This is a genomic window from Guptibacillus spartinae (assembly GCF_028610625.1).
In the GTDB taxonomy this organism is placed as follows: Bacteria; Bacillota; Bacilli; order Bacillales; family Guptibacillaceae; genus Guptibacillus; species Guptibacillus spartinae.
On sequence record NZ_JAQQWU010000006.1, the window covers coordinates 57,209 to 114,879 of the forward strand.

Genomic DNA, 57,671 nt, shown 5'->3' on the forward strand with positions numbered 1-57,671 from the left:
CAAGTCGTCCTGCAGGGTTTCTTTTCTTAGCGGAATCTAAGAGTTCATCTCGATTTGGAAAGTGTTTAAGAGCATCTGTATCTACAGCTCCACCTGATACAGCATTCACGACAATTCCTTTTGGTGAAAGCTCAACTGCTAAATATCGTGTGATTGCTTCGACAGATGCTTTTGATACACCAACGGCCACATAGTTAGGAAGGGCACGAATGGAGCCAAGACTTGACAAGGCTACGATCGCCCCGCCGCCATTCTTTTCCATTATTTTAGCAGCTTCTTGCGCAGCAAATAAATATGCTTTTGCATTGATGTTTTGTGTCCAATCCCAATGACTTTCTTCAATTTCCATCAGCGGTCTTAATACACCTGATGCTGCGTTGTTCACAAAAACATCCAGTCGTCCAAATGTTTCTTCAGTTTCATGGAAAAGAGCAGTAATCTGCTTTACTTCACCAACATTTGCTTTAACAATATGTACAGTGATCCCGAATTCTTGTTCTAACTCTAATTTTGTTTGCTCAGCATCTTTTTTCTTTCTCATAAAATTCAGCACAAGATTGTACCCTTCGGATGCGAATTTGCGGGCAATAGCTTTACCGATCCCCCGTGTGCCTCCAGTGATGAGTGCTACTTTATTAGCCATTTTCTGTCACCTCTTTAGTATCTAATCAATCTTATCATACAGGAACAATCAACCTGTGAAAAGTTTGATGGATAGAAAGGTAGGTATAGATACGTTAAAAAATTGAGTGGGATGGAAGGATGAATGAGATGGTGCCTCATAAGTTATGATATAATTCCAGCTAGAGGATGAATAAGGAAATGGGAGGAAGCGGAAATGAAGTTAAAAGTACTTAAACCAATATTTGCTGAAACTGCTAGTCACCTTGTGAATACTGCAAGCCGTTTCGAGGAAACCATTTTGTTGAAAAAAGAACATTGGGTCGTTGACGCGAAAAGTCTTCTTGGAGTTCTAGCGCTTTCTTTACAACCTGGTCAGACACTCGAATTGGATAGTAAAGGTGACAATTCATCAGATGTTATCGCTGCATTCCTATCACTTGGGTTATTTGAAGAAGCGTGAGCCTTCCCCCTAGGAAGGTTTTTTTAAAGGAGGTCATCTAACCGTTGCTTGCGAGTTTATGAAACGGTTTTAAGATATTTTCTCAAAAAACACATCTAAAATAGACTGCGTTACGTTAGCTATACATAAGCTTTTCTGCCTCTTCAGGCTAGCGTCAGTTGCAATGAAAAGGAGAATGATATGAGAGAACTTAACGATGCCGAGCTGTATAGTAAGGTTCAGGCAAAGAATAAAGAAGCTCTCTCATCTCTTTACGATCGATATGAAAAGCTTCTATATTCATTTTCATACCGGATTGTAAAAGATGGAGGACTTGCTGAAGAAGTGATGCAAGAAGTGTTTATTAAGCTTTGGAAAGGAAAGGCTCAATATAATGAAGAAAAAGGAAAGTTTTCTTCATGGCTCCTTACCATGACGAGGCATACAGCGATCGACTTGTTGCGTAAGCAGGCAAAAGAGCCGGACTATGAATTAGATGAACGTGATGCATTGCATAGCGAGGAAGCTTCAGTTGAAGACCAGGTTGAGTGGAAAGAAAGAGGCAAAGTACTCCGGACAGCTGTGTCAAAACTGAAAGGTGAACAAAGAAAAATTATTGAGATGTTTTATTTCAAAGGGATGACGCATAAAAGAATTTCAGAAGAGTTCGACCTCCCACTGGGTACTGTAAAAGGCCGAATTCGGCTAGCTTTAAAACACTTAAAAACCAGTCTTAGTGAGAAAGGAGGGGTCTCAGATGAAAGTAAATTGTGAACAGCTGCTTGACTATTTTAATGGAACCTTATCAAACGAAGAAAAAGAGCGGTTCGAAGCTCATCTCGTATCATGTGAAGAGTGCAGAGAGGAGTTAAAGGAGCTGGAAGAATTGACAGGTGACCTTCCTTATCTCTCCATACCGGAAGAGCCGCCTGCCGGGATGAAAGAACGTGTTCTGGCAAGCGTTTTTGAAAGTGATACGGGTACAAAAAGTCATACCACAAATGAAAAACCTAAAGTTGAACAAACAAACAACGTAGCAACATTACAAACAGATAGAAAAATGAAGCAACCTAAATGGATTGCACCAGCTTTAGCTGCGGCGCTATTTCTTTCTTTGACTGGAAATGTTTATAATTTCGTGAGTGAAGGAGATGGGGAAACATCTCAACCAGAAGACATTTCCTCTTTAGTCAAAGCCGTTCAGCTACAGCCTTCTGAAGCAGAAGCCTCAGCAGGGTCCGCCGCTCTAATGAGTGAAGATGGAAAAATGAATTTAGTTGTTCAAGTAAACGATGTGGCAGAAACAGAAGGTGACCAAGTATACCAGGTCTGGTTACTAGAAGGTGATAAACCATATCGAGCAGGCTACTTTACCCCTAATCAAGAAGGGAAAGGCGAAGTAGCTTACGAGGTTGAATACGAAGGAGACCATGACTGGGACGCTGTTGCAATTACGCTTGAGCCAGATCATACGAGTGAAACACCTAAAGGTAAAATTGTATTAAGCTCAGGATTATAGAATTAAAATAAAGTAGAGGTGAGAACCTCTGCTTTTTTATTGTGGAAAGTAGTAAAGAATAGTTTGTTGTAACGTTTTTTTGTGTGAAGATGTAGCGAAGTTTTTAGTAATTAGGGAAGGGGTATATTATACTAAATTCTTATAAAAATTTGAAAATACGTTGGTTTATGCTTATGATTAGAAGCTGTGTGGTTATTATTCCAAAATATTTTTTAGATCCACATAAACTTTCATGGGAGTGGACAGAATGCACAAGGTAACAAATGTTTTTTGGATTGGCATTGTGATTGCAATTGTCTTTGTTAGTTGGGGAGTGATTATGCCTGACAATCTAGATCATGTTATGACGGTATCCCAAAATTTCTTTTTAGATCAGTTTGGATGGTTTTATCAATTAGCTGCTACTTTCTTTTTAGTATTTGCGACCTATTTAATCTTTAGCAGATTCGGTCATATCAAGTTAGGAAAGGACACCGACAAACCTGAATATAGTAGACTCACCTGGTTTGCTATGCTGTTTAGCGCCGGTATGGGAATAGGGCTATTGTTCTTTGGAGTATCAGAACCGATGTCCCACTTTTCTACACCGCCATATGGTGAAGGAGGAACGGTTGAAGCCGCTCACCTTGCTCTTCGCTATACCTATTTACATTGGGGCTTTCATGCCTGGGCGATTTACGCTACGATCGCTTTAGCATTAGCATATTTCAAATTCAGAAAAGGCGCCCCAGGATTAATGAGTGCTACGCTTTATCCGCTTTTAGGCGATAAGGTCAAAGGCCCAATCGGGATTACGGTTGATGTCGTAGCTGTTTTTGCAACAATTTTTGGTGTCGCTGCTTCGTTAGGATTGGGCGCTCAACAAATCAATGGGGGATTAAGCTACTTAACAAACATCCCTAATAATTTCACAGTTCAATTAATTATCATTGGCATTATTACTGTACTCTTTACAGTATCAGCAGGAACAGGCATTAAAAAAGGGATTAAGTATTTAAGTAATGCAAATATGGCTCTAGCCGTAGTCCTTCTAATCCTTTTCGTCGTTTTAGGACCAACGAAGTTTGTATTAGATCTATTTGTGACCACATTTGGTGAATATGTCCAAAATATTTTTGCGATGGGGATGAGATTGGCCCCAATGAACGCAGAAGGCGAATCATGGATTCAGAATTGGACGATCTTTTACTGGGCATGGTGGATTGCCTGGTCGCCGTTTGTTGGAACGTTTATCGCGAGGGTTTCAAAAGGACGGACTATTAGAGAGTTTATGATTGCAGTTACAGTTGTGCCAACGGTGGTTTGTGCCTTCTGGTTTGGTATATTCGGAGGCTCTGGGATTTTCTTTGATTTTACACAGGGAACGGACATAGCAGGTCAAAGTCTTGAGACTGGTTTGTTTTATCTCTATGAGCAACTTCCATTAGGAGGCATATTAACAGTCGTAACTTTATTGTTAATCTCGACCTTCTTTATCACATCAGCTGATTCGGCAACTTTTGTATTAGGTATGCAAACAACAAACGGAAGCTTAAATCCTCCCAACTTCGTGAAGTTCAGCTGGGGCTTTATTCTATCAGCTTCTGCAGTTGTTTTGATGATAACTGGTGGTCTTGAAAGCATGCAAACGGCGATAATCGTCAGTGCATTTCCGCTAACGATTATCCTTCTGTTTACATGCTGGGGAATGTTGAAATCCTTTAATGAGGAAGTTCCAAGAAAACAGAAGACGCAAGCAAAAGCAAAGAAAGATTTAAAAACCGTTTAGTAAAAAAGCCTTTGAAGGTTAACCTTCAAAGGCTTTTCTCTGCGCAATGCTCTTTTAAAAATATACAATTCATGATTTAGAAGGAGAAGGTAAGGAATATGGAAGTCAGCTCAGTAGAGATACAAAGAAATTGGTACACAAAGTTGGCAGAATTGGTGTATTTTCGATATGATTAACTTATGTTGACTAAAAATAAAAAAACGATCATAAAAAGCTGGTGGGCTCGTTTAGCTGCTGCAGACCCCGGCAGGACAAGGTTACATCAAGCAGCAAGAATTACAATCAGCGTTTTTTCTTCCGTCATGTTCATGCTATGGGTGACATCATTACTTAACATTTCATTTACTCCGGCCATACTTGCAGGGGTGGTCAGTCTTTTATCATTATTGCTTGTGAATGATGACACAGATAAGAAGAAGAAAATCACTGCGCTTTTATTAGTCATTTCAAGTATGATCTGGCTTACCGTTCGAACCTATCTTAGTTCAATTCCCTTTATGACAGATGGGTTGTTTTTATTGGTAATCTTTTTTGCCTACTATTTACAGCATTATGGGTTTCGATATTTTGGTATCTTTATGATTGCCTTTTTATCCATTTATTTTTCCACCCTATTAAATCTTCAGCCACCTGATTTGCCAGGATTCATTATTGGAATTTTTGTAGGTGGAGGATTTTCTTACCTTTATCATTTTATCTTTTTCAGAAACAAACCGAAAAGGCAGCTTAGTCGAAGTATGAACTCCTTCCATATTCAAACAAATCTAACGCTGGATCTTGTTCTTGATGCCATTGCAGACCCGACTCCAAATCGCTATAGGGCACTCTTACTAAAACGTGATGTCAAAAAGTTAAACGAGTACGCTCAGGTGATATCCGGTCAGTTAACAACTACAGATCCAGGAGAAGTATGGCCAGGTATAGACACAGAGCAACTGAGAATGTATGTTTTTGATGCTGAGATGTTAATTGAAACGCTTTATCCTGCTGTTAAGAGAATGAAGGAACTACACGCATTGGAGCATAACGAAGTGAGAAAGCTGCTCTATAAACTGGTTGAATCTGTGCGAGATGCTGAAGTGTTAAGAAGTCATGATATTGTAGGGAACTTAAAACAAACGGAAAATGTGATTGAAGAACTTAAGCATCAACTAATTGAGCTTAGAGTTTCCAATCATCAAAATAAAGATTGGCTATGGCTCATTAGAAGGATTGAGTCAATCGCGAATCATCTTGTAGATAGTTCGGTTGAGCTAGGAGAAAGAAGAATCGCAAATATTGAAGAGAAAGAGCGTTTAGAGGATGCTGAAGAAATAAAGAAAGAGAATGTAAGTACAGAAGAAAAGTCGAAACAGCCTAGAGCTGCCACTATTAAAGCTTTGCAGGCTATTGTCGCAGGAACAGCGGCGATTATCCTCGGTTATTTTCTATCACCAGCTCATCAATACTGGGTTCTTCTTTCTGCTTTTGTTGTACTACTTGGGACAGACACAGTGGGAATGACGCTTCAAAAAGCATTCCAGAGATCCCTTGGAACCATTTTTGGAGCAGTTGCCGGTTTTGGACTGGCTCATTTACTTGCTGGCCAAGTGATCTTAGAATTGATTGCGTTATTTTGCTGTATTTTTATGGCATTTTATTTATTGTCTATTTCTTATGCGATGATGATGTTCTGGATGACAATGCTCATCGCCATTATGTATGACTTTCTATTAGGTGGGATCACAGAACAGATCCTAATGGCTCGTGTGTTCGATACGCTGGCTGGAGCGATTATAGGCTTTTTAGCTGCCGCAATCATTTATCCGAAAAGTACACGTGAAAAGGTTGCAAATACAGCTGACGATTTTCTAACCAAATTAAGTTCCTATGTGGCAGATTATCTCGACTCTTTTACAGAAGGTAATAAACATTATGATTTCACAAATCAAGCATTTCGTATTGATGAACAAATGAGGAAAATAACAGAGGATGCAAGGCCACTTCGTAACAGGCCAGCCATTCTAGCTCGTTCTGGAATTGAACGCTGGCTAACTGTCCTTACAGCGATTAATTATTTTGCCAAGCATTTACTCGCTTCAACAAATCGTAATAATCGATCAACCATTGTGAAAGGGTCAGAAAAGACGCTTGATCTAGTAAAGAAGATCATTAAGCACAATATCTTAACCGTTCTAAGACTTCTAAAAGGTGAAGCGGGGTTAATGATGTACAATTTAAACAAAGAACGGGAATTTATTGAGGGTCTGTCGGAGAACATCCTATCAGATGATCAAGAAGTGAAAAAATTTGTGAATGATCTATATTATGTTTGGAGAATTAACCAGTCACTTTTATTACTTGGTAAAGAGCTAGGTGTATCGAAGAATAAAGATGCTGCTAGTTATGATTCATACAAACACAGGAACCCGGAGCAATAGGCTCCGGGTTATTTTTGTCTTTATTTCTACCGTGAAAAGTTACAGAAGGATTAATAAAATGATCGCGAGCAGTGCTACGAAACTACCACCTATTAAAGATGTGAAACGATAAGTACCTTCTTTTTCACGTATGTCCATAAATCGATCTAACTGAATAAAGATTTGAATGAGCGCAAAAAAGATTAATAGAATGATTAAGTAAGGTGGTGAAATAAGGTGATATAGAACAAGGATAAAGGCGACAGCTGTTAATAAAATCATGAAGATGAATGAAAGGGATAGCTTACGAATCTCTTTTTTTTGCTTATTCACTCTCTTCACACCTTCCCTATTAAATAGACAACAGTAAAAATCATCACCCATACTACATCGATAAAATGCCAATAAAGACTCGCAATAAATAATTTAGGTGCTGTTTCTTGGTTGATTCCTCTAAGCCAAAGTTGCACTAATAATAAGGCAATCCAGGTAACCCCAAACAAAACGTGAACGCCGTGAGTACCTAGCAGCATATAGAACGCTCCAAGAAAAGCACTTGTGGAAATTGAAGCGCCTTCTCCAACATAGAGAGTAAATTCTCTTATTTCTAATCCAATGAAACCCAATCCAAGGACAATGGTAATAAGAAAGAATAGGAGAGTCCATGCCTTCTTAGTAAGATTTAAAAAATAGATGGCTAATGCACAAGTGAAACTACTGGATAGTAAAATAACAGTCGAAACCATAATTTCGTTTAATTTAAATAATTCTTCTGGACCAGGTCCATCGCCTGTAAAAGACTTTACGGCGAGATAAATGCCAAATAAGCAACCAAATACGACAACTTCAGCACCAATAAGGAACCAAAAAGCTAAGATGTTCATTTGAGCTTGTTGTGTGTCGTATAGATGCTTTGGATCGGTCGTCTCCATTAATCCTCAGCCCCCTTATCTTCAGCCATTACCACCTCTTTAGGAATATGGATACCGGATTTATGCTGGAAAGATCGAATACCCATTAAAAGAAAAACCACTGCCATCCCCATAATAGCGATTACCCATATTTCGAATACAAACCCGAATGAAGCGATCAGAAATCCAATCCCCATAAAGAATGGAAGAGAAGTAGAATTAGGCATATGGATATCTTCATATTCACCGATAAAATCAATATTTTTATATCCGTTTTCATAAGCTTCCCAAAGTGGTTCGCGACTTTTGACAAGGGGAAGACGTGCGAAATTATATGGTGGCGGAGGTGATGGAATCGTCCATTCAAGCGTACGACCGCGTGAAAACCATGGATCCCGTAACGTGTTTTTTTGCGTGGAGCGGGTCGTTATGTAAATATTTATCATAAAAAATAATACGCCCGCCCCCATTAAAAAGGCACCACATGTGCTAATGAAATTTAAAAAGCCCAATCCCTCACCTTCTGGGTAGGTAAACACCCGGCGTGGCATTCCCATCAGTCCCATAATATGCATAGGAAAGAAAGTGAAGTGAAAGCCAATCCCAAAAGTCCAGAAGTTCCATTTACCGAGTTTTTCATTTAAAAACTTACCGAACATTTTTGGCCACCAATAGTATACACCTGAGAAAACTCCGAAAATTGTTGCCCCAATGATCACGTAATGGAGATGTGCTACGACAAAATAACTATCATGATACTGATAATCTGCTGGAACGACACTAAGCATAACGCCTGTCACACCACCGATAACAAAAGTGAAGATAAATCCTAGTGCATAGAGCATAGGAGTATCAAACCGAATCCTACCTCCCCGCATCGTAAATAGCCAGTTAAAGATCTTTATCCCAGTAGGAACAGCGATTAACATTGTTGTTAGTGCAAAGAAAATAGTGATATTTGTACTTAATCCTACTGTAAACATATGATGTACCCAGACCATGAAACCGAGAAATCCAATAAGGATAATGGCGAATACCATAGATGGATAACCAAATAGTTTCCGTTTAGAAAATGTGCTAATTACATCAGAAAATATTCCAAACGCAGGTAAGGCAATGATATAAACTTCTGGGTGCCCAAATATCCAGAAAAGATGTTGCCAAATGATCGGATTTCCTTCTCCTCCTGTTAATATAACCGTTCCAAAAAGTCGCTCGAATGTTAGCAATAGAAGAGCGACAGCAAGAGCAGAAAATGCATATACGATGAGAATAGATGTAATAAACATCGCCCACGTGGATAAAGGCATTCTCATAAATCGCATGCCAGGAGCCCTCATTTTAAGAATCGTAACAATAAAATTGATTCCCCCCATAATTGTTCCAAGTCCAGCGACCTGTAGTCCTATAGGATAATAGTTATTGCCTGGCCCAGGTGTATAGTCGTTTAAAGCGAGAGGTGCATACGATGTCCATCCGGCATTAGGCGAGCCACCTGCAACGAAACTTACATTGATTAAAATACCACCAGAAATAAATAGCCATAGACTTAAAGAGTTCATGAAAGGGAAAGCAACGTCTCTTGCTCCAATTTGTAAAGGAACGATAACATTCATTAATCCAATTAATAGAGGGGTTGCAACAAGAAAGATCATGACAGTTCCATGTGTACTTGTTAATTGATTAAATCGATCCCCTTGAAAAACCCAGAAATCATTATTAGGAAAGGCAAGCTGCATTCGTATAAGCAGTGCTTCGATGCCCGCTCTGATGAAAAAGAGAAATGAAACAAGTAAATATATGATGCCAATTTTTTTATGATCTGTTGAAGTAATCCATCCCCAGAGCCATTCCCATTTCGAATGCTTTGTTAATAAATAACAAATGATGACGGCTATGATGATAAAAGAGACGTCTGCAAGCAGTATATCTGATGGCAGGGATGTAAAGTAGTCTAATAGTGCTTTCATCGTTTAATCCTCCTGTTTGTCAGCAACATTCGTCCATTGTTTAAATGTTTCTTGTTCCACCACTGTTGTTTCAAACGTCATAAATGCATGGCTTGCGCCACAAAACTCAGCGCATTTTCCATCATAGGTTCCAGTTTCGAGAGGTGTTAAGGTAAGCTGGTTCTCTTTGTGAGGAAGTACATCCTTTTTTCCCGCTAGTTGTGGGATCCAAAAAGAATGAATAACATCTTCGGAATGAAGGTTAAAGATAACAGGACGATCTACTGGAAGTTTTACTTCATTTTCGAGCGTGATTTCAAATTCGGGGTAGTAAAAAACCCAACTAAATTGTTTTCCGGTCACATTAATGACGAGAGGCTCATCCATTGATTCTGCTTTATTATCAAGCTGATATGTAGTAGCAAATGTTGGTACTGCTAAGATAAATAAAATCACAAATGGTAATACAATCCATGTGGTTTCAAGTTTTTTGTTTCCTTCGATTTGAGTAGGGAAGTCATTTTCTTGTCCAGGGCGCTCACGGTACTTTATTAAAAAGCGAATAAAAAGACTGAAAACGACAAGTAGGACAATTACCATTAAAGCTATACTAAGGTAAAGTAATTTTAGCTCTGAGTCTGCAGCCGTACCTTTAGAATCTAAAACGGATAGATTAGAGCATCCAGACATTAAAATGATACCGATTACATAAAAGGAAAAAGGGACCCTCATTTCCTGTATTCTCCCTTCGATTATGGATTATTCTGTCTATTTTTCACTACCCAAAGACTAGTCCAATGAAACAAATGGTAGTGAGAAAAAATCTTAATGAGATTGTTTTAAAATCACGAGATGGGGTAAATAGTGGCGTGAAAGAAATTTAGGATTTACAGTAGGAGGAACTTTTCATGGTAAACAACAAGACTGTATTTATTACAGGAGCAGCGAGAGGAATTGGATTTGAAATTGGTGAGACATTTGCAGAAAATGGTGCAAAAGTTGTTCTTTCTGATATAAACGAAGAGGGTACAAAGGAAGCAGCCCAAAAACTAAGAGATAAGGGCTATGAAGTAATTGGGATTAAAGCTGACGTTACAAGTGAAGATGAAATCAAACAAGCGATTGATCGCACAGTTGAAGAATATGGTCGCTTAGATGTACTTATTAATAACGCGGGTCTTCAACATGTATCTCGAATGGAAGATTTTCCAACTGAGAAATTCAGAATGATGCAAGATATTATGCTAACAGCTCCATTTATTGCAACAAAACATGCTTTCCCAATTATGAAGGAACAGGGTTTCGGCCGAATTATTAACATGGCGTCAATCAATGGTGTCATTGGATTCGCAGGTAAAGCTGCTTATAATAGTGCAAAACATGGTGTCATTGGACTTACAAAAGTTTCGGCACTTGAAGGTGCGGAGCATGGCATTACAGTGAATGCAATGGCTCCTGGCTATGTGGATACACCTCTTGTAAGAGGTCAAATGCAAGATCTAGCAAAAGAACGTGGAGTGGAGCTTGAAAAAGTATTAGAGGAAGTCATTTATCCGCTAGTTCCACAGAAACGCTTGCTTGAAGTACAAGAGATTGCTGATTACTCAATGTTTATTGCAAGCGATGCAGCGAAGAGTATTACGGGACAGGCTCTACTCATTGATGGTGGGTATACCGCTCAATAAGATGCATTTAAAAAAATAAGTTTTGGCAGCGCCTCGGATTAGAGGCGCTGTTTTTAATTCTTACTAAGTGCAATTTGAATGCCGATTAAGGTGAGTAACCCTGCTTTTAAAAGGTTAAATCGTCTAGATAATGTTGCATTTCCAGCTATAACCTTTGCTAATTTCCCAGCATATATGCTAATTAGAAAAAAGATAATAAGGGCTTGTAAAATGAAAACAAAGCCTAAAAAAATCATTTGAAAAGTAGGAGAAGCAGCTTCATGGTTAATGAACTGGGGTAGAAGAGCTAGAAAGAATAAAGATACTTTTGGGTTTAAGATATTCATTAAAATGCCTTTTCGATATAGTGCCAAATAAGTTTGTGATGGCTGCTCTTGGAGAGTGGAGGTTTTGTTACGGTCTTTCAAAGATTCATATGCCATAAATAGTAAATACCCAGCCCCCATTAACTTAACGACCGTAAATGCAAATGATGATTGGTAGAGAATGGCTGAAATGCCTATAGCTGCAGCTGAAATATGCACAATAAGGCCAGAACAGAGACCCAGGGAGGTGGCAAAACCTGCTTTCTTGTTTTGAGTGATGCTTTGGGCTAACACAAATAAATTGTCAGGACCTGGCATGATCGTTAAAAGAACGGCAGCTCCTAAGAATGGTAAAATGAGTGTAAGATCCAATAGAAACCCTCCTTGTAATGGGATATGATGTCTAGTATATAGTAGGCGAGAACGTGAATAAAGACCTGTTTAAAGGATCCGCCGCATATGATTCGAAATATAACTAAAATACCTCAGCAATTAAATGACACAGGAACCCTTATTAAAAAGTGAATTTCATGAACATCGTATTACAATAATAGAGATGCGAATAAAAGCTGTTTTTCTTGACAGATTTCTTATTAATGATATAATTCTGACATCTTTTAGTGTTTTTGGAGGAAGTTTTCATGGAACCGATTCAGCTTAATTTTCCGAATGAATTTTACACAGAGCGTTTACACATTCGATATCCAGTACCAGGTGATGGTAAAGCTGTTCATCAGTCGATTAAAACCTCTTTAATAGATCTTATGCCATATATGCTATTTGCTCATATGAATCAAACCGAAACGGAAGTGGAAGCAAATATTCGAGAATCGAACGCAGCCTTTCTAAAAAGAGAAGACTTAAGATTGTTGCTTTTTCATAAGCAAACTGGCAATTTTATTGGCTCTTCTGGTTTACATCGCATTGATTGGAAGGTTCCTAAGTTTGAAATCGGTTACTGGATTGATTCTAACCATAGTGGACAAGGATATATGACTGAAGCTGTTAATGGGATCGTTGAATTTGCGATGCGGGAGCTCCATGCAAAGAGAATTGAAATTCGATGCAATGCGGAAAATTGGCAAAGTCGAAGAGTAGCAGAGCGATGTTTCTTTCAGCTTGAAGCGATTTTAAAAAATGATCGTCGATCGGTTGATAAAAGCAAGTTCGTTAGTACATGTGTTTATGCTAGAACGAAGGAATAGATTCATTCATTTCACACACAAACAGCTTTTTCGTTAGATTTCTACCATGTTATCATTTAGATAATATAGTAATCTGTTATTAGGAAGGAACACGCATTACTTATCAAGAATAAACGCAATATGAGAGATTTTGGCGATGGAGGGAAATGGTGTGATCGAACGAGCGACATTTGAAGAAAGAGATTATATTTTGTCTAATTCCATTCAGTCAGTGAACGAAGGAACGACAAATCCAGGGATCGTGAAAGAAGAAAAAGCTCTTGAAATTGTTTCCTCTATTCTTGATCGAGGTGGCTATCATCTGATTTATCGAGACGGTGGAGAAATAGCAGGTTGGGTATTATTAGGTGAGAACACCGATTACTTTACTGAAAGTAAACACGGCTTTATTTATGATGTGTTTGTATTTCCAAAATTCCGTGGAAAAGGTTATTCAAAGAAGCTAGTGGAAGCAAGTATACAAAATTTTAAAGAACAGGGTTATGAGGAAATTCGGTTGAATGTTTATTCTTCCAACTTTGCAAAGTATATTTATAAAGATATTGGTTTCCGAGAGCTGCAAACGATTATGGTATACAAATAAGGAAAGCCATTCTTTTCATTTATTAAAAGAATGTGAAAAACCACTCATAATTAAGGTTTCAACTATGGATCCTGCTACACTAGCTTTACAGGAACTTCCCCGGTTCCTGTCCCCCTTAAAATATATAGTGTGAGCCCCATGTATTTCCCGACATGGGGCTTTTCCTATTTACTTTTGAAAGAGTAGTAAGGGGATAAAAGGGATTGAATTTATAAAAGATGCCTCACCTTGCTTTTAGGAATAAAATGGTTTCATAATCATGCTGATTGACTTAAAGAAGAACAGTTTTCTGAAGAAGATTTAGATCTACCTGATGATAAATGTAGAAAAGGAATTCGAATAGATGATTTCTTCTGCTTCTTGTTTTGCTGTATATTTACTTTTTTAAAAAAACATACAATAATTCTAGTCAGCAAAACTCATGATGTAGAGGGGTTGCTGACTTTTTTAGTATAAGTTAAAAAGAAATTTTAAAAAAATGATCCAAATTGAACTTCTCTCCGTTAGCTAATTGTAAATCAAAAAAAAGGGGAGTGGATTTGAAAATGAATACCGAAAAGAATATGAAGAAGAAAGTGATTGATTGGAAAAAAGGACTTCTCATTGTTCCACTAAGTTTTTCACTATTAATCCCAACAGCTGGAGCCTTTGCTCACGATGGAGAAAATCATATGGACAAGCCTACGGTAGAAACACCAGGTGCAGATCTTCGAGCTGATCTTGGTCATTTGTTAAGTGAACATGCTTATCTTGCTGTTGAAACAATGAGAAAAGGTGCTGAAGGTTCAGCAGATTTTGAAGCTTCTGCTGGTGCTTTAAGTGAAAATACAGAGGATCTGACGGCAGCAATTACATCCGTTTACGGTGAAGAAGCTGGTGCTGAATTTAACAAAATTTGGAGTAATCATATCGGTTTCTTCGTGGACTATGTGAAAGCAACGGGGAATGAAGATGAAGATGCAAAACAAAAAGCGTTAGACAATTTAGATGGATATAAAGAAGATTTCTCCATGTTTCTAGAAAATGCTACTGGTGAACGCCTCCAAGCAGAAACGTTATCTGAAGGACTTCAAGCACATATTAATCAATTAATTGGAGCATTCGATAGCTATGTAGATGGAGATTATGACATGGCGTATGAAAAGGAACGTGAAGCTATTGCGCACATGCAAATGGTTGCGAAAGGATTTTCTGGAGCCATTACGGATCAGTTCCCTGATAAATTTGAAAACACTAAAGCTGTGACACCTGCATCAGATCTTCGTGCAACACTAGGTCACCTATTATCTGAACATGCTGGTCTTGCTATGATGACAATGCAGAATGGTATTGATGGATCAGAAGACTTCGATGCTTCAGCAGCTGCACTGAGTGAGAATACAGATGATTTAGCTGCAGCCATTACATCTGTCTATGGTGAAGAAGCGGGTAATCAATTTAAAGAGATGTGGTCTGGACATATTGGGAACTTTGTTGAGTACGTTCAAGCTACAGGAGCTGAAGATGAAGAAGCAAAAGAAGCAGCTATGAAAGCACTAGAAAACTATAGAGCTGATTTTTCAAGTTTTCTTGAAACAGCTACAGAAGAAAGATTAGAAGCAGGTGCATTATCTGAAGGACTTCAAGAGCATGTTAACCAACTAATTTCTGCATTTGATAACTATACAATGGAAGATTATGATGCTGCGTATGATTCTGTTCGTGAAGCTTATGCCCATATGTATATGCCTGCTAAAGGTTTATCAGGTGCTTTTGTAGACCAGTTCCCAGATAAATTTGCTATGGATGCTATGCCAACGGACATGCCGAAGACTGGTATGGGCGGTACAGCGGAACAACAAATGCCAATTGAATGGATATTGGCAGCAATTCTTGCAACAATGGCAGCCACAGGTGTGATAGTTCGAAGAAAAATGCAAAAAAGCTAATTTTAAAGCGGGTAACTTAACTTACCTTTATAAAAGCAATAGCCTTCGTGGCTATTGTTTTTTTTACGAGAACTGTATGGGTAATTACAGCATTGGTATTATAAAAAAGGTATACTTTTAAGGAAGGATCAAGTCTTTTTTGCGAAATGAAGCACAATCAAGTTCGTCAAAAAGTAAGTATAATTGCTACGATATGTTAGAGAAGGGGGAAAAGAGATGAAGATCAAGTTCATGTTTTGTATGTTAGCGCTGTTTTTTATAGTAGCCTGTGCTAATAAGGACATAAATACATCTAGCAAAGAAGACGTATTAACTAAAGATTGGAATGAAATTGCGAAGACTTCAAAAGGCACGGAAGTAAATTTATTCATGTGGGGTGGAGATGAAGGGATTAACCAATATATAGATGAGTGGGCTAAACCTCAATTAAAAGAGGAATATGGGATTACACTTAAGCGTCAGCCGATGAATACCGAGGAATTTATGCAAAAGCTTTTAACAGAGAAAAAAGCTAATAAACGAAATGGCACGATTGACGTGATCTGGATTAACGGAGCAAATTTCAAGAATGCAAAACAAGCTGATTTATTATTTGGCTCTTTTTCACAGAAGTTGCCGAATTTCCAAAAATATATTGGAACAGACAATCAAATTGCTTTATTCGATCAAGGAACAAAAATTGACGGATTGGAAGCGCCGTGGGGAAATGTGCAGTATGTATTTCATTATAATTCTACTCACATTGATAACCCACCAAGTTCACTTGAAGAGTTAAAAAAGTGGATTCAAGATCATCCAGGCAAGTTCACGTATCCGAACGTCTCAGATTTTACGGGCAACACATTTGTTAAGCATCTGCTTGTAAAAGGGACGGGGGAAAAGTCAGCGCTTATGGCGGAAGAGTATAACAAAGAGGTTATACAGTCTGGAGAAAAATACGTGTGGAATTACTTAAAGGAAATTAAACCAGATCTTTGGCGCGAAGGCGAAACGTACCCTGAGTCGTTGACAAAACTTGATACTCTCTATAGCCAAGGAGAAGTTTGGATGACGATGGGGTTCAATGAAGCGAGGGCTGAAAGTTTAATTGAAAATGGTACATTTCCAAAGAGTACCAAATCGTTTGTTTTAGAAGATCCAGGTTCTATTTCAAATACGCATTATCTAAGTATCCCTTTTAACAGTCCGAATCCTGAAGGAGCAATGACTGTTATTAATTTTCTGGAATCGCCAGAAGCCCAAATCGCAAAGATGGACCCGACTCTTTGGGGAGAAGGCACTGTGTTGAATTTCAATATGCTGAATAAAATGGATCAGAAACAAATTAAGAAGATTAATCGAGGAGATAGCGTTCTTTCCGCTGAGTTATTAAGCAACAATAAATTACCCGATTTGGATACAGGATACACGGAGTGGATTAACAATGAATGGGCAAAGCGGATTCTTGAACAATAAAAAGAGAGTGATTACACATTTATTACCGGCGTTAGCGGTGACCATGTTGCTTGTTGGTTACGGTTTGTGGTCCGCTATTGCTCAAAGCTTTCAAACAATCGAGGGAGAGTGGACGTTTGCTTCCTATGTACAGCTCTTCAACAGTCATACTTTCTTTCATTCTTTGAAATTAACGTTTCGAGTTGCTATTCTATCCACATTGCTAGCGCTAATGATAGGATTAATAATGACCAGGATGTTATACCAATTTTTTAAAAACTCCTCCTCTAAAATACTCGTGTGGATTCCAATTTTAATCCCTCATTTTGTAGCAGGATATTTAGTGTATTTATTTTTTTCACAAAGCGGGTTATTTTCCTCTCTTTTCTATCAACTAGGTTTGTTAGATCAGCGATCGGATTTTCCAATTCTCGTTCAAGAAGAATTTGGCATAGGAATGATCTTAACATATGTTTGGAAAGAGGTTCCATTTGTTATTCTTATGTTGCTACCAGTATATTATGAAATTGATCATCGCTATGGTGAAGTTGTGAGAACGCTTGGAGGGAATAAATGGGATGCTTTTAAGACTGTGGAGTTTCCATGGTTACTTCCAGTCATAGTGGAGACGAGCGTAATATTAGTAGCTTTTATCGCTTCTGCATTTGAAATTCCTTATCTATTAGGAGTAACAAGGCCTGAGATGTTACCTGTTAGAGCTTATGAATGGTTCTACGATGGAGATTGGAGTAAACGCCCTCTAGCTTTTTCGGCAATGATTCTCCCAGGTGTACTAGCTCTTCTCTTAGCTATGCTTTGTATTGGGGCTGTACAACAGCATCGACTGAGAATGGTAAAGGGGAGAGGTAGATGAGATTCGTTTTTACTCGTTTAGGGAAAAGGGAGTTAGTTACAAGCTTAATGGTGGTAATCTTTATTGCATTTTTTATTCTCCCATTTGTCGTTGTAACTCTAAAAAGTTTTTCGGTAGGATGGAGGTTTCCTGAATTATTACCACAAGCTTATAGCTTAAATGGATGGCAAAGCATATTTAGGGATCCTTCATTGAGGGAGTCAATCGTTACAACGCTAATGGTGGGTTTATATGTCGTGCTCCTAAATTTATTGCTTTCATTACCAGCAGCTAAAATCCTATCGATTTGTTCTTTTAAAGGGAAATCGATCATTGAAATAGCTTTATTATCGCCGATTTTAATTCCAGGAATGTTACTAGCAATGGGATTGCAATTTACGATGATTCGATTTGGATTAGCAGATCAGATTCTAGGAGTAGTCCTTGTTCATTTAATCCCAACGTTACCTTATGCGATCCGAATTATGCGGGCAGGCTATGAACGCTTAGGCACTTCGTTAGGTGAGCAGGCTTCCGTATTAGGAGCAGGGCCATATCTACGTTTTTTTACGATATCCCTTCCTCTATTGCTACCAAGTATTAGAAGCCTTATGCTTCTCACATTCGTTATTTCATTAGGACAATATGCGCTTACAGCTATTATAGGGGGCGGTAACGTTATGACTCTTTCCCTTCTCTATTATCCTTATTTTTCTAGTTCGAATGAGGCAGTAATTGCGGGGTTTTCCATATTATTTGCTCTGCTTCCTCTCCTTTTTATTGGAGGAGTTGAAATAGTATTAAGGCTGGTTATTCGAGCTGTAAATCGCGTTTGAAAGGAAGATTGATTTGAACCAGCTACTACAATGCAAGAATATGAGTAAATACTACTCAAAAATCCCGATTCTCCAAAATATTTCTTTCCATATGCGAAGTGGTGAACATTTTACTATCGTAGGGCCTTCAGGGTGTGGGAAAACTACCCTACTTAGGTGTCTTGCGGGTTTAGAAGCCATTAGTGAAGGAGAAATTTGTTTGAAACAAAAATCGATCGTAAATCTGAAGCCGGAAGAGCGATCGGTCGTTCTCATGTTTCAAGATTCCTTATTATTTCCGCATCTAACAGTTATTGAAAATGTAACGTACGGGTTGAAAAGAAGAAAATGGAAAAAGAAAGAACGTGTACGTAAGGCTGAGCAAATGTTGGAGAAAGTAAAGTTACTTCAATTGAAAAACGCCTTTCCACATGAATTATCAGGTGGTCAAAAGCAACGGGTTTCACTTGCTAGAGCACTTGTCTTAAAGCCAGATCTCCTCCTACTAGATGAGCCGTTTAGTTCATTGGATGCCGCGCTTAGAGAGTCGCTTCGCGGTGAAGTGAAGGAACTATTAACAGAAGAAAATATTACTTCTTTGTTCATCACTCATGATCGAGATGAAGCAATTGAAATGGGTGACAGACTTGCTGTTATGAACAATGGAACATTTATTCAAATTGGGGAACCGTATGAGGTAGTAACGAACCCTTCTTCAATTGAAAGTGCAAAAATTATAGGAGAAGGTCTTGCTTTAGAAGAGGGATTTATTCCACTTCATAAAGTAACGGCTGTTCCAATGGAGCAGAAGCCATCTGAAAAGGACTACGTATTTGTGCAAGGAAAAGTAAAGGCAGTAACAGTAAAAAATAATATACCATGCTATCGGGTGACGTTTGATCAAGGAAGTATACTAGTCGCGGCAGATCGAAAGTTAGAAGCTGGTCAAAACGTACTTTTATTTGCTAAGCGAGAAGATATGAAAAAATATAAGAAGCAGGATGAGCAGTGGAGACGAGTTCAATGACAGGTAAAACAATTGCAAAAGGTCTCGGATTAACAATACTCATCATCTTGATCTATTTGCTTAATCAATACGTATTCGATTTTCGCCCTTCTCATATTCGTGAATGGATTGCTTCATTTGGTTTTTATGCACCGTTAATTTTTTTGCTCATTTGCATTGGTAGACCGTTCGTACTTTTCCCGACTTCTATTCTTTCTGTAAGTGGTGGACTTGTATTTGGGCCATTGCTTGGGACCTTTTTGGCTGTTGTAGGTGGTTCAATAGGCGCTCTTCTTTTCTTTTCAGTAGCCCGTAAACTCGGTTTGAATATCCTACCTGAATCGTGGAAAAGAAAAGGGCAAACGCTAGAGAAACGACTTTCAGAAAAAGGTTTTCTTTATGTGTTACTGTTGCGCTTAGTCCCTTTTCTCCATTTTGATCTAGTCAGTTATGTTTGTGGCGTTTCTAATGTGAATCGTAGGAAATACTACTTAGCAACATTACTTGGGATGTTGCCAGGTGCCCTTGCTTTAAATTTCTTAGGTGCAAGCTTTTTATCTAATAATTTCTCTACAGTCTTAATCGCTGCAGCGGTTTTGCTATTCCTATTGTTGATTAGTTTATATATTCGTAGGAAAGCCTTCGGGTCAGCTGTTGAGGAAGATCTTAAATAGGGAGGCATAGGTCGTGTTAGATACTCATGCTAGAAAATATGTTCAGCCTTTTATGGATCGAACAGCTGATTTACTACTAAGGGTAGGTTTAACAGCGAATCAGGTAACAATTCTATCATTTATTGTTGGGGTTTCTTCTGGATTCCTAATTTATTTTGAACAATTTATTTTGGCGGTTATTGTATTGTGGGTTTCAGGATATCTTGATGCAGTGGATGGAACGATGGCTCGCAAAACAAATCCGTCTGCTTTTGGAACCGTTCTAGATGTTAGCTTTGACCGAGTCGTCGAAATAAGCGTTATTCTTGGCCTTGCTTTTCGATTTCCAGAGGCGATGTGGGCACTCTTATTGCTTAGCACCTCAATCATTTTTGCTATGACCATCTTTCTTACAGTAGGGGCGGTATCTGAGAAAAAAGGGGTTAAATCGTTTTACTACCAGGCTGGAGCGGCTGAGCGAACAGAAGGATTTATCTTATTTACGGCAATGATCTTATTTCACAACATCTTAGTCATTTTAACTCTGGTGTTTTTAGCAATTGAACTTTTTACGGCCTTTCAAAGGTTAGCTGAAGCAAAGAAGATTCTAGGATAGGGAGATGAAACAAATGAAAGAGTATGACTTGATTGTAATTGGTGGAGGATCGGGTGGACTTACTGCAGCTGCTGGAGCAGCAAATATGGGAGCGTCAGTTGCTTTGATTGATGATCAGCCTGGACTTGGGGGAGACTGTCTTCATTTTGGCTGTGTGCCTTCGAAAGCTTTTATAACTGCTGCAAAAGAAGTTCATGCTGTTTATAAAGGAGCCGCAGAGTTTGGCCTAACTGTAAGTGGAGAGGTGCGGTTTAATCGCGCCATTGAGCGTGTTCAGGAAGCGATCGATGAGATACAAGAAGTTGATAGTGATGAGCGGTTTGAAAAATTAGGGATTGAGATTTTTAGAGGGAAGGGTTCATTTAAAGATCATCACACTGTACTAATCGATGGCAAGAATCCGATTAAAGGAAAGCGGATCGTCATTTCAACAGGTTCAAGTCCAAAAATCCCGCCTCTCAATGGTATTGAGAACGTTTCTTTTGTGACAAATGAGACCATTTTTAATTTAACTTCGCTTCCAAAAAGTACGGTGTTTATAGGCGGAGGACCAGTTGGTTTAGAGCTTGCTCAATCATTATCAAGATTTGGATCAGAAGTAACGATTCTAGAAACGTCAGAATCGATTTTTAAAAAGGAAGACCATGACATCATTCCTCTCGTTACAAAAGAATTAGAAAAAGAACTCTCTTTAATTTATACAGCAAAAGCTAAGGAAATTAAAGAAGAGAACGGGTATAAAGTGATTACGTATCTGCATAATGGGGAAGAAAAAACGATTAAATCAGAAGCTGTTATGATGTCAGTTGGTAGAAAGCCAAATACAGAGCAATTAAATTTAAAAGCGGCAGATGTTGAGAGTAATAATGGTTATATTACAGTAAATGACTCACTTCAATCCAGTCAATCTCATATTTATGCGATAGGTGATGTAAATGGAACATTTCCATTTACTCATGGAGCTGGAATGGAAGGAAAGCTCATAGTACAGAACGCAGTGTTCGGTTTAAAAAGAAAAGTGAGTTATGACAACGTTCCTTGGGTTACTTATACAGATCCTGAAGTGTTTCACCTTGGGATGACGGAAAAGGAAGCGAAAGAAAAACACAGTGATATTCGCGTATTTAAAGTAGGAACGGAGGATGTCGATCGGTTTATAGCAGAACGAAAGAAAAATGGACTAGTGAAAGTGATTACGGATATGAAAGGACATATTTTAGGCGCTCATGCTGTAGGCGAAGACGCGGGAAGTTGGATGCAAGAAATTGTTTTTGCGAAAGAACATGGTCATAAAATTGGCGATATCTCGACCGTGATTCACCCTTATCCAACAAAAGGGGCGATCTTAAATCAGGCAGCAGATTTATATTGGAGAGAAAAATTATTTGACGGTTGGCTTCCAAAGGTCTCAGAGAAGTTTATTAAATGGGTGAGGTAAGGATAAGAGGAGGGATCGTTTGACTAAATTGTTATTGCTTGGAGCGGGACATGCGCACCTTCATCTCATGAAGAGACTTCAAGAAGAGAAGCTTGATGTAGATGTAACGCTCGTTTCTCCTTCTGAATACCAGTATTATTCAGGAATGTTTTCTGGGTATTTGGAAGGATTATATCACGAAGAAGAAATACGCATACATATTCCATCATTAACAAAGGCAAGTGGCATTAATTATATTAATGGGGCTGCTATCTCCATCGATGCCAAAAGTAAAGTTGTTTTGACAGAAAAAGGTGATATTCTGTCGTATGATATTTTGTCTATCGACATTGGGTCGTTAACTGCTGGGATTGAGATTCCTGGTGCAAGGAAACATGCCCTTCGCATTAAACCCAATTATCGAATTGAAGAAGTAGCGAATAAATTGTGGAATGCGAATGAACCCGTTGTTATTGGTGGAGGAGCCGGTGGTGTTGAAATGGCACTGGCTCTTACAGCTAAACGGAAATATGAAGGAAAAAAACCAGTTACTTTAATTTCTCATTCAACGATTTTAGAAAAAGCTACAGAGAAAGCTCAAATGAAAGTCAAAAATATTTTACAAAACAAAGGCCTCACTGTAATTACGAAGGAAAAGGTCTCAAATATAACATCTAATCTCTTAATTACTTCAGGAGGAAAAGATATTGAGTACGACCAAGTTTTATGGTTAACCGGCCCAAAGGCTCCAGAAATGTTTCGTACATCTAAGCTACCAATTGATCATGCTGGGTACTTACTTGTAGATGATACGCTTCAGGTAAAAGAATATCCCGCTATTTTTGCAGCGGGAGACTGTGCCTCCATTAAACAGTATCCAGAGCTACCTAAAGCAGGAGTTATCGCTGTTCGACAAGCTGCTATTTTATGGGGGAATATAAAGGCTTTTATGAATGAAACGAGCGGATACCGGTTTAAACCGAATAGTACTTATTTGTCCATTCTTTCAACAGGACAAAAGAAAGGTCTATTATTATATGGGAACATTCAAGTTCACCATCATCTTTCTTGGCTATTAAAAGATCGTATAGATAAAAAGTTCATAGAAAGATACAAACAAACCACGTCGTTCTAAAAGAACGGCGTGGTTTAATGTCGTTGGAATTCATCCTAATTTACTATGTCTTTATGAGTGCGAAGTCGAGAAGTTTGTCGGATTTTTGTGTATATCGATTAGGGGTTGACGAACACAAATTGAGCAGAAAATGGTAAATTTAATAGAATTTCCAATAAATAAAAAAAAGTTTATCTAATATTGTTTGTAAAAATCCTCCTTTTTGTGGAGATTAATAGGTTGAAAAATATATTGTAGTTATTTAGCCTTAACAGTATTTTAAGAATTAAAATGATAGGTGAATCGACCTATTTTCGAAATAAGCTTTATAAGCTTAACTTTCGGACCATTTTGGAAGAAATAAACAGGAAATAAGTCATTTTTTTATATTAAAAGTACAATGGTTTATTCGATTCATTTTCTGAAAATTTTGTCATTTTAGATTTTATTTTGATAAATACTGGTATAGCATGGGAATTGAAGTTGGAACACAGGAGGGAGGAAGTGAACGCTTTACCACTACAAATAAGGGAGGAAGAAATTTGAAGAAGCGAAATCGTAGAATTGTCATGCTATTTGCTTGTTTTATTCTCCTCATCACGAGCTTCATACAGCCAGCCATGCAAGTAAAGGCTGGAAACGAACCATCCGTATCAATGAAAAAAGAAAGCGATCGGATTAATCAGAAAGTAACCAAAGCTTTCGAGAAAAATGAAAAAGTGACATTTTTGATAAAATTCGCTGAACAAGCGGACACCACTAAAGCAGCTAAAGAAGCGAAAGATACAGCAAAGGAAAAAAAACTAACCTCATTCCAAGCTGAAATCACGCTAAGATCAGCAGTTGTTAATGCGCTCAGGTCAACGGCGATTGAAACTCAGCAAGAGGTTATCACTTACTTAGAACATCAAGAGCAAAAAGGTAATGCAGAAGACATAAAGTCATTTTACATTGTGAATGGGATGGCAGTAACTGCAACTAAAAAAGTAATGAAGCACCTTGCCTCATTGCCGGAAGTGGAGAAGATTCTACCTAATGAAATAAGACAGATTCAACCAACTCCGGAAAAAACAAAAACAAAAGCGAAATCAAAAGCGCAAATCACTACAGAGACCAATTCGATTGAATGGAATATTGATCGTGTTGGAGCACCAGAAGTATGGAATATGGGGATTGATGGGACAGGGACGGTCATTGCTAACATAGATACCGGTGTTCAGTGGGATCACCCAGCTCTTATGGAACAGTACAGAGGGTACAGTGCTGAAGGGGTAGATCATGAATTTAACTGGTTTGATGCGGTTAGTGGCGAGGAAGCACCTTATGATGACATTGCACATGGAACACATACAATGGGCACAATGGTTGGAGTTGAACCGGATGGCTCAAACCAAATCGGTGTTGCTCCAGGTGCGAAGTGGATTGCAGTAAAGGCATTTAGCGAAGAAGGAGGATCAGATATTGACCTTCTAGAAGCAGGGGAATGGATTATTGCTCCTAAGGATGCTGAAGGCAATCCTCATCCTGAGAAGGCTCCTGATGTCGTGAACAATTCTTGGGGAGGCGGGCCAGGGCTTGACGAATGGTATCGTCCAATGGTTCAAAATTGGCGAAATGCCGATATTTTCCCTGAATTTTCTGCGGGTAATACAACGTTATTTAATCCAGGAGGACCAGAGTCAATCGCAACACCAGCAAATTATCCAGAGTCGTTCGCTACCGGTGCAACAGACATTAATGATTCGCTCGGAAGCTTTTCACTACAGGGACCATCGCCTTATGATGAAATTAAACCTGATGTTTCAGCTCCTGGCGTTAATATACGTTCCGCAGTACCAGGTAGTAACTACGAAGGGGGATGGAACGGTACATCGATGGCTGCACCTCACGTATCAGCGATTGTAGCTCTTCTTCGTCAAGCAGATCCATCTTTAACCGTCGATGAAATAGAGGACATCTTTTTAAATAGTGTTACTCCATTGACAGATGATGAATTTCCTGATTCTCCGAATAATGGTTATGGGTATGGATTAGTGAATGCTTTTGACGCCGTGTCTTCTGTTATAAGTGGACTAGGTACATTAAAAGGAGAGGTCATGAAAGAAGGTAATGATGAAGAAGAACCAACCTATCAACATGAGGCGGCTTCTGAGGCATATGCTGGTATGGATCTTCCTTTAACAATCACGGCATCAGACAATGTTAGCGTTACCAATGTGGAGCTTGAATATGATGTTGAGGGAGAATGGACTTCTACTCAAGCTTTAAGAGTTGATGGGAATTATCTTTCTGGAACCTATCAAGCTACGATCCCTGGTGAAGCTGTCAATGAACCTTCTGTTAGTTACAGGTTCAAAATCGAAGACTATGGAGGTCATGTTGTCACAACCGATGAGTACCAGGTAGACATTATTCCTGGTATCACTACAGGTTATGAAACCGACTTTGAATCAGAGCCAGCGGGTTGGATGAGTTGGGGAGAAAATAATTCATGGGAGTGGGGAGCGCCGACAGTTGGCCCTGAAGCATTCTCTGGAGAAAAAGTTTATGGTACAAATCTTGATGGAGCTTATGATAACAGTGCGAATATGACGCTAATGATGCCACCTATCGATCTACAAGACGGCGCAGCATATCTTCACTTTAATCAGTGGTATGAACTTGAAAGAAACTATGATTATGGTCATCTATTCATTTCAACCGATCAGGAAAATTGGGAAGCACTTAGAGAATACAATAACCTTTCTGATGGATGGATGAGCGAAGAGGTAGATCTATCAGCCTATGAAAATCAACGAATATATATAGCTTTTCAGGTTGAGACGGATGGTAGTGTGATGAAGCAGGGCTGGTATATTGACGATGTAAGTTTATCATCGGAGCCAATGGAAGTTGCCGCTAAGAAAAAGAGCGCGAAAGTTTCCATTCAACCTGATGAAAAATCTTCAAGTGCCAAAGCTAAAGAAAAAGTTAATCCTGATAAATTAAAACCTTCACCGCTGCTTAATGGTAAAAATCCAGTTCAAGAGGAACCATTACCTACACCTCAAGCTCTGCCGGTTCAAGCAGAAGTGTCTATTCTTGAGACAGGGCGCTCTGCAACAACGAACTTGGAAGATGGAAGCTATTCTATGATACATGCAGCAGGGGACTACACAGCTATTGCAGAAGCATATGGCTATCAGTCAGAGACGAAGGAAGTAACCATTGTAGATGACGAAGTGACAGAAGCAGACTTCACTCTAGAAGCGATACCAGAAGGAGAAATCGAAGGAACAATCACGAATAGCGAAACAGGAGAGCCAATCCAAGAAGCAACTGTTTTATTAGTAGAAGATGCAGCTATAGCCCCTGTTCAAACTGATGAAGAAGGACATTATTCATTAACAGGTTACGAAGGGGAGTATACGTTAAAAGTTCTTGCGGCCGGTTACTATAGCGAAACATTTAACGTCACTGTAGAAGCTAACGAGACAGTGGTACAAAATGCAGAGCTTACTCCATTTATTGGCTATGCAGGTGAAATCGGTTATGACGATGGCACAGCAGAAAATGCAAGAGCGTTCTATGATGCTGGGAACGGTTGGGCTGTGAAAATGTCACTTGAAGATGGCCAAGAACGAGCGCTTGTAACAGGAGGATTATTTAGATTCTGGAATACAGAATGGCCAAATCCAGGTGGGACAAATTTTAAAGTAGAAATTCATGATGCTTCAGGCCCGGATGGGGCGCCAGGCAAGAAGCTCGCTGGTCCAATTGACGCGACAGCTCTTCGAAACGGTGAATGGACAATGGTTGATCTATCTGATCAAGGAGTTATTGTAGAGGGGGATTTCTATCTCACTTATATTCAAGCGGATGCCAATCCAAATGCTCCAGGTCTAGCAACAGATGAAGATGGAGAATACGTCGATCGTAGCTGGCAATATGTTAGCGGAGCATGGTCGAAGACTCCTGAAGAAGAAGGAAACTATATGATTCGTGCAGTCGTTGACTATGAGTTAACAGCACCTAAGATAACTTCTCCTAAAGATGAATCATATACGAAGAAGAAGTCGATTCTCGTTGAAGGAGAAACAGCACCTTCTACTACGGTAAAGCTTTACAATAATGGTGAAGAAAAGGTGACGACATCTTCGGATAATGACGGAAACTTTTCAGAAGAAATTCAGTTAAGCGAAGGAGAGAATCGTTTGACAGCTCGTGCCTCGACTGACAGGGGAATGACAGAAGAATCAGAGGCTGTTCTTGTTATTTTGGATCAAGAAAAGCCAGAACTAACGATTACTTCACCAAAAGATGGTTGGAAAACAAATAAAGGCTCCGTAACAGTCAATGGTGAAGTCAACGATGAAAATCTTGCTTGGGTGAAGGTGAATGGAAAAAAAGCAAAAGTGGAAAATGGCGATTATTCACTTCGCATCTTGTTAGAGCAAGGGGAAAATAATATCAAGGTTGTAGCAAAAGATAAAGCAGGAAATAAAACAAAGAAATCCATTACCGTTTATACCCAACAAGAAAATTTGGAGATTCGTAACTTAAAGCCAGATCAGAATAAAAATCTTCAAGCTGGTGAATCAGTTAAAATTGAATTTGATAGTAAGCCAGGAATAAAGGCAACTTTTTCAATTCAGATGCCTCTTGTCAATCCTACTATGATGCCTCAAAGTGTGACTGAATTTCCAATGATGGAAGTATCAGAAGGGCATTACGAAGGTTACTGGACAGCAACTTCTAATGTAGTAGCAAAAAGAGCAAAGATTGAAGTGAGAGTAAAGGATTCTTATGGAAATGAGTCAAGAAAGATTGCCGAGGGACAATTGAATATAAATACAGAAGAATAATAGAGTAAAAATAGCAATAGCCAGTTTAATTAGCTGGCTATTTTTTTATTGAAATATGTTGTATGGAAGCTTAGGGTCAAAGCAGCGGTTATCAACTTGTAGCCTTTTGATCGCTCAATTTGTGTCCTTCACCGATACAAATATACCGTATTACTACTGAAAATGTGCAAAGATCTTGTAAACACGTTTATAATGGAGAAGAAGCAAATTGCTGAAAAGGAAATGATGTTATGGCTTTACGATATGCTCTTCTAGGATTATTGACGAAGAAACCATCGACAGGATACGAATTAACCCAACAATTTAAAGAAACGATGATCCATTTCTGGTCTGCTCATCACACGCAAATTTATCGTGAACTGGGGAAAATGGAAAAAGAAAATTTAGTGAGCTTTGAAATCGTTCCACAAATTGATTTACCTGATAAAAAGATTTATTCTATTGAAGGAAAAGGATATAGAATGCTTATTGAGTGGCTCGCTCATCACACAGTGGATCCACCTAAAATGAAAAATGAACAGCTCATGCGGGTTTCCTTGTTTCACCTCATTCCTAAAGATGAGGCGATTCAATTTCTTAAAGAAAGCAAAGACCATCACCAAATGGTCCTTAATCATATGAACCAATGGAAAGAAGAAAATACCGTTGATAAACAAATTGAAAAAGACCGGTTAGGTGAATATTTGACGCTCGAATATGGTAGGCGACAAATGAAAACCTGGATTGAATGGTGTGACTGGGCGATTGAATTTATAGACATTCTTATAGAAGAGAAGAGAGGGGAAGGATAGTATGAAAATCACCTTTACTGATAAGGCAATTGAACAATTAAAACATGACCAGGAGGGATATTTGAAATTAAAATATGACCTAGAAGATTGTGGCTGTGTCGTGAACGGTGTAACACAATTAGTGAACGATAGGAAGCAGGGAAACTATAACATGGAGCTCGAATCTAATTTTCGCTCTGTGCTGATTCAGAAGCAGTACGCAGTCTTTTTTGATAAAGAAATGAAGATTGATTTTTTACCTAAATACCAATGCTTTATGCTCAAGAGTGATAATGAGATTATTAATCCTAGAATGCGTTATATCTCTAAAGGATAAAAAATAGGGGGCTTCACTAGCGTGACATTTTTGATGTATTTTGTTATTTTCTTTGTTGTTTTTATGGTAGTAAAAGGTATCCTCAATTTGTTTAAGGGTCAAAAAATGGACCGTATTACTCTGATTGGTGGACTTGTACTCGCATTAATTTATAGTGTGATCTTAACGATTGTTAAAGGATGAAAAAGAAGCACGCGGTAGTGTGCTTCTTTTTAAGTTTACCATAATTTTTTTATGTTACTTAACAAATTTTTCATTTTCCTTATTATAAATTGTTCTGTAAGGTGTAATGATAGGTCTTGAGAGATGAGGTTCTATGTGGTCAAGTGCAGTCATTAATTTATCTAGATCAATCCCTGTTTCTATGCCCATACGCTCTAACATATAGACGACACTTTCTGTGGCAACATTTCCTGTAGCTCCTTGAGCAAAAGGGCAACCACCAAGTCCTCCTGCAGATGTATCAAATCGAGAAATGCCGACCTGTAAGCATGCATAAATGTTAGCTAGAGCCATTCCACGCGTATCATGAAAATGAGCGGTTAATAAGGTTGAAGGAACCTCTTTTAGAAGCGAACGAAAAAGAAGGTCTGCTTCTTCGGGGGTGGCCATCCCGATTGTATCAGCAACGCTTAGTTCATCTACCCCAGCATCCACAAATTTTCGACAAACATTCATCGTATCATTCAAATCGATTTTTCCTTCATAAGGGCAATAAAATGCAGTTGAAATGCAAGCCCTTACAAAATAACCTTCTGTTTTTAGCTCTTGGATGATCGGAACTAATTCATTTAGCAGCTCATTAGTTTCTTTATTGCTATTTTTTTTATTGAACGTATTACTTACACCAGCGAAAAGTGCGATCGCCGTTACGTCGGTGTTTTTGACTCTTTCAACTCCCTTTCGATTCGGTGCAAGTACAAAATTTCTCTTATTATCCAGGCAATTGCTTGCGATTTCGCTGGCGTCCTGCATTTGTGGTACCCATTTAGGAGATACAAAAGAAGTGATCTCCATCTCTTGTATTCCAGCTAGTTTTAAGGCATGAATGAAGTTTATCTTATCAGAGGTTTTAATTTGATTTGCTTCATTTTGAAGTCCATCTCTTGGTCCAACCTCAATAATCGTGACACGGTCTGGTAGCAAAGTGTTCATCACCCTTCTCTTGTAAGCGCTCTCTTATTAATTAAAACAAAGCTAAGGAATTCTTGCAAGAAAATCGTTTGAATAATGGAAATTCTTAAATGAAGAAGGAGTTTTCAGAATTAATTAAGAATATTGTAGAAGAGAGTCGTACATAAGGAGGAAATCGAAATGAGTCGAGAGGTAGTAATTGTAAGCGCTATCAGAACGCCGGTAGGATCATTTAATGGTTCGTTAAAATCTCTATCAGCACCAGAGCTTGGTGGGATGGTCATTAAAGCTGTGGTGGAGAAAGCGGGTCTTAAGGGGGATCAAGTTGAAGAAGTCATAATGGGGAATGTTCTCCAGGCAGGTCTTGGCCAAAATCCAGCACGACAAGCATCGATGAAAGCGGGTATTCCTGTCTCTACACCTGCTATGACAATCAACAAAGTATGTGGATCGGGACTTAAAACCATTCACCTTGGTGCGCAATCGATTATGCTAGGGGATCAAGATATCGTTGTAGCTGGTGGCATGGAGAATATGAGTCAGGCGCCATACTTATTACAAGGGGCTCGCGATGGCCTTAGAATGGGCGATCAAAAAATGGTTGATAGCATGATTCAAGACGGCTTATGGTGTGCATTTAATGACTATCATATGGGCGTAACAGCTGAAAACTTATGTGAACATTATCATTTATCGAGAGAAGAAATGGATGAGTTTGCTGCCTGGAGTCAGCAAAAAGCACAGGCAGCAATTGAAAAGGGATTATTCAAAGACGAGATTCTTCCTGTCTCTATCCCTCAAAGAAAAGGCGCCCCCGTTATATTCGATACAGATGAGTATGTAAAGCCTGGAACGACGGTTGAAAAGCTTTCAAAACTACGGCCTGCCTTTAAAAAAGATGGTGGAGTTACAGCAGGAAACGCATCTGGAATAAATGATGGAGCTGCAGCCGTGGTGTTAATGAGTAAAGAAAAGGCAGATGAGCTTGGGGTCGACTATCTAGCCACTATTCGTTCGAATGCAAGCGGTGGAGTAGATCCAAGCGTTATGGGACTAGGTCCTGTTCCTGCTACAAAAAAAGCACTTGAACGTGCTGGACTTTCAATGAACCAAATGAATTTAGTAGAAGCTAATGAGGCATTTGCTGCACAGTCTCTTGCTGTTGGAAGAGATCTTGATTTTAATAAAGATATTTTAAACGTAAATGGTGGGGCTATTGCTCTTGGTCATCCGATTGGCGCAAGTGGCACGCGTATTTTAGTCACACTTCTCCATGAAATGAAAAGAAGGAATGAACGTTTTGGTTTAGCTACCCTTTGTATCGGTGGAGGACAAGGTGTAGCTACGATCGTTGAACGACCTTAATAATGGTAGGAGGGAAAAGTAAATGAAACCAATACTTGAGACGTTTGAAGAAGCGGTACGTGAGGTGCAGGACGGAGCAACTATTCTAGTTGGTGGTTTTGGTTTAGTCGGTATACCAGAAAATTTAATTCTAGCATTAAAAGAAAAAGGAACTAAGGACTTAACCGTTATTTCAAATAATTGTGGAGTGGATGACTGGGGGCTCGGGCTGCTTCTAAAGAATAAACAGATTAAAAAAATGATTGGTTCCTATGTTGGAGAGAACAAAGAATTTGAAAGACAGGTGCTTTCAGGAGAATTGGAGGTGGAGCTTATACCTCAAGGAACACTGGCAGAACGGATTAGAGCAGGTGGCGCGGGAATTCCAGCGTTTTATACGCCTGCTGGTGTCGGAACTCCGATTGCAGAAGGAAAGGAAGTAAGGTCTTTTAATGGAAAAGAATACTTGTTGGAGGAAGCGATCCAAGCTGATTTCTCATTTGTTCGTGCACTTAAAGGAGATATCATGGGGAATTTAGTCTACAACAAAACGGCTCGAAACTTTAACCCTATGATTGCAGCCGCAGGGAAAGTAACGGTTGCTGAAGTGGAAGAGTTAGTTGATATTGGTGAATTAGAACCAGATCAAATTCATACTCCAAGTATTTATGTTCAGAAGGTAATTATTGGGGAGCAGCAAAAGAAGATCGAGCGATTAACAACGCGATAGGAGGCTAAGAATGGTGAAAGTAGATAAAGCAGCAGTTCGTGAAAAGATTGCAAGACGTGCTGAGAAAGAAATTCTGGACGGGTCATACGTCAATCTAGGAATTGGAATGCCAACAATGGTAGCTAACTACATTCCAGATGGGAAAAAAATTGTTCTTCAGTCGGAAAATGGTCTTCTTGGAATTGGACCATATCCTACGGAAGGAGAAGTGGACCCGGACTTAATTAATGCAGGGAAAGAGACAGTAACTGCTATGCAAGGAGCTGCGTATTTTGATAGTGCTGAATCATTTGCTATGATTCGAGGCGGCCATATTGATGTAGCAATATTAGGTGGTATGGAAGTTTCAAAGGATGGAGACCTTGCGAATTGGATGATCCCTGGAAAGATGATTAAAGGGATGGGAGGAGCAATGGATCTCGTTCACGGAGCGAAACGAATTGTAGTCATTATGGATCACGTTAATAAAAATGGTGAACCTAAAATTCTAAATTCTTGCAGTCTCCCTCTCACCGGTAAAGGTGTAGTGAATCGCATCATAACAGATCGAGCTGTCTTTGACATTACTAAAGAAGGACTTGTCTTAAAAGAAGTGGCCAATGGCTATAGTATTGAGGATATTAAAGGTTCAACCGAACCAGAATTGATCATCAATGATCCAGTGCTAGAAGCTTTTTAACTTCATTTTAAATGTAAGAAAGTAGAAAGAGCGCAGTCAAATGACTGTGCTCTTTCTTATTTATTAACGGTGTTTATCGTAGACATTCAATTTTGATACCGCTTGGATACTTTGAACTTCTTCAGGTGTTAAAGCTGGAGCGTTTTGGGCGGTAAGGTTCGCAAGCAGCTGCTCACTCCGACTAGCCCCTGGAATAACGGTTGCTACCGCAGGATGAGCAAGAGCATATCTTAGCGCCGTTTGAGTTAAATTACGCTGATCTCCCTTTATCTCAGAAAGCTGCTTTACTGTTTCAATAACATCGAATTTGGAATAGCCTAGAAAACCATCTTCTTTTACTTTTTCTGTGTATTGATCTGTTAACATTCCTTTAGCGAGAGGACCTCTGGCAATAACGCTGATATTATTGTCGTGCAATAAATCGAGCATTTCTTCTTCGGGACGACGATCAAGAATACTGTATTGCATCATCACTGAAGCGATAGAAGATTTTTTTACGTATTCTCGAATGACATTTGGTCGAATGCTAGATATTCCATATTCGACAATCAGACCTTCTTCTTTTAACTCTTCAAATGCTTCAATTGTTTCATCAATAGGGTCTTCCATCGTTCCACCATGTAGTTGAAAAAGGTCAATATGATCCGTTTTCAAACGTCTTAAACTATCTTTTAAAGCTGCTTTAATATGCTTTTTAGAAGGATCCCAATACCAACCTTCTTTTCCTTCTTCAAAATGATTGCCTGCTTTTGTTGCAAGCACAACAGAATCTCTACGATCACGTAAAGCTTCTCCTACAATTTCTTCGTTTAAGCCAAAGTCATACAAGTCTGCCGTATCGATAAAGGTAACCCCATTATCGATCGCCTCGTGAATGAGTGAAATAGCTTTCGTTCGATCTGTACCTAACGACATGGTACCTAGTCCAATTTCGCTTACGTGAAGCTTTGATTTCCCAAGTTGATTGCTTTTCATAACGAAACATTCCTCCCCTAATTAAGTCTATCTTAAGTGTATCGTGAGAGAAGGTTTCTCGCCAATGATATGCTAAATAACTGTGTCTTGTCACCTGTGAGATCGCTTGCTATAGTTAAGAGAATTAGGAGGGGTAGCATGACGAATGAAGCGTTACTAATTATTGATATGAGCAATGATTTTATTCATGATCAAGGAGGACTTACTTCAGGAATAGTAGGACAGGAAATTGTTCCAAATATTATTACGCTTGCAAATGAATTCCTTGAAGAAGGAAAAGAAGTTGTTATCTGTATGGATGCTCACGAAGAAAACGATGAGCACTTTACGATATGGCCAGTACATAATGTAATCGGGACGTGGGGGCAAGAATTGTACGGGGAATTGAAAGAGTGGTTTGAAGAAAATCAAAATCGTGCACAAGTAACCTATGTCCCAAAACCTGAATATGATGCTTTTTACAATACAAAATTAGAAGAGATTTTAACTTCTAAAAAAATAAAGACTGTTCATCTTTCAGGAGTATGTACAGATATTTGTGATTTCCTAACCGCATATGGCGCCTATGCGAGAGGCTTTCATACCGTTGCTCAAAGTTCTTGTATGGCTACATTTACTGAACATCATGATGTTTTTCTTCAACAAATGAAAAATATTTTCAAAACAGAAATACGGTAAATGATAAACGCTGCCTTCCAATAGGCAGCGTTTTTGATTTATTGAATTAACCTAAGATGTGATTTTGTACGGACAGCTGGAGCGTGGATCCATTCTTCAATTGTTTCATAATGATTCATATAATGTCTGATCATTAATTGAATTTGCTTTGGCTTTCCAACCATTGTTACACCATTCGGCTGAATATAAACTTTCATAACCAGAACCTCCTAAATAGTTCGATACTGCCTTTCACTATTATTTGTCTTATGTGATAGACTTTATGTATCGATTTGAATTTTTAGAACCAGGAGATGATGAACGAATGGACCATTTATATGAAAAGACCTTGCACTCAGAAACGATTTATGAAGGTCGAATTATTGACGTAAGAGTAGAGGATGTTCAGTTACCGAATGGAAAACAAAGTAAGCGCGAGCTAATTGATCATCCTGGAGCAGTTGCAATTATTGCCCAAACCCCGGATGAAAAAATATTAGCTGTTAGGCAATACCGCAAAGCTCTTGGCAAAGCAATTGTAGAAATTCCAGCCGGTAAACTTGAACAGGGAGAAGCGCCTGAGGTAACGGCTGTTCGTGAGTTAGAAGAAGAAACGGGTTATACATGCGAAAAGCTGGAAAAGGTAATTTCATTTTATACATCTCCTGGATTTGCTAATGAACTTGTTCATTTGTACGTTGCAAAAGGATTGTCCAAAAAGGGAGATCAGTCGGCTGATGAAGATGAATTTCTTGATTTGCTCCATCTTTCACTAGAAGAAATGGAGGAGATGCTAGTCACACAGGAAATCCATGACGCAAAAACGGCATACGCACTTCTGTATTTAAATATGAAGCGATCGAAATGAATTCATGTTACGCTGACTTCCATATTCATATCGGGAGAACTAAGTCTAACAAACCAGTCAAAATAACAGGGTCTAAGTCTTTGACCCTTTCTTCTATTTTAAAAGAGGCACAAACAAGAAAAGGTTTGGATATGATAGGCGTGATTGATTGTCACGTTCCTGAAGTAATAGCTGAAATAGAAGAGTCCATAGTTAGTGGCTTTGCTCACGAATTGAGAGATGGTGGAATTCGCTTTAGTTCACTTACTCTCATTTTAGGAACTGAAATTGAAATCTATGATGAAAATTGTCATGGTCCTATTCACGTACTAGTGTATTTGCCGGATTTAGCAAAAATGAAACATTTTTCAGAATGGCTAAAGCACCGCATGAAAAATATTACACTTAGCTCACAGCGAATATACGAAAAAGCAGTGGTTATTCAAGAGAAAACAAGAGAACTCGGGGGAATATTTATTCCTGCTCATGTATTCACCCCATTTAAGAGTGTTTATGGTAAAGGGGTTCATCAGTCTATGAGTGAGGTCTTTGATCTTAATCAAATTGACGGGATTGAACTTGGACTTTCTTCAAATACGAAAATGGCAGACCAAATCCATGAACTTCACAAGTTTCCCTATTTAACAAATTCTGACGCCCATTCTTTACAAAAAATAGCCAGAGAATACCAGCTTGTCACCGTAAAAGAGGCTTCATTTCTCGAGTGGAAGAAAGCTTTAAACGATGAGGAAGGAAGAAGGATTAAAGCGAATTTTGGCTTGAGCCCCAAACTCGGTAAGTATTACGTAACCATTTGTTCTAGGTGTCACACCCCTGTTCATCAGATACCTTGCGAAACTTGTGGTGGTCAGGAAGTTGTGAAAGGAGTCTCGAATCGAATTCAAGAATTGAGTTCTCCCGTCACGTCAACTGAACGGCCACCTTACATTCACCACATACCTTTAGATTTTCTTCCTGGTCTTGGTCCAAAAACTTTTGAGCGACTTTTAATGATATTTGGCACCGAAATGAATATTCTCCATCATGTTTCCGAGAGTGATTTGGCTGAAGTAGTGGGGAAAACACTCGCTCACCTCATTGTTCTTTCTAGGAGTGGAGAACTTGATATTAAGCAAGGCGGTGGGGGGACTTTTGGAAAAGTGATCTATTAAAAGAGATAATCTATCGATCAGTCATACGCTTCCCTCTCAATTCATAGACTTTATCAAAGGTGGTATGAAGGGGGAAGTCGAATGAACCGGAGTAGACGTTTAAAACAAATGATATCCGCTCACCTATCAGATCAGTTATCGCTCTACACATTTATCGCTGTTTTATTTCTGATGGGAATTGTGTTTGGAGCTGTTATTGTAAATAGTTTAAGCTTTACTCAAAAAGAAGACCTCGCCGTTTATTTAAGTCGTTTTTTTGGACAAGTATCCGACGGACAATTTGCAACATCTTCTGAAATGTTTCAGCAGAGTCTCACTCATTATGCGAAGTATATCGGTTTGATGTGGCTTCTTGGTCTTACTATTATTGGTCTTCCTATCGTATTAGTTATGCTTTTTCTGAAAGGGATCGTTGTGGGCTTTACTGTCGGATTTCTTGTTAACCAAATGAGCTGGAAAGGTTTTATGTTAGCTTTCGTTTCTGTGTTCCCTCAAAATATCCTAGCGGTGCCCGTCATGATTGTTGTAGCAACTGCTTCCTTAACATTTTCACTTAGACTTATGAAACAATTATTTATGAAAAGACGGGTAGAACCTCTTCTTCCTCCATTTCTAAGATTTTCAGGAATGATCCTATGTGCACTAGGGGTTTTATGTGTGGCCGCCTGGTTTGAAGCTTACCTCTCCCCAGGATTAATAAAGGCAGTAATAGATATGAAATGAAATTAAAATCATTATCATCTAGGAATGATTCTGTTTTTGGGTTGATAATGATTTTAATTTGACACCCTTTTCCCTACTGCTTATAATGAAAATGGCATCGATCGAGGGAGGGAAATGGGACATGGAAAGCAGAATCGATCGAATTAAAAAACATCTTCATTCTCAAAGCTACAAATTAACACCGCAACGAGAAGCAACCGTGCGTGTTCTTCTTGAGAACGAAGAAGATCATTTAAGTGCAGAAGATGTGTATTTACTTGTGAAAGAGAAATCCCCTGAAATTGGCTTAGCGACAGTCTATCGGACGCTTGAACTATTAGCTGAATTGAAAATTGTTGATAAAATCAACTTTGGTGATGGTGTGTCCAGATTTGATTTAAGACAAGAAGGCGCTGCCCATTTTCACCATCACCTTGTTTGCATTGAGTGTGGTGCAGTGGACGAAATTCAGGAAGATTTACTTGGAGATGTAGAAAAAGTAGTTGAAAACGATTGGAACTTTAAGATTAAAGATCATCGACTAACGTTTCATGGAATCTGTTATCGCTGTCAAAAGCAGGAAGATAAAGAGCCTACCGAACAAGCAATTAACCATACTTAATAGTTTTAACAACTTTTATGACCCTATAAATCCTAACGATGTATAAAAATCTCCATCTCTGGCATATCTTTTACTAGAGATGGAGGTGCGTTAGATTGAAACAGGGTCTATTGCTTGTGTTAGATACAATGAAAGTTTTCTTGCTTTTTACTGGATGTACTTTACTATTTTACTTTGGCATTCTCTGGGTAAATCAAGAATACCAGAATTACCATCGTTATGATGTGCCACAAGGAAAAGCGGTGAAAGTCGTTCAGATGGAATCGAATACTCAGCACACTTTCCTTGAAAGGCTCAATTTGTTTTACCAGATTGGTGAATAAAGGAGCGTTTGCAATGGAAGATCAGGTACAGGATTTTTTGCATTATTTAATTGTTGAACGGAGCCTGTCCAAAAATACGCTCGATGCATACAGGAGAGACCTGGCTCAATATTTAAAGTATTTACACGAAATTGAAAAGATATCTTCTTTTAATGACGTCAGGCGCATGCATATTGTGAACTACCTTTATGCTCTTAGAGACAGCGGGAAAGCATCCACTACAGTTGCTAGAAATATTGCCTCGATACGTGCCTTTCATCAATTTCTACTTCGAGAAAAAGCTACTGAACAGGACCCTTCTGTACATATAGAAACACCAAAGACAGAGCGGAAGTTACCAAAAATCCTTTCAACTGCAGAAGTAGAACAATTATTAGAGGCGCCAGATTATTCTACACCGTTTGGTAAACGAGATCGTGCCATGCTAGAGGTTTTGTATGCAACCGGTTTACGTGTTAGCGAACTGATCGATTTAAAAATGGAAGATATCCATTTATCAATGGGGTTTATTCGAACAATTGGGAAAGGAAATAAAGAACGAATTGTTCCTTTAGGTAAAATGGCAAGAGATGCCCTTACCACGTATCTTGATGAGGGTAGAGGTCAGTTAATGAAGAAGAATCGAACCGATATGTTGTTTTTGAATCATCGAGGTGAGAGCCTATCAAGACAGGGGTTCTGGAAAATTCTCAAAAAGCTAGCCATACAAGCAAACATAACAAAACCTCTTACGCCACATACGTTAAGGCATTCGTTTGCTACTCATTTATTAGAAAATGGTGCTGATTTGAGAGCTGTACAAGAACTTCTTGGACATGCCGATATTTCTACGACACAGATCTATACACATGTAACAAAAGCAAGGCTGAAGGATATCTATTCTACCTATCATCCTCGCGCTTAATAACGGCACCCCCCAGAAAAAGGTCTGGTCTCTGGCCAGATTTTTCTTTTTTTCTGCTTTCGTAAACGCATTCACATAGGTGTTTTTTGTTTTTTCAAGGGAATAATAAATTTGAATGGATCATGGAACGAGGAGGATAAATATGACAAAACGTTTTAAACGAGTATTTTTAGTAGTAATGGATTCAGTGGGAATCGGTGAAGCACCAGATGCTGAGCAATTTGATGATTTAGGCGCAGACACTTTAGGCCATATTGCTGACCACATGAATGGACTTAACATGCCTAATATGGAAAAGTTAGGGCTTGGTAATATCCGCGAACTAAATGGTATCTCGAAAGCCGATCAGCCTATGGCGCATTATACAAAAATGATGGAAGCTTCTAATGGGAAAGATACGATGACCGGTCATTGGGAAATTATGGGCCTCCATATTGAGCAACCGTTTCGAACGTTCCCAGACGGTTTTCCTGATAAGCTCATTTCGGAACTTGAAAATAGGACTGGAAGAAAGGTTATTGGAAATAAGCCAGCTTCCGGTACCGAAATTCTTGTTGAACTTGGTGAAGAGCATGTTAAAACAGGCGCCCTCATTGTTTATACTTCAGCAGATTCTGTTTTACAAATTGCTGCACACGAAGATGTTGTACCTCTTGATGAACTTTATCACATTTGTGAGATTGCAAGAGAAATGACGAAAGCAGAAGAATATATGGTAGGAAGAGTCATTGCACGGCCGTTCATCGGAGAAGCAGGCGATTTTAAGCGAACGTCGAATCGCCATGACTATGCCCTCAAACCTTTTGGACACACAGTAATGAATGAGCTAGAGGACAATGGGAAAGATGTCATTGCAATCGGAAAAATTTCTGATATTTATGATGAAGAAGGTGTTACAAAGTCGCTTCGTACAAAGTCTAATATGGATGGCATGGATAAGCTTATTGAAACACAACAAATGGAATTTGAAGGAATTAGTTTCCTTAACCTAGTTGACTTTGATGCATTATACGGACACAGAAGAGATCCACAAGGTTATGGTGAAGCGCTAGAAGAGTATGACGAGAGACTGACAGAAGTCCTTGAACGGATGGAAGAAGATGATTTGCTACTAATTACGGCAGATCATGGGAATGACCCAATCCATCATGGAACAGACCACACGCGTGAATATGTCCCGTTACTTGCTTATCATAAAGGGATTAAAGAAGCAGTTGATCTTGGTATCCGTCAAACGTTCGCAGATGTTGGAGCAACGATTGCGGATAATTTTAAGGTAACGTTACCAGAACACGGGACTAGCTTTCTTGAGAAGCTTTGAGAATCAAGAGGAGGAACGAAAATGACGATTAAACAAGAAATACAAGATGCATCATCCTATATACAAGATCAAGTAGGGGAATTTCGTCCAGAAATCGGTCTTATCTTAGGCTCTGGATTAGGTGTCCTTGCTGAAGAAATTGAAAGTCCTGTACAAATTCCCTATAGTGATATTCCGAATTTCCCCGTTTCTACAGTAGAAGGGCATGCGGGACAATTTGTATTTGGTACATTAAATGGTAAGACAGTGGCAGCCATGCAGGGGCGTTTTCATTTCTACGAAGGATATTCAATGGACAAAGTAACATTTCCCGTTCGAGTGATGAAAGAACTTGGGATTCATCATGTGATTGTAACAAATGCAGCAGGTGGAATAAATGAAGAGTTCCAACCTGGTGATTTAATGGTGATCGCTGATCATATTAACAATTTCGGCACAAATCCGTTAATTGGACCAAATAGCAATGAATTTGGCCCTCGTTTTCCGGATATGTCTACAGCCTATTCGCTAGAACTACAACATTTAGCGCAAGATACAGCGAAAGAGCTTGGAATGAAGCTTCAATCCGGTGTTTATGTCGGAAATACCGGTCCCACTTATGAAACGCCAGCAGAGGTTCGCATGCTGCGTACATTAGGTGGGGACGCAGTAGGAATGTCAACTGTACCAGAAGTAATTATAGCAAGACATGCAGGCATGGATGTACTTGGAATCTCTTGTATTTCAAATATGGCAGCTGGAATCCTCGATCAGCCACTTCATCATGACGAAGTGATTGAAACAACGGAGAAGGTGAAGGCTAACTTCTTGCTATTAGTGAAAACAATTGTAAGTAAAATGGGTTAAGTTAGAAGGGAGAGCGATTCAATGAGAATGGTAGACGTCATACAGAAAAAACGAAATGGTAACGAGTTGACGAAAGAAGAAATCAATTTCTTTATAGATGGATATACCAAAGGCGATATTCCTGATTATCAGGCATCGGCTTTAATGATGGCGATATATTTTAATGGAATGAAGTCTAATGAAACAGCCATGCTTACTCAAGCTATGGTGGAGTCAGGTGAAACAATTGACTTGTCAGCTATTGAAGGTCATAAAGTGGACAAGCACTCAACAGGCGGCGTAGGCGATAAAACAACATTTATTGTTGGTCCACTGGTAGCTTCTGTTGGTGTACCAGTAGCTAAAATGTCAGGAAGAGGTTTGGGTCATACAGGCGGGACATTAGATAAGCTTGAATCCATTGAAGGCTTCCATATTGAGATGACAAAAGAAGAGTTTGTTAATAACGTTAATACACATAAATTATCTGTTGCAGGACAAACAGGCAACCTGGCACCGGCAGACAAGAAACTTTATGCCCTCCGCGATGTTACAGCAACAGTTGATTCAATTCCTTTGATTGCAGGATCAATCATGAGTAAAAAGCTTGCTTCAGGAGCAGATGGGATCGTTCTCGATGTAAAAACTGGTTCTGGCGCATTTATGAAAAAACTTGAAGATTCAGAAGCACTTGCTAAGGAAATGGTTAACATTGGTAAGAACCTAGGACGAAACACGGTTGCGGTCATTAGTGATATGAGTCAGCCGCTTGGTTTTGAAGTTGGAAATGCAAATGAAGTACGTGAAGCATGTCAGGTGCTTCAAGGAGAGAATATTGAAGATCTTCGTCTCCTATCTCTTGAACTCGCTTCTCATATGACAGTGATTGCTGGTGCTTTCGATGATTTTGATACAGCGTACAAAACGCTAGAAGAAAATTTGCAAAATGGTAAAGCATTTGAATCATTCAGAACGCTTGTTCAAGCTCAAGGTGGCGATGTAAGCGTTATTGATGACCTTTCAAAATTACCAAAAGCAAAGTATGAAATTGAAGTATCTGCACAGCAAGACGGATACGTAACGGAAATCGACGCCGAGTCAGTTGGCGTTGCGGCTATGTATCTAGGGGCAGGAAGAGCGACTAAGGACGATCTCATTAACCACGGTGTAGGAATTACGCTTAAGAAAAAAGTTGGCGACAAAGTAGAAAAAGGCGAAGCGCTAGTTGTCCTTCATAGTGATAGTGAAGATGCCGAAGACTCGGTCAAAAAGATTAATGAAGCTTATACGCTTTCGAAAGATGCTATTGAAAAGCCTCAATTGATCTATAAAGTGATTAACTAGGTGATAGATGATGTTGTGAGAAGTCTCTTTTTAGAGGCTTCTTTTTTTGTGGCAATTTTAGGTTGGGTGTATTTGGAATTGAAGGTTCAATCATTCGTATATTTTTCCAACATGTTGGAAATCCTTGTAATATTAAGAATGGAGGGATCACCAATGAAAGTTGTTGCAACAGCGCTCGCCTTCTTGCTGGGAGGAACCCTACTTGTTCCTTCTTTTACTCATGCAGAAGAAACAAAGTTAAAAATCGCAGAGAATGCTTCTTCGGCTATATTAATTGAGCGTGATACAGGTGAAGTATTGTTTGAAAAAGACAGTGATAAAAAGCTTCCTCCTGCAAGTATGACAAAAATTATGACGATGATTTTGATTATGGAAGCTGTAGAAAGTGGAAAATTAAGCCTTGATCAGAAAGTGAGAGCAAGTGAATATGCTGCATCAATGGGTGGTTCTCAGATTTTTCTCGAAGCAGGAGAGGAAATGACAGTGAATGACATGCTTAAAGGCATAGCGATTGCTTCTGGGAATGATGCTTCAGTTGCTATGGCGGAGGCGATTGCAGGTTCTGAAGAAGAATTTGTTAAGTTGATGAATGATAAAGCAAAATCAATGGGTCTTAAGAATACTCATTTTGTTAATCCAACAGGGTTGCCTGCCAAAGACCATTATTCAACAGCAAATGATATGGCATTAATGGCAAAAGAACTTCTTAAATATGATTTGATTACTAAATACACCGGGTTGTATGAAGATTATTTAAGACAGGACACTGATAAAAAATTCTGGTTAGTTAACACAAATAAACTTGTTAAATTCTACCCTGGTGTAGATGGATTGAAAACCGGATTTACAAGTGAAGCAAAATACTGTCTTACTGCAACAGCCAAAAGAGATGACATGCGTGTGGTTGCTGTTGTAATGGGGGCACCTTCTCCAAAAGTACGAAATAGTGAAATTACAAAACTGTTTGATTATGCGTTTTCTCAATATAAAACACAAAAATTATTCGATCGTAACAATGTAGTAAAAGAAGTGAAAGTAAATAAAGGTGATCAGCCTTTCATGTCAGTGGTCACATCTGAGCGTGTCTCTGTACTCCTAAGAAAAGGTCAAGAGAACGGTGAAATCACAACCAATATTAAAATGAAGAAAAATATTGAAACACCGGTAAAAAAGGGTGACCAGGTTGGTGAACTTTCAGTAAAAATTGATGGTCGTGTGACGGCAACGTCACCTGTTATCTCTGCTGAAGATATTAACAAAGCTTCTTGGTGGCAACTAATGAAAAGAACAGCAGCGCAGTTCGCCAAAGCCCCTACTAGGAGTGTCAAGTGATTGCCTCTTTCATCGAATCGACACTAGTTTTGTCACGAAGAAGGAATTAACCCTGTAAAGAGAGAAAAAACTCACAAGCAAACATGAGGAGGAATGTGACGTGAGTCTTTCGATCAATCTTGAAGTAAGACATCCCGTTCTTTTGATTCGACTTGATGGAGAGTTAGATCACCATACGTCAGAAGAACTAAGAGACAGGGTAGATACAATCCTTGAGGAACGAAAAATTGAGCATATTGTTCTGAGTCTTGAAGGGCTATCATTTATGGATAGTTCTGGTCTTGGTGTCATTCTTGGACGGTACAATAAGGTAAAAAGCTTTGGCGGAGAAATGGTAGTCTGTTCGATTTCCCCTCCTGTAAAACGTTTGTTCGAAATGTCAGGGCTCTTTAAAATCGTGAGGCTAGAGGCTGATGAGCAGCATGCCCTCGCAACTTTGGGGGTGGCATAATGAGAAATCGGATGGAACTAGAATTTTCCGCGCTTAGTCAAAATGAGTCTTTTGCAAGGGTAACAGTTGCGGCTTTTATTGCTCAGTTGGATCCTACCGTCGACGAATTAACCGAAATTAAAACCGTCGTTTCAGAGGCCGTGACCAATGCGATTATCCATGGATATGAGCAAAACGGTGAAGAAAAGGTATATATATCGGTCGAGTTAAATGACGATACAGTAAATCTTACGATTCGTGATAATGGTGTCGGCATTCTCGATCTCGAAGAAGCAAGACAACCGTTATATACGTCAAAGCCTGAACTGGAACGTTCAGGGATGGGTTTCACGATTATGGAAAATTTTATGGATGAAGTTAAAGTCGAGTCTGCAAGTGGACAGGGAACAACCATTCACTTAATGAAGTACCTATCAAAAAATAAAGCGCTATGTAATTAAGGGGACCTGCATATGGACGTGGAGGTTAGAAAAGGGAAACAGTCGCAACTTAAGCCTGATGAAGTAAAGGAATTGATTAAACAAAGCCAGGATGGCGACCAGGATGCAAGAGACCTGATAGTTCAAAAGAACATGCGTCTTGTCTGGTCAGTTGTGCAACGATTTCTCAATCGAGGGTATGAAGCGGATGATCTCTTTCAGATTGGGTGTATAGGTCTGCTAAAATCCGTTGATAAATTTGATTTAAGTTACGATGTGAAGTTCTCCACCTATGCAGTTCCAATGATTATTGGTGAAATCCAGCGTTTTATTCGAGATGATGGGACCGTCAAAGTCAGTCGCTCTCTTAAAGAAACAGGCAACAAAGTTCGAAAGGCAAAAGATGAGTTATCTAAAACGCTTGGAAGAACGCCGACAGTCAATGAAATTGCGGAAAAAATCGAGGTTAGCCCTGAAGAAGTGGTCCTTGCTCAAGAAGCTGTTCGAGCTCCTTCTTCCATTCATGAAACTGTTTATGAAAACGATGGAGATCCGATTACACTTTTGGATCAAATTGCGGACAACACAGATACCGCCTGGTTTGATAAATTAGCACTAAAGGAAGCCCTTCAGTATCTTGATACGAGAGAAAGGCTTATTGTTTATTTAAGGTATTACAAGGATCAAACGCAGTCGGAAGTAGCAGAGCGTCTCGGTATTTCTCAAGTTCAAGTGTCGAGATTAGAAAAGAAGATTCTGAAACAAATCAAAGAACAGATGAGCAAATAGCTCATCTGTTCTTTGGTTTGTTTTGAAAAATGCGAGCCCGGTTTAGGGAATTAATGGTACTTGAGTAGCGTGAGAATGAGAGTGATTTGGTAGAAACATACTATAACCAATATGCCCCTTGCATAAGGAGGTGCAGGATCATGGAAAGTAAGATGATCTATCTTAGACTTAGGCAGAAAAAGAAAGTTCCGCCAAATCAAGAACTTTTCATAAGAGATATCGCCCAGTTAATTGGTGAAGATGTCTATTGTGCCAAAGTAGAAGAGATCCCTATTTACCAGGTGACAAAAGAAGATAAGAACTTAGTTGTAATCGATGTGATGAAAGTGATAACAGCTATACACAGTGTCATGACAAACATAGAAATACAAGTTGTTGGTCCTACCCAAACAATTGTAGAAGTTCAATATCCAAAGAAGAAATTGGCACCTGTATATTTTGCGTTTATTTGGTTTTTATTATTTATTGGCGCTGCACTCGCTATCATGAATTTTCATGAAGATGTCAGCATGAGAGAAGTTCACCAGCAAATTTATAAAATTGTGACTGGAATCGATAATCCAAAACCATTGTTACTACAAGTTCCCTATTCATTTGGTCTCGGAATCGGTATGGTTTTATTCTTTAACCACCTTTTTAAGAAACGATTTAATGAAGAGCCCAGCCCGTTAGAAGTAGAAATGTTTAATTATCAACAGGATCTCGATCAATATGTCATCGTACATGAAAGTGATGAGAACGGTCATAACAAACCATGAATGCCCAATTTTTACTCGTCATGCTCATAGGATTCGCAGAAGGAATAGCGGTTGGAGCAGGTTTTGTTGCTTTTCTTTCAGTTCTTGGTATTATTCCACGCCTAACACAGTTATCAAAAACGTGGCACCTCATTCGTTTTTATGAATGGGGCATTATTATCGGGGCAGTTGTCGCAAGCTGGTTATCGTTACGAAACCCAACTTTAAACTTGCCAAAGTTTGTTGTAGTCCCGATTGGTTTAGGCGCAGGAGTTTTTATAGGTATGTTGGCAGCTGCTTTAACAGAAGTGTTGAACGTACTTCCTATACTAACGAAACGAATCGGGTTTATCGATAAAATTCTGGTTCTGCTGATGGCGATTGTTTTAGGTAAAGTTTTTGGCTCGTTGTTTCATTGGACAATTTTTGTTAATGGAGGTTTAAAGTAATGGCAAATTCATTGAATGATCAGGAACAATATTCAAAAAATATCAAATCATATCAGCCGAAACCCCCATATGTATTCAATGCTATAAAGGCATTTATTGTTGGAGGATTTATCTGTATGTTTGGTCAGAGTGTGCAGAATTTCTATATAAACGTCTTTGATTTTTCAAAAGAAAATGCAGGAAATCCTACGGTGGCTACTTTAATTCTTATCGCCGCTCTTTTAACTGCTTTTGGTTGGTACGACAAAATTGGTCAGTTTTCAGGTGCAGGATCAGCAGTACCAGTTACAGGCTTTGCTAATTCAATTACTAGTGCAGCTCTCGAGCATAAAAGCGAGGGTATTGTACTAGGTATTGCGACCAATATGTTTAAACTTGCTGGTTCAGTCATTGTGTTTGGAACTGTAGCTGCATACATCGTTGGCATGGTAAGGATGCTTTTTAAAGCGTTGATATAAGGAGAGAATCATTATGAAGACAGGAAAACAAACATGGGAATTCTCCTCGGTTTTTTTGCAGTCAGTAGGAACAGCGGTTGGACCGAAAGAAGCGGAGGGACCATTTGGTGATTCGTTTGATGTCACTTACAACAACCTTCATTGTGATCAGGATAATTGGGAATTGGCGGAGAGAAAGTTATTAGAAGATGCGGTCACGAGCTGTTTATCCAAAAAAGAAATAAATCAGAGTGATATTGACGTTTTTGTTGCGGGTGATTTATTGAATCAAATTGTTAGTGCGACATATACAGCCAGAACGAATCATATACCATTTCTTGGGGTTTTTGGAGCATGTTCAACTTCAATGGAATCCTTAGCTATCGCCTCTTCTCTTGTTGAAGGTGGCTTTGCTAAGAAAGCTATTGCGGGAGTGAGTAGTCATAATGCAACGGCTGAAAGGCAGTTTCGATATCCTACAGAATACGGTGGTCAAAAGCCAGGAACGGCGACTTCTACTGTTACAGGTGCAGGTGCAGCGTTGATTAGTCAAGATCGCTCTGACATTCGAATTTCCGCAGCAACAATTGGCCGAGTAGTCGATTGGGGAATTAAAGATCCATTTGATATGGGAAGTGCAATGGCCCCAGCTGCCGCGGATACGTTAGCAACTCATTTTAAAGATTTAAACGTTGAGCCTTCTGAGTATGACCTTATTGTAACAGGTGATCTTTCATCCGTAGGAGCACCGATTGTAAGAGATTTACTGCTTGAAAAAGGAATAGATATTACAAACAATCATAACGACTGCGGGCTGATGATTTATCGTCCAGATCAAAAGGAAGTATTCGCTGGTGGTAGCGGATGTGCTTGTTCCGCGGTTGTGACTTATGGTCATCTCATAGATCTCTTAAAAAAAGGAAATTACCAAAAAATCCTTGTGACCGCAACCGGCTGTTTGCATAGTCCCGTTATGATACAGCAAAAAGAAAGTATGCCTGCGATAGCTCATGCCGTTGTATTCGAGCGAGTTGGGGGTGAAGGATAGTGGAATATTTAATCGCGTTTGCTGTAGGTGGAGGCATCTGTGTGATCGGTCAGCTTTTACTTGATATTTTCAAACTAACACCTGCCCATGTGATGTCATCATTTGTTGTAACAGGAGCGGTTCTCGATGGATTTGGGATTTATGACCGCCTTATTGAATTCGCAGGAGCTGGTGCAACTGTACCGATTACAAGCTTTGGTCATTCATTGCTTCATGGAGCGATGCAGCAGGGGGAAGAACATGGTTTTATAGGAATCGCAATGGGGATATTTCAATTAACATCAGCAGGTATTTCATCAGCTATCGTTTTTGGATTCATTATCGCTATTTTATTTAAACCAAAGGGGTGAAAACTCATGAAAAAGCGGCGGGTTATTTTTGTCACGGATGGGGATCTTTATGCACAAAGAGCCATTGAGAAAGTCGCGTCAGATATTGGAGGTAGATGCATCAGTCAATCTGCAGGAAATCCTACCCCGCTTGCTGGATATGAAATCATTTCACTCATTAAAGAAGCCCCTCATGATCCGGTATTCGTTATGTTCGACGATAGTGGATTTCCGGGTGAAGGTTATGGAGAACTTGCCATGCAGTCCGTTGCAGAAGACGAGAATATTGAACTACTTGGGGCAATTGCAGTAGCTTCTAGAACTCATTTCTCAGAATGGACAAGAGTTGATGTCTCAATCGATCGTGACGGTGAACTAACACACTATGGAGTGGACAAACATGGATTTGCAGACATGGAGCTTGGAAGAATTGATGGTGATACTGTGTCGATTTTAGATAAACTAAACCTCCCCATTATCATAGGTGTTGGTGATATAGGTAAAATGTCTGGTCTTGATGATCCTGAAATGGGATCACCTATAACATTAAAAGCCGTTCAAATTTTGCTTGAAAGGAGCGGTTTCTATGACATCTAAAGTCGATAACAAACAAAAAATATTTAAAAAACTGAAAGAAAACGAAGAATTTTTAAAGAAATCAATGGGAATTGGGAAAAGCTTTGATGTTGGCGTACGTAAAATTAAGATTCTAAACAAAGAAATTCAGTTTTACTATTGTACAGGTCTTTGTGATACATCAATTATTGTAGAAATCATGCGAGAACTGATGGAGATCGACGATCATCATCGTTTAACGGTGAAATTTGAGCAGGTGATACATAATCATTTGCCGCATCAGCAAGTTACAGAGGTTAAAACGTTCGATGAAGTTGTCGATCAAGTTTTATCAGGTTTAATTGCTGTTTTTATGGAAGGCGAAGAAATTGCCTATATCATCGATGTTCGAAAGTATCCTGGAAGAACACCTCAAGAACCAGATACAGAAAAAGTGATTAGAGGCTCTCGCGATGGTTTTACGGAAAATATTATTGAAAATACAGCATTAACAAGACGTCGAATTCGAGATGGGCGCTTACGGAATGAAATTTTTCAAATAGGCGAACGCTCTAAAACAGATATTTGTATTACTTATATTCAAGATGTAGCTAACCCAAATTTAGTGGAAATAGTAAAAAAGAAATTAAAAGAAATTAATATAGATGGTATTCCAATGGCAGATAAAACAGTAGAAGAATTTCTTGTCCATCAAGCAGGTAACCCTTTTCCATTAGTCAGATATACCGAAAGACCAGACGTGGCAGCATCTCATTTGTTAGAAGGACATGTGTTAATTATCGTTGATACTTCACCAAGCGTTATTATTACGCCAACGACGTTTTTTCATCACGTACAGCATGCAGAAGAATATAGAGAAGCACCACTACCTGGAGCTTTCTTACGATGGGTTCGTTTTGGTGGAATGCTGGCAGCTTTGTTATTATTACCCCTCTGGTTACTTGCGGTATATGAACCGCAGTTACTACCTAAATCAATTGACTTTATCGGACCGAATGATGAAACGAATGTACCTATTTTTGCTCAAATTCTGCTTGCTGAAATTGGGATAGAAACCCTACGAATGGCGGCCATTCATACCCCTACGCCTCTTTCAACTGCAATGGGTTTGATTGCAGCGGTTTTAATCGGGCAAATTGCTATTGATGTAGGGTTGTTTGTACCAGAAGTTATTCTATATGTCTCGATTGCAGCTATAGGTTCGTATGCAACACCGAGTTATGAATTATCCATTGCAAATAAATTAGTTAGGCTACTGTTATTAGTACTTGTCTTTTTCTTCCGAGTACCGGGATACATGATCGGGATTACAGCGATCATTTTATTTCTTGTCGCGTTAAAACCATTAAATACACCATACTTATGGCCGTTTATCCCATTCAACCCAAAAGCTTTTATACAAGTTTTGATTCGTGTGTCTGTACCTCTTACAAAACTACGTCCTAGCATTACAGAACCGCAAAATGAAACAAAACAACCGGACAAACCACTTGCCGAATCTTAAAAAGTATGATAATTTATTTCTTAATTGAATAGACCTCATTGAATGTAATGGGGATAGAGGCGCAAAACGAATGAGTATGGTATCTGAGCATATAATGGAATGCGGAGACGATATCGGAAAGGTCAATTTGCCGAAGTGGGAAAAGAGCCATCCTTTTCTTGCTGGGCTGCTGCTGAACAAGCTGCAGACTGTCACTGGAAAAATGGATTTTTTCAGTGGTGAGCTAATCCAACTCGTGAGGATACGGAGAAAACAGCCAATGTATCTATAAAGTTGGCTGTTTTCTTGTTTTTTGTGGAGGGTTGCTCGCATTCATATTAGCGAGAGGGGAGAAAGAATCGTGAATTTATATGGAACGTCAGCGATTACAGATAAAGGTCATTTATCAGTTGGAGGAATTGATACAGTTCAACTGAGTGAAAAATATGGAACAGCTTTGTATGTTTATGACGTAGCAATGATTCGAGAAAAAGCGAAGGCATTTCGAAAAGCGTTTGAACAAGAGGAGGTCAATTACCAGGTTGCGTATGCTAGTAAAGCCTTTTCCTGTATAGCCATGATTCAACTCGCAGAAGAAGAAGGGTTAAGTCTTGATGTTGTGTCAGGTGGAGAGTTGTATACAGCTTTAAAGGCTGGTTTCCCTGTTGATCGCATTCATTTTCATGGGAATAATAAAAGCGAAGCTGAAATTCAAATGGCGTTAGATGCAGAGATAGGTTGCTTTGTAGTAGATAATTTCTACGAATTATCATTGCTTGAACAGTTAGCAGAAGAAAAGAATGTTACTGCCAATGTACTGTTGCGTATTACGCCAGGAATTGAAGCACACACTCACGACTATATTTTGACTGGTCAGGAAGATTCTAAATTCGGTTTTGATTTACAAAGTGGTCAGGTAGAACAGGCGATAAGTAGAGCAACAGAAATGAGAGCCATTCATCTTTTAGGTCTACATTGTCATATCGGTTCACAAATTTTTGAGACGAATGGCTTTGTTATGGCCATTGAGAAAATTTATCGTTATCTTAAATCCTACGGCTATGAACCGGAAGTTCTTAATCTTGGTGGTGGGTTTGGTATTCGTTATACGGAAGCAGATGAGCCGATCCCCGTCGGTCAATATGTTGAGGCAATGATAAATGCGGTAAGAACACAGGTAGGAAATGATATGACGATGCCAGAAATATGGATTGAACCTGGTCGTTCGCTTGTTGGAGAAGCAGGAATGACTTTATACACAGTGGGCTCTCATAAGAAAGTTCCTGAGCTTCGTCATTACCTTGCAGTTGATGGAGGGATGACGGATAATTTACGACCTGCTCTTTATCAGGCAAAATACGAAGCGACGATTGCCAACCGAATGAATGAACCTAAAGATCAACTTTATTCTGTTGCAGGAAAATGTTGCGAGTCTGGTGACATGTTAATTTGGGACTGTACGTTACAGCGTGCCATTGCTGGAGATACGATGGCTGTATTTTCAACTGGAGCTTACGGTTACTCAATGGCAAATAACTATAACAGACTGCCGCGACCAGCGGTGGTGTTTGTGGAAAATGGAGAAGCCAACCTGGTGGTGAGAAGAGAATCATATGAGGATTTAATTCGTCATGACCTTCCTTTAAAGCATGCGATTATTTCAAAATAACATTGATAGGTAGAAATGATAGGGAACAACTCAAGTCTGTGCTATAATGAAAGAGCTTTTAAGAAAATTGTTAGCGCAGGAGGATTTAGTTATGAAAAAAGGAACCATTGCATTTGAAAATGGAGAAGTAATTGAAATTGAGTTTTATCCAGAGGCAGCACCAAATACAGTTGCTAACTTTGAGAAGCTTGCAAACGAAGGATTCTATAACGGTGTAAACTTTCACCGTGTTATTCCAGGTTTCGTAGCACAGGGTGGAGATCCAACGGGAACTGGAATGGGTGGACCTGGGTATGCAATCGATTGTGAAACAGAAGGAAACCCTCATAAGCACGTAGCTGGTTCATTGTCTATGGCTCATGCAGGTAAAAATACAGGTGGAAGCCAGTTTTTCCTTGTTCATGAACCTCAGCCTCACCTTGACGGTGTTCACACTGTTTTTGGTCAAGTGACAGAAGGAATGGATACGGTTCTTCGTATTAAGCAAGGCGATGTGATGAAAGAAGTTAAAGTCTGGGACGAAGAATAGTTCAGACGCATCAAAACTAAATACTTTCCTTCGGGGTCGGGTGAAAGTCCCAACCGGCGGTGATGTCTAGCTAAAGCTAGCTAAGTCCGTGACCCGGTTGCGTAAGCAAACGGTGGATCTGGTGTGAAACCAGAACCGACAGTATAGTCTGGATGGGAGAAGGAAACTTATGACTAATTCCCTTTTGAATCGTGGATTCAAAAGGCTTATTTAGCATATAATTTTGACTCCCATAACACCGTTGTGGGAGTTTTTTTATTCTCTTTCTTAACCACTAAGGAGAGTAGAAATGGAGAAAATTTAATGAATCATATGGATTTTATGAACACTGCGATTGAAATGGCTAAAAGTACAATTGGTCAAACACGTCCAAATCCTTCCGTTGGTTGTTTACTTGTAAATAACGGACGAATTGTAGGGATGGGTGCCCATCTGAAAGCTGGAGAAGGGCATGCAGAAATACAGGCTTTGAAAATGGCTGGGAGTGAAGCTAGGGGTAGCACGGCGTATGTCACGCTTGAGCCATGTAGTCATCATGGTCGCACGCCTCCTTGTTCGGATGCTCTTATTCATGCAGGAGTTAGCAAAGTTTATGTAGCTAGTCAAGATCCGAATCCACTCGTAGCTGGTCAAGGCGTGTCGAAGCTCGAAGCTGCAGGGATAAAGGTATCGATTGGACTATTAGAGGAAGAAGCACTTAAATTGAATCGGATGTTCTTTCACTATATCTCTCATAAACGGCCGTACGTTACTTTAAAAGCTGCGGTAACGTTAGATGGGAAAATGGCTTCACATACTGGTGATAGCAAATGGATAACAGGAGAGGAAGGTCGGAAAGATGTACATGCTTTCCGACATCAGCATGATGCTATTTTAGTAGGAATTGGAACGGTTCTTTCAGACGATCCGACCCTTACGACTCGATATGGAGAAGGTCTTTCTCCGATCAGAATTATCCTTGATCGTAATCTAAGGATTCCTTCTGAAGCAAAAGTGATAAATGATCAGAAAGCGGAAACTTGGATTATAACAACCAAGCAGGCTGTGTTAAAGAGTGAGCGAGCATTTCCTGCACATGTTCACGTGCTAGAAGTAGCTAATCCAGCCCTTCCTATTGAAGATGTATTAGCTCTCCTTGGGGAGCGAGAAATTACTTCCATTTTTGTGGAAGGTGGATCTGAAGTGCATGGTAGTTTTTTGGAATCTCGTACTTTTCAGCAGGTGATTACATATATCGCGCCTAAGCTCATTGGTGGAAAAGAATCTCCAACAGCGTTTGGAGCGAAAGGTTTTGAATTCATGAGCGAAGCGGTCGATTTATCGATTGAAAGCGTTGAGCGCATTGGACAAGATATTCGTATTATCTCATCAAGGGGGACTTCATAATGTTTACAGGTATCGTAGAAGAGATTGGCAGAGTGGAAAGCGTGCAGCAAGCAGGAGAGTCGATCGTGATGCAGATCGCTGCATCGAAAGTATTATCGGACGTTAATCTAGGAGATAGTATTTCGATAAATGGCGTTTGCTTGACGGTTACATCGTTTACGGATGCTTCTTTTTCTGTCGATATTATGCCTGAAACATTTCGTTCTAGTAGCCTGCGTCATCTAGCGCCGAATTCTTCAGTGAATCTTGAACGGGCTATGTCCGCAAATGGACGTTTTGGTGGTCACTTTGTTTCTGGTCATGTTGACGGTGTCGGGGAAATTACGCGAGTCGAGCAAATTGATAACGCGATTTACTATGATATTTCCATTCCTCGGAACCTGTTAATTTACTTTGTCGAAAAGGGGTCCGTTTCGGTTGATGGCACAAGTCTTACTGTTTTTGGGATCGGGGAACACTCTCTCACGATTTCACTTATTCCTCATACTGTCGAAGAAACGGTGCTTGGTAAGAAAAGAGTGGGAGATACAGTAAACATTGAATGCGATATGCTTGGGAAGTATATTATGAGGTATCTAGAACAAAGAAGCGGATCAAAGCCAGAGCCCACAGCTTCACTAGGAAGCCAGTTTTTTGAAGATCATGGGTTTAAATAAGTGATGCAACAGGAGGTTAAGTCATGTTCCACACAATTGAAGAAGCCATTTACGATTTAATGCAAGGGCGGGTCGTTATTGTTTGTGACGATGAAGACAGAGAGAACGAAGGAGATTTTATTGCGTTAGCTGACAAGGTAACGCCAGAGACAATTAATTTTATGATCACAAAAGGAAGAGGACTTGTTTGCACGCCAATTACTGAACAACGTGCGAATCAACTGAAACTAAGTCCTATGGTTGACCATAATACTGATTCTCATGGAACGGCCTTTACCGTTAGTGTCGATCACAAAAGTACAACCACAGGTATTTCAGCCGCTGAAAGAGCAACTACAATTCAATACCTCATCAACCCTGCTGCAAAACCCGCTGATTTTAACCGCCCAGGTCATATCTTTCCTTTAATAGCTAAGGATGGGGGCGTGCTTCGAAGAGCAGGACATACAGAAGCAGCAGTTGATTTAGCTAGACTATCTGGTTCATCTCCTGCTGGTGTTATCTGTGAAATCATGAAAGAAGACGGGGAGATGGCACGAGTTCCTGATTTAAAAGAGATCTCTGAAGAATTCGATTTGAAGATGATTACAATTAAGGATTTAATTCAATATCGAAATCGAAAAGATGTGCTTGTTCAAAAGGAAGTAGAAATCGAACTTCCTACTGAATTTGGGTCTTTTCGATCTGTCGGATATTCAAACATTATTGACCAGAAAGAGCATGTAGCACTAATAAAAGGAGAGATTTTTCCTGATCAACCAACGCTTGTTCGTGTTCACTCAGAATGCTTAACCGGTGATGTCTTTGGGTCTTTTCGGTGCGACTGCGGCCCGCAACTTCATGCTGCATTGGCACAAATAGAAGAAGAAGGGCACGGCGTGCTTCTCTATATGCGGCAAGAGGGTCGAGGAATTGGACTTCTTAACAAGATGAAAGCTTATAAGCTCCAAGAAGAGGGTTACGACACCGTTGAAGCGAACGAAAAGCTAGGGTTTAAGCCAGACTTAAGAGACTACGGAATTGGTGCTCAGATTTTACGAGACCTTGGTGTCACGCAAATGAATCTGCTAACAAACAATCCACGAAAAATAGCGGGATTGACTGGTTATGGTCTTGAAGTAGCTTCTCGAGTACCGCTTCAAATGCCTTCAAGAAAAGAGAATGAACGATATCTTAAGACGAAACACAGTAAGCTAGGACACATGCTTCATTTCTAAAGTGTGAAAAAATTAGGAGGTTAGTTAAGATGGGACAAATATTTGAAGGAAATTTGGTTGGATCTGGATTAAAAGTGGGTATAGTAGTAGGAAGATTTAATGAGTTTATTACAAGCAAACTACTCGGAGGTGCTGAAGACGCGTTGAAACGCCATGGCCTCTCAGAAGATAACATTGATGTCGCATGGGTGCCCGGTGCGTTTGAGATTCCTTTTGCTGCAAAAAAAATGGTGGATACCGGAAAATATGACGCCATTATTACATTAGGAACCGTTATTCGTGGAGCAACACCGCATTTTGATTATGTATGTGGAGAAGTTTCAAAAGGAGTAGCGAACTTAACGATGCAGACCGGTGTTCCTGTTATATTCGGAGTATTAACAACAAATACAATCGAACAAGCCGTAGAGCGGGCTGGTACAAAAGCTGGTAATAAAGGCTGGGACGCAGCAACTGCCGCAATTGAAATGGCGAATTTATCAAAATCATTTGAAGGTTGATTATCAGTTCATTTTTGGCTATGATGAGTATGGTATGCGTTTAGGGGTAGTGAAATTTGAAGATAAACTCGGAAGTCACCAAGAATAATAGTGGATTCGATTGTGTGTGATAGGCAAGAGATCATACTCACTGCGCTCTTTCGTTACAAGGGGTGAACCATCTTTTGTAAGTCCGAATAAGGTAAAAAAAGAAGAGCCAAGAATTACTTTAATGAGGGATAATCATGCTAATTCGTTATAAAAAAGCTCATGAGAAAATAGCCATGGGACTATTAAGTTTTATGCCAAATGAAAAAGATATTAAAAAACTGCAGCAATCAATCAAAGATTATGAAGAAATGGATTCTTTACAGCTTTTTCTTTGGAAAGAAGAAGATATCATTGGATTGCTTGGTATTGAGTGGGTAAACGAGAATGAAGTGGAGTTAAAAGATATTAGCGTCAACCCATCTCATCGTCACCAGGGGATTGGTAAACAGATGGTCGAAGCCCTTCGGGAAATGCTCAGTGACGAGATAAGTATTAAAGGAAATGAATATACAGGTACTTTTTTCGAAAGGTGTCACCTTGAAGAAAAAATAAAGTAAACAATATGTTGCAGAAAAGGAACGGCTTAGCCGTTCCTTTTCTGCTGTTTTAATTGTTGTTGTAGCTTTCTTTCTTCAATAATATCTGATCGATCTCTTCGCGTATGCCGATCAATCAGTTCAACGTCAGCAAGGTCACTCTTGCTGCCATAAGTACACCCGAGTTCAATACAAGTCGCTTTGCATTTGTTGAGCAGAGTGTTATTGGTAAGTGGGATTTCAAAGCTGTTATATGACAAACCTTTATTGATTCGTTGAAGTTCCGAAGTGAGGTTTTCTAAAAGTTTATCGACATTGATGGATAGGCTCTCTAATTCTTCCCTT

At 39.3% G+C, this 57,671-nt stretch carries 62 protein-coding genes and 2 riboswitches (2 of these 64 running past the window's edge); of the genes, 52 read left to right on the plus strand and 10 right to left on the minus strand.

The annotated features are described in order from the left end of the window. Positions 1–643, minus strand: the 5' portion of a protein-coding gene (gene fabL / locus PQ511_RS12060; RefSeq protein ID WP_273852160.1) for an enoyl-[acyl-carrier-protein] reductase FabL. Its footprint begins 113 nt before the window's first position; 643 of the gene's 756 nt are visible here — the first part of the coding sequence; its start codon is at positions 641–643; the stop codon falls past the left edge of the window. A 195-nt stretch (positions 644–838) separates the two neighbouring features. On the opposite strand from fabL, the gene PQ511_RS12065 reads away from it, so the two are divergent. From PQ511_RS12065 to PQ511_RS12085, 5 genes are all read left to right on the plus strand, one after another. Continuing rightward, positions 839–1,084, plus strand: a complete 246-nt coding sequence (locus PQ511_RS12065; RefSeq protein ID WP_273852161.1) for an HPr family phosphocarrier protein — start codon at positions 839–841, stop codon at positions 1,082–1,084. Positions 1,085–1,264: 180 nt separating this feature from the next. After that, entirely contained in the window at positions 1,265–1,837 is a 573-nt protein-coding gene (locus tag PQ511_RS12070) for an RNA polymerase sigma factor (RefSeq protein WP_273852162.1), read from the plus strand. Then, a complete protein-coding gene (locus PQ511_RS12075; RefSeq protein ID WP_273852163.1) occupies positions 1,821–2,582 on the plus strand; it encodes an anti-sigma factor in 762 nt (253 codons plus the stop codon). Before PQ511_RS12070 ends, PQ511_RS12075 begins: the two co-directional genes overlap by 17 nt. Positions 2,583–2,829: 247 nt before the next feature. Beyond that, positions 2,830–4,350 (plus strand): glycine betaine uptake BCCT transporter, encoded by a 1,521-nt coding sequence (locus PQ511_RS12080; RefSeq protein ID WP_273852164.1) that lies wholly within the window; start codon positions 2,830–2,832, stop codon positions 4,348–4,350. Positions 4,351–4,532: 182 nt separating this feature from the next. Then, positions 4,533–6,770, plus strand: a complete 2,238-nt coding sequence (locus tag PQ511_RS12085) for an FUSC family protein (RefSeq protein WP_273852165.1) — start codon at positions 4,533–4,535, stop codon at positions 6,768–6,770. Between the two features lie 39 nt (positions 6,771–6,809). Here PQ511_RS12085 and PQ511_RS12090 read toward each other — a convergent pair whose 3' ends face one another. The 4 genes from PQ511_RS12090 to coxB are packed head-to-tail and all read right to left on the minus strand — an operon-like array spanning position 6,810 to position 10,341. Continuing rightward, a complete protein-coding gene (locus PQ511_RS12090; protein ID WP_273852166.1) occupies positions 6,810–7,082 on the minus strand; it encodes a cytochrome C oxidase subunit IV family protein in 273 nt (90 codons plus the stop codon). 5 nt (positions 7,083–7,087) lie between these two features. Then, entirely contained in the window at positions 7,088–7,681 is a 594-nt protein-coding gene (locus tag PQ511_RS12095; protein ID WP_273852167.1) for a cytochrome c oxidase subunit 3, read from the minus strand. Then, positions 7,681–9,630, minus strand: coding sequence for a cytochrome c oxidase subunit I (locus tag PQ511_RS12100; RefSeq protein WP_273852168.1), 1,950 nt, complete (start codon positions 9,628–9,630; stop codon positions 7,681–7,683). The genes PQ511_RS12095 and PQ511_RS12100 overlap by 1 nt, the downstream gene beginning before the upstream one ends. Before the next feature lie 3 nt (positions 9,631–9,633). Further along, positions 9,634–10,341 (minus strand): cytochrome c oxidase subunit II, encoded by a 708-nt coding sequence (gene coxB / locus PQ511_RS12105; RefSeq protein ID WP_273852169.1) that lies wholly within the window; start codon positions 10,339–10,341, stop codon positions 9,634–9,636. A 176-nt stretch (positions 10,342–10,517) separates the two neighbouring features. Between coxB and PQ511_RS12110 the strand changes: the two genes are divergently transcribed. Next, positions 10,518–11,294 carry a 3-hydroxybutyrate dehydrogenase gene (locus tag PQ511_RS12110; RefSeq protein ID WP_273852170.1) on the plus strand — a complete coding sequence of 259 codons (777 nt, stop codon included), beginning with the start codon at positions 10,518–10,520 and terminating at the stop codon, positions 11,292–11,294. Positions 11,295–11,347: 53 nt separating this feature from the next. Here the strand turns inward: PQ511_RS12110 and PQ511_RS12115 are convergent, their stop codons facing one another. Next, a complete protein-coding gene (locus tag PQ511_RS12115) occupies positions 11,348–11,971 on the minus strand; it encodes a LysE family translocator (protein WP_273852171.1) in 624 nt (207 codons plus the stop codon). Positions 11,972–12,240: 269 nt separating this feature from the next. On the opposite strand from PQ511_RS12115, the gene PQ511_RS12120 reads away from it, so the two are divergent. From PQ511_RS12120 to PQ511_RS12190, 15 genes are all read left to right on the plus strand, one after another. Further along, the gene (locus PQ511_RS12120; protein ID WP_273852172.1) at positions 12,241–12,804 is read left to right on the plus strand and encodes a GNAT family N-acetyltransferase; all 564 of its coding nucleotides are present in this window, start codon (positions 12,241–12,243) and stop codon (positions 12,802–12,804) included. 151 nt (positions 12,805–12,955) lie between these two features. Beyond that, on the plus strand, positions 12,956–13,387 hold the full coding sequence (locus PQ511_RS12125) for a GNAT family N-acetyltransferase (protein WP_273852173.1): 432 nt from the start codon (positions 12,956–12,958) through the stop codon (positions 13,385–13,387). Between the two features lie 545 nt (positions 13,388–13,932). Further along, positions 13,933–15,315, plus strand: coding sequence for a copper amine oxidase (locus PQ511_RS12130; RefSeq protein ID WP_430622280.1), 1,383 nt, complete (start codon positions 13,933–13,935; stop codon positions 15,313–15,315). A 216-nt stretch (positions 15,316–15,531) separates the two neighbouring features. Continuing rightward, positions 15,532–16,770 (plus strand): ABC transporter substrate-binding protein, encoded by a 1,239-nt coding sequence (locus PQ511_RS12135; RefSeq protein WP_273852174.1) that lies wholly within the window; start codon positions 15,532–15,534, stop codon positions 16,768–16,770. After that, positions 16,739–17,623 carry an ABC transporter permease subunit gene (locus tag PQ511_RS12140; RefSeq protein ID WP_273852175.1) on the plus strand — a complete coding sequence of 295 codons (885 nt, stop codon included), beginning with the start codon at positions 16,739–16,741 and terminating at the stop codon, positions 17,621–17,623. Before PQ511_RS12135 ends, PQ511_RS12140 begins: the two co-directional genes overlap by 32 nt. Further along, positions 17,620–18,438: an ABC transporter permease gene (locus PQ511_RS12145; protein ID WP_273852176.1), complete on the plus strand. Its 819-nt coding sequence runs from the start codon at positions 17,620–17,622 to the stop codon at positions 18,436–18,438. The genes PQ511_RS12140 and PQ511_RS12145 overlap by 4 nt, the downstream gene beginning before the upstream one ends. Before the next feature lie 40 nt (positions 18,439–18,478). Next, a complete protein-coding gene (locus PQ511_RS12150) occupies positions 18,479–19,444 on the plus strand; it encodes an ABC transporter ATP-binding protein (protein ID WP_273852340.1) in 966 nt (321 codons plus the stop codon). Then, positions 19,441–20,097 carry a TVP38/TMEM64 family protein gene (locus PQ511_RS12155; RefSeq protein ID WP_273852177.1) on the plus strand — a complete coding sequence of 219 codons (657 nt, stop codon included), beginning with the start codon at positions 19,441–19,443 and terminating at the stop codon, positions 20,095–20,097. Before PQ511_RS12150 ends, PQ511_RS12155 begins: the two co-directional genes overlap by 4 nt. 13 nt (positions 20,098–20,110) lie before the next feature. Beyond that, positions 20,111–20,692, plus strand: coding sequence for a CDP-alcohol phosphatidyltransferase family protein (locus tag PQ511_RS12160; protein WP_273852178.1), 582 nt, complete (start codon positions 20,111–20,113; stop codon positions 20,690–20,692). Between the two features lie 13 nt (positions 20,693–20,705). After that, positions 20,706–22,130 carry a dihydrolipoyl dehydrogenase family protein gene (locus tag PQ511_RS12165; RefSeq protein WP_273852179.1) on the plus strand — a complete coding sequence of 475 codons (1,425 nt, stop codon included), beginning with the start codon at positions 20,706–20,708 and terminating at the stop codon, positions 22,128–22,130. A 19-nt stretch (positions 22,131–22,149) separates the two neighbouring features. Continuing rightward, on the plus strand, positions 22,150–23,244 hold the full coding sequence (locus PQ511_RS12170; RefSeq protein WP_273852180.1) for an NAD(P)/FAD-dependent oxidoreductase: 1,095 nt from the start codon (positions 22,150–22,152) through the stop codon (positions 23,242–23,244). 521 nt (positions 23,245–23,765) lie between these two features. Further along, positions 23,766–28,067 (plus strand): S8 family peptidase, encoded by a 4,302-nt coding sequence (locus PQ511_RS12175; RefSeq protein WP_273852181.1) that lies wholly within the window; start codon positions 23,766–23,768, stop codon positions 28,065–28,067. Positions 28,068–28,297: 230 nt separating this feature from the next. Continuing rightward, positions 28,298–28,858 (plus strand): PadR family transcriptional regulator, encoded by a 561-nt coding sequence (locus PQ511_RS12180; protein ID WP_273852182.1) that lies wholly within the window; start codon positions 28,298–28,300, stop codon positions 28,856–28,858. 1 nt (position 28,859) lies between these two features. Further along, positions 28,860–29,174 carry an iron-sulfur cluster biosynthesis family protein gene (locus PQ511_RS12185; RefSeq protein WP_273852183.1) on the plus strand — a complete coding sequence of 105 codons (315 nt, stop codon included), beginning with the start codon at positions 28,860–28,862 and terminating at the stop codon, positions 29,172–29,174. 21 nt (positions 29,175–29,195) lie between these two features. Further along, entirely contained in the window at positions 29,196–29,357 is a 162-nt protein-coding gene (locus tag PQ511_RS12190) for a hypothetical protein (protein ID WP_273852184.1), read from the plus strand. A 54-nt stretch (positions 29,358–29,411) separates the two neighbouring features. Here PQ511_RS12190 and PQ511_RS12195 read toward each other — a convergent pair whose 3' ends face one another. After that, positions 29,412–30,329 carry a hydroxymethylglutaryl-CoA lyase gene (locus PQ511_RS12195; protein WP_273852185.1) on the minus strand — a complete coding sequence of 306 codons (918 nt, stop codon included), beginning with the start codon at positions 30,327–30,329 and terminating at the stop codon, positions 29,412–29,414. Positions 30,330–30,488: 159 nt separating this feature from the next. Between PQ511_RS12195 and PQ511_RS12200 the strand changes: the two genes are divergently transcribed. The 3 genes from PQ511_RS12200 to PQ511_RS12210 are packed head-to-tail and all read left to right on the plus strand — an operon-like array spanning position 30,489 to position 33,061. Continuing rightward, positions 30,489–31,673, plus strand: coding sequence for an acetyl-CoA C-acetyltransferase (locus tag PQ511_RS12200; protein ID WP_273852186.1), 1,185 nt, complete (start codon positions 30,489–30,491; stop codon positions 31,671–31,673). 22 nt (positions 31,674–31,695) lie between these two features. Then, positions 31,696–32,382 carry a CoA transferase subunit A gene (locus tag PQ511_RS12205; RefSeq protein WP_273852187.1) on the plus strand — a complete coding sequence of 229 codons (687 nt, stop codon included), beginning with the start codon at positions 31,696–31,698 and terminating at the stop codon, positions 32,380–32,382. Between the two features lie 10 nt (positions 32,383–32,392). Further along, positions 32,393–33,061: a CoA transferase subunit B gene (locus PQ511_RS12210; RefSeq protein WP_273852188.1), complete on the plus strand. Its 669-nt coding sequence runs from the start codon at positions 32,393–32,395 to the stop codon at positions 33,059–33,061. 63 nt (positions 33,062–33,124) lie between these two features. On the opposite strand, the gene PQ511_RS12215 is transcribed toward PQ511_RS12210, so the two are convergent. Next, a complete protein-coding gene (locus PQ511_RS12215; RefSeq protein WP_273852189.1) occupies positions 33,125–34,036 on the minus strand; it encodes an aldo/keto reductase in 912 nt (303 codons plus the stop codon). Between the two features lie 138 nt (positions 34,037–34,174). Here PQ511_RS12215 and PQ511_RS12220 point away from each other — a divergent pair, with 138 nt between their 5' ends. Continuing rightward, complete coding sequence (locus tag PQ511_RS12220) at positions 34,175–34,714, plus strand: cysteine hydrolase family protein (protein ID WP_273852190.1); 540 nt, start codon at positions 34,175–34,177, stop codon at positions 34,712–34,714. Positions 34,715–34,752: 38 nt separating this feature from the next. On the opposite strand, the gene mciZ is transcribed toward PQ511_RS12220, so the two are convergent. Beyond that, a complete protein-coding gene (gene mciZ / locus PQ511_RS12225) occupies positions 34,753–34,911 on the minus strand; it encodes a Z-ring formation inhibitor MciZ (protein ID WP_226657272.1) in 159 nt (52 codons plus the stop codon). A 107-nt stretch (positions 34,912–35,018) separates the two neighbouring features. Between mciZ and PQ511_RS12230 the strand changes: the two genes are divergently transcribed. From PQ511_RS12230 to PQ511_RS12360, 27 genes are all read left to right on the plus strand, one after another. Then, positions 35,019–35,561: an NUDIX hydrolase gene (locus PQ511_RS12230; RefSeq protein ID WP_273852341.1), complete on the plus strand. Its 543-nt coding sequence runs from the start codon at positions 35,019–35,021 to the stop codon at positions 35,559–35,561. Beyond that, positions 35,558–36,712 carry an endonuclease Q family protein gene (locus tag PQ511_RS12235; RefSeq protein ID WP_273852191.1) on the plus strand — a complete coding sequence of 385 codons (1,155 nt, stop codon included), beginning with the start codon at positions 35,558–35,560 and terminating at the stop codon, positions 36,710–36,712. The genes PQ511_RS12230 and PQ511_RS12235 overlap by 4 nt, the downstream gene beginning before the upstream one ends. Before the next feature lie 81 nt (positions 36,713–36,793). After that, positions 36,794–37,435, plus strand: coding sequence for a stage II sporulation protein M (gene spoIIM, locus PQ511_RS12240; RefSeq protein WP_273852192.1), 642 nt, complete (start codon positions 36,794–36,796; stop codon positions 37,433–37,435). 121 nt (positions 37,436–37,556) lie between these two features. Further along, complete coding sequence (gene fur, locus PQ511_RS12245) at positions 37,557–38,036, plus strand: ferric iron uptake transcriptional regulator (protein WP_224591699.1); 480 nt, start codon at positions 37,557–37,559, stop codon at positions 38,034–38,036. A gap of 95 nt (positions 38,037–38,131) precedes the next feature. Beyond that, positions 38,132–38,359 carry a YqzK family protein gene (locus tag PQ511_RS12250; RefSeq protein ID WP_224591702.1) on the plus strand — a complete coding sequence of 76 codons (228 nt, stop codon included), beginning with the start codon at positions 38,132–38,134 and terminating at the stop codon, positions 38,357–38,359. A gap of 13 nt (positions 38,360–38,372) precedes the next feature. Further along, positions 38,373–39,263, plus strand: a complete 891-nt coding sequence (xerD, locus tag PQ511_RS12255) for a site-specific tyrosine recombinase XerD (protein WP_273852193.1) — start codon at positions 38,373–38,375, stop codon at positions 39,261–39,263. 142 nt (positions 39,264–39,405) lie between these two features. Further along, positions 39,406–40,584 (plus strand): phosphopentomutase, encoded by a 1,179-nt coding sequence (gene deoB, locus PQ511_RS12260; protein WP_273852194.1) that lies wholly within the window; start codon positions 39,406–39,408, stop codon positions 40,582–40,584. 21 nt (positions 40,585–40,605) lie between these two features. Further along, entirely contained in the window at positions 40,606–41,430 is an 825-nt protein-coding gene (locus PQ511_RS12265; protein ID WP_273852195.1) for a purine-nucleoside phosphorylase, read from the plus strand. A gap of 21 nt (positions 41,431–41,451) precedes the next feature. Next, positions 41,452–42,753 (plus strand): pyrimidine-nucleoside phosphorylase, encoded by a 1,302-nt coding sequence (locus tag PQ511_RS12270; protein WP_273852196.1) that lies wholly within the window; start codon positions 41,452–41,454, stop codon positions 42,751–42,753. Positions 42,754–42,906: 153 nt separating this feature from the next. Beyond that, complete coding sequence (locus PQ511_RS12275) at positions 42,907–44,085, plus strand: D-alanyl-D-alanine carboxypeptidase family protein (RefSeq protein ID WP_273852197.1); 1,179 nt, start codon at positions 42,907–42,909, stop codon at positions 44,083–44,085. A 100-nt stretch (positions 44,086–44,185) separates the two neighbouring features. After that, positions 44,186–44,536 (plus strand): anti-sigma F factor antagonist, encoded by a 351-nt coding sequence (gene spoIIAA, locus PQ511_RS12280; protein ID WP_273852198.1) that lies wholly within the window; start codon positions 44,186–44,188, stop codon positions 44,534–44,536. After that, complete coding sequence (gene spoIIAB, locus PQ511_RS12285) at positions 44,536–44,976, plus strand: anti-sigma F factor (RefSeq protein WP_226657294.1); 441 nt, start codon at positions 44,536–44,538, stop codon at positions 44,974–44,976. Before spoIIAA ends, spoIIAB begins: the two co-directional genes overlap by 1 nt. Before the next feature lie 12 nt (positions 44,977–44,988). Next, positions 44,989–45,744 (plus strand): RNA polymerase sporulation sigma factor SigF, encoded by a 756-nt coding sequence (gene sigF / locus PQ511_RS12290; RefSeq protein WP_273852199.1) that lies wholly within the window; start codon positions 44,989–44,991, stop codon positions 45,742–45,744. 140 nt (positions 45,745–45,884) lie between these two features. After that, positions 45,885–46,502 carry a stage V sporulation protein AA gene (locus PQ511_RS12295; RefSeq protein ID WP_273852200.1) on the plus strand — a complete coding sequence of 206 codons (618 nt, stop codon included), beginning with the start codon at positions 45,885–45,887 and terminating at the stop codon, positions 46,500–46,502. Beyond that, entirely contained in the window at positions 46,499–46,930 is a 432-nt protein-coding gene (locus tag PQ511_RS12300) for a stage V sporulation protein AB (RefSeq protein WP_273852201.1), read from the plus strand. Before PQ511_RS12295 ends, PQ511_RS12300 begins: the two co-directional genes overlap by 4 nt. Beyond that, positions 46,930–47,388 carry a stage V sporulation protein AC gene (gene spoVAC / locus PQ511_RS12305; RefSeq protein WP_273852202.1) on the plus strand — a complete coding sequence of 153 codons (459 nt, stop codon included), beginning with the start codon at positions 46,930–46,932 and terminating at the stop codon, positions 47,386–47,388. The genes PQ511_RS12300 and spoVAC overlap by 1 nt, the downstream gene beginning before the upstream one ends. Before the next feature lie 13 nt (positions 47,389–47,401). Further along, complete coding sequence (gene spoVAD, locus PQ511_RS12310) at positions 47,402–48,415, plus strand: stage V sporulation protein AD (protein WP_273852203.1); 1,014 nt, start codon at positions 47,402–47,404, stop codon at positions 48,413–48,415. Continuing rightward, positions 48,415–48,765 carry a stage V sporulation protein AE gene (gene spoVAE, locus PQ511_RS12315; protein WP_273852204.1) on the plus strand — a complete coding sequence of 117 codons (351 nt, stop codon included), beginning with the start codon at positions 48,415–48,417 and terminating at the stop codon, positions 48,763–48,765. The genes spoVAD and spoVAE overlap by 1 nt, the downstream gene beginning before the upstream one ends. A gap of 6 nt (positions 48,766–48,771) precedes the next feature. Continuing rightward, positions 48,772–49,341 carry a stage V sporulation protein SpoVABEA gene (gene spoVAEA / locus PQ511_RS12320; protein WP_273852205.1) on the plus strand — a complete coding sequence of 190 codons (570 nt, stop codon included), beginning with the start codon at positions 48,772–48,774 and terminating at the stop codon, positions 49,339–49,341. Further along, on the plus strand, positions 49,331–50,824 hold the full coding sequence (locus tag PQ511_RS12325) for a spore germination protein (protein WP_273852206.1): 1,494 nt from the start codon (positions 49,331–49,333) through the stop codon (positions 50,822–50,824). The genes spoVAEA and PQ511_RS12325 overlap by 11 nt, the downstream gene beginning before the upstream one ends. A gap of 46 nt (positions 50,825–50,870) precedes the next feature. Next, positions 50,871–51,058, plus strand: a riboswitch (Lysine riboswitch). Between the two features lie 106 nt (positions 51,059–51,164). Continuing rightward, the gene (gene lysA / locus PQ511_RS12330; protein WP_273852207.1) at positions 51,165–52,472 is read left to right on the plus strand and encodes a diaminopimelate decarboxylase; all 1,308 of its coding nucleotides are present in this window, start codon (positions 51,165–51,167) and stop codon (positions 52,470–52,472) included. A 91-nt stretch (positions 52,473–52,563) separates the two neighbouring features. Further along, a complete protein-coding gene (locus PQ511_RS12335; RefSeq protein ID WP_226657312.1) occupies positions 52,564–53,001 on the plus strand; it encodes a peptidylprolyl isomerase in 438 nt (145 codons plus the stop codon). 22 nt (positions 53,002–53,023) lie between these two features. Further along, positions 53,024–53,169: riboswitch (FMN riboswitch) on the plus strand. A gap of 135 nt (positions 53,170–53,304) precedes the next feature. After that, the gene (gene ribD / locus PQ511_RS12340; RefSeq protein ID WP_420541696.1) at positions 53,305–54,387 is read left to right on the plus strand and encodes a bifunctional diaminohydroxyphosphoribosylaminopyrimidine deaminase/5-amino-6-(5-phosphoribosylamino)uracil reductase RibD; all 1,083 of its coding nucleotides are present in this window, start codon (positions 53,305–53,307) and stop codon (positions 54,385–54,387) included. After that, positions 54,387–55,043 (plus strand): riboflavin synthase, encoded by a 657-nt coding sequence (gene ribE / locus PQ511_RS12345; protein ID WP_273852208.1) that lies wholly within the window; start codon positions 54,387–54,389, stop codon positions 55,041–55,043. The genes ribD and ribE overlap by 1 nt, the downstream gene beginning before the upstream one ends. 23 nt (positions 55,044–55,066) lie before the next feature. Beyond that, positions 55,067–56,260, plus strand: coding sequence for a bifunctional 3,4-dihydroxy-2-butanone-4-phosphate synthase/GTP cyclohydrolase II (locus tag PQ511_RS12350; RefSeq protein WP_273852209.1), 1,194 nt, complete (start codon positions 55,067–55,069; stop codon positions 56,258–56,260). Positions 56,261–56,289: 29 nt separating this feature from the next. Beyond that, the gene (gene ribH / locus PQ511_RS12355) at positions 56,290–56,760 is read left to right on the plus strand and encodes a 6,7-dimethyl-8-ribityllumazine synthase (protein WP_273852210.1); all 471 of its coding nucleotides are present in this window, start codon (positions 56,290–56,292) and stop codon (positions 56,758–56,760) included. A gap of 224 nt (positions 56,761–56,984) precedes the next feature. Next, positions 56,985–57,347 (plus strand): GNAT family N-acetyltransferase, encoded by a 363-nt coding sequence (locus PQ511_RS12360; RefSeq protein WP_273852211.1) that lies wholly within the window; start codon positions 56,985–56,987, stop codon positions 57,345–57,347. Positions 57,348–57,373: 26 nt separating this feature from the next. On the opposite strand, the gene PQ511_RS12365 is transcribed toward PQ511_RS12360, so the two are convergent. Beyond that, positions 57,374–57,671, minus strand: partial view of a DUF309 domain-containing protein gene (locus tag PQ511_RS12365; protein ID WP_273852212.1) — the 3' portion only. It continues 230 nt past the right edge of the window; only the last 298 of its 528 coding nucleotides appear in the window; its start codon lies beyond the right edge, outside the window — the gene reads right to left on this strand; its stop codon occupies positions 57,374–57,376.

What these genes read in the sequence shown, in the direction of transcription:
- PQ511_RS12065 (WP_273852161.1), top strand. Translation starts at nt 839, where the DNA reads ATGAAGTTAAAAGTACTTAAACCAATATTTGCTGAAACTGCTAGTCAC.
- PQ511_RS12070 (WP_273852162.1), top strand. Translation starts at nt 1,265, where the DNA reads ATGAGAGAACTTAACGATGCCGAGCTGTATAGTAAGGTTCAGGCAAAG.
- PQ511_RS12075 (WP_273852163.1), top strand. Translation starts at nt 1,821, where the DNA reads ATGAAAGTAAATTGTGAACAGCTGCTTGACTATTTTAATGGAACCTTA.
- PQ511_RS12080 (WP_273852164.1), top strand. Translation starts at nt 2,830, where the DNA reads ATGCACAAGGTAACAAATGTTTTTTGGATTGGCATTGTGATTGCAATT.
- PQ511_RS12095 (WP_273852167.1), bottom strand. Translation starts at nt 7,681, where the DNA reads ATGGAGACGACCGATCCAAAGCATCTATACGACACACAACAAGCTCAA.
- PQ511_RS12100 (WP_273852168.1), bottom strand. Translation starts at nt 9,630, where the DNA reads ATGAAAGCACTATTAGACTACTTTACATCCCTGCCATCAGATATACTG.
- coxB (WP_273852169.1), bottom strand. Translation starts at nt 10,341, where the DNA reads ATGAGGGTCCCTTTTTCCTTTTATGTAATCGGTATCATTTTAATGTCT.
- PQ511_RS12110 (WP_273852170.1), top strand. Translation starts at nt 10,518, where the DNA reads ATGGTAAACAACAAGACTGTATTTATTACAGGAGCAGCGAGAGGAATT.
- PQ511_RS12120 (WP_273852172.1), top strand. Translation starts at nt 12,241, where the DNA reads ATGGAACCGATTCAGCTTAATTTTCCGAATGAATTTTACACAGAGCGT.
- PQ511_RS12130 (WP_430622280.1), top strand. Translation starts at nt 13,933, where the DNA reads ATGAATACCGAAAAGAATATGAAGAAGAAAGTGATTGATTGGAAAAAA.
- PQ511_RS12135 (WP_273852174.1), top strand. Translation starts at nt 15,532, where the DNA reads ATGAAGATCAAGTTCATGTTTTGTATGTTAGCGCTGTTTTTTATAGTA.
- PQ511_RS12140 (WP_273852175.1), top strand. Translation starts at nt 16,739, where the DNA reads ATGAATGGGCAAAGCGGATTCTTGAACAATAAAAAGAGAGTGATTACA.
- PQ511_RS12145 (WP_273852176.1), top strand. Translation starts at nt 17,620, where the DNA reads ATGAGATTCGTTTTTACTCGTTTAGGGAAAAGGGAGTTAGTTACAAGC.
- PQ511_RS12150 (WP_273852340.1), top strand. Translation starts at nt 18,479, where the DNA reads ATGAGTAAATACTACTCAAAAATCCCGATTCTCCAAAATATTTCTTTC.
- PQ511_RS12155 (WP_273852177.1), top strand. Translation starts at nt 19,441, where the DNA reads ATGACAGGTAAAACAATTGCAAAAGGTCTCGGATTAACAATACTCATC.
- PQ511_RS12165 (WP_273852179.1), top strand. Translation starts at nt 20,706, where the DNA reads ATGAAAGAGTATGACTTGATTGTAATTGGTGGAGGATCGGGTGGACTT.
- PQ511_RS12180 (WP_273852182.1), top strand. Translation starts at nt 28,298, where the DNA reads ATGGCTTTACGATATGCTCTTCTAGGATTATTGACGAAGAAACCATCG.
- PQ511_RS12185 (WP_273852183.1), top strand. Translation starts at nt 28,860, where the DNA reads ATGAAAATCACCTTTACTGATAAGGCAATTGAACAATTAAAACATGAC.
- PQ511_RS12195 (WP_273852185.1), bottom strand. Translation starts at nt 30,329, where the DNA reads ATGAACACTTTGCTACCAGACCGTGTCACGATTATTGAGGTTGGACCA.
- PQ511_RS12200 (WP_273852186.1), top strand. Translation starts at nt 30,489, where the DNA reads ATGAGTCGAGAGGTAGTAATTGTAAGCGCTATCAGAACGCCGGTAGGA.
- PQ511_RS12205 (WP_273852187.1), top strand. Translation starts at nt 31,696, where the DNA reads ATGAAACCAATACTTGAGACGTTTGAAGAAGCGGTACGTGAGGTGCAG.
- PQ511_RS12210 (WP_273852188.1), top strand. Translation starts at nt 32,393, where the DNA reads ATGGTGAAAGTAGATAAAGCAGCAGTTCGTGAAAAGATTGCAAGACGT.
- PQ511_RS12215 (WP_273852189.1), bottom strand. Translation starts at nt 34,036, where the DNA reads ATGAAAAGCAATCAACTTGGGAAATCAAAGCTTCACGTAAGCGAAATT.
- PQ511_RS12220 (WP_273852190.1), top strand. Translation starts at nt 34,175, where the DNA reads ATGACGAATGAAGCGTTACTAATTATTGATATGAGCAATGATTTTATT.
- mciZ (WP_226657272.1), bottom strand. Translation starts at nt 34,911, where the DNA reads ATGAAAGTTTATATTCAGCCGAATGGTGTAACAATGGTTGGAAAGCCA.
- PQ511_RS12230 (WP_273852341.1), top strand. Translation starts at nt 35,019, where the DNA reads ATGGACCATTTATATGAAAAGACCTTGCACTCAGAAACGATTTATGAA.
- PQ511_RS12235 (WP_273852191.1), top strand. Translation starts at nt 35,558, where the DNA reads ATGAATTCATGTTACGCTGACTTCCATATTCATATCGGGAGAACTAAG.
- spoIIM (WP_273852192.1), top strand. Translation starts at nt 36,794, where the DNA reads ATGAACCGGAGTAGACGTTTAAAACAAATGATATCCGCTCACCTATCA.
- fur (WP_224591699.1), top strand. Translation starts at nt 37,557, where the DNA reads ATGGAAAGCAGAATCGATCGAATTAAAAAACATCTTCATTCTCAAAGC.
- xerD (WP_273852193.1), top strand. Translation starts at nt 38,373, where the DNA reads ATGGAAGATCAGGTACAGGATTTTTTGCATTATTTAATTGTTGAACGG.
- deoB (WP_273852194.1), top strand. Translation starts at nt 39,406, where the DNA reads ATGACAAAACGTTTTAAACGAGTATTTTTAGTAGTAATGGATTCAGTG.
- PQ511_RS12265 (WP_273852195.1), top strand. Translation starts at nt 40,606, where the DNA reads ATGACGATTAAACAAGAAATACAAGATGCATCATCCTATATACAAGAT.
- PQ511_RS12270 (WP_273852196.1), top strand. Translation starts at nt 41,452, where the DNA reads ATGAGAATGGTAGACGTCATACAGAAAAAACGAAATGGTAACGAGTTG.
- PQ511_RS12275 (WP_273852197.1), top strand. Translation starts at nt 42,907, where the DNA reads ATGAAAGTTGTTGCAACAGCGCTCGCCTTCTTGCTGGGAGGAACCCTA.
- spoIIAB (WP_226657294.1), top strand. Translation starts at nt 44,536, where the DNA reads ATGAGAAATCGGATGGAACTAGAATTTTCCGCGCTTAGTCAAAATGAG.
- sigF (WP_273852199.1), top strand. Translation starts at nt 44,989, where the DNA reads ATGGACGTGGAGGTTAGAAAAGGGAAACAGTCGCAACTTAAGCCTGAT.
- PQ511_RS12295 (WP_273852200.1), top strand. Translation starts at nt 45,885, where the DNA reads ATGGAAAGTAAGATGATCTATCTTAGACTTAGGCAGAAAAAGAAAGTT.
- PQ511_RS12300 (WP_273852201.1), top strand. Translation starts at nt 46,499, where the DNA reads ATGAATGCCCAATTTTTACTCGTCATGCTCATAGGATTCGCAGAAGGA.
- spoVAC (WP_273852202.1), top strand. Translation starts at nt 46,930, where the DNA reads ATGGCAAATTCATTGAATGATCAGGAACAATATTCAAAAAATATCAAA.
- spoVAD (WP_273852203.1), top strand. Translation starts at nt 47,402, where the DNA reads ATGAAGACAGGAAAACAAACATGGGAATTCTCCTCGGTTTTTTTGCAG.
- spoVAEA (WP_273852205.1), top strand. Translation starts at nt 48,772, where the DNA reads ATGAAAAAGCGGCGGGTTATTTTTGTCACGGATGGGGATCTTTATGCA.
- PQ511_RS12325 (WP_273852206.1), top strand. Translation starts at nt 49,331, where the DNA reads ATGACATCTAAAGTCGATAACAAACAAAAAATATTTAAAAAACTGAAA.
- PQ511_RS12335 (WP_226657312.1), top strand. Translation starts at nt 52,564, where the DNA reads ATGAAAAAAGGAACCATTGCATTTGAAAATGGAGAAGTAATTGAAATT.
- ribD (WP_420541696.1), top strand. Translation starts at nt 53,305, where the DNA reads ATGAATCATATGGATTTTATGAACACTGCGATTGAAATGGCTAAAAGT.
- ribE (WP_273852208.1), top strand. Translation starts at nt 54,387, where the DNA reads ATGTTTACAGGTATCGTAGAAGAGATTGGCAGAGTGGAAAGCGTGCAG.
- PQ511_RS12350 (WP_273852209.1), top strand. Translation starts at nt 55,067, where the DNA reads ATGTTCCACACAATTGAAGAAGCCATTTACGATTTAATGCAAGGGCGG.
- ribH (WP_273852210.1), top strand. Translation starts at nt 56,290, where the DNA reads ATGGGACAAATATTTGAAGGAAATTTGGTTGGATCTGGATTAAAAGTG.
- PQ511_RS12360 (WP_273852211.1), top strand. Translation starts at nt 56,985, where the DNA reads ATGCTAATTCGTTATAAAAAAGCTCATGAGAAAATAGCCATGGGACTA.